This is a genomic window from Xaviernesmea oryzae (genome assembly GCF_900109605.1).
Taxonomy (GTDB): domain Bacteria; phylum Pseudomonadota; class Alphaproteobacteria; order Rhizobiales; family Rhizobiaceae; genus Xaviernesmea; species Xaviernesmea oryzae.
Genome location: NZ_FOAM01000026.1, coordinates 1 through 46744, shown reverse-complemented (window position 1 = coordinate 46744; position 46744 = coordinate 1). Strand labels below are relative to the sequence as shown.

Genomic DNA, 46744 nt, shown 5'->3' with positions numbered 1-46744 from the left:
CCAGGCTAGAGCAACTGCTTCCGTGGAATTGGACACCGCTAACCGTCAACGCTCAAGCGGCTTGACCTGCGGCCTTCACCGGAGGCTTACGATGATCTTACGGAGAGAGAGGCTATTTCACGCGAAGACCGAATACTTGTTGCATATGGAGAACGCCGACCGAAACCCGTCATTCAATCCTTTACATGCCACTGTCGAATACGATCGCCGTGGCTGAAGCCAGCAAACTGACGATGCTGGGATAAAACGTCAGCGCGAAGCCAAATGCCCGCCCTCTTGCACCGTGTTTGTAGCCGATCCAAAACAGGAGGCGGCCGATAGCGAAAAGCAAGACAAGCGCAACCAGGAGCGCATCGGAACGCTGAAAACTTGCCGCCACGACCATGTGTGTCATCAGCGCCAGAACAGCCTGCTCGATCGTGTTTTGTAAAATTGCGAGTGATGTGCGGACCTCTTCGGAACCTCCGGTAGCGCTGCTGCCAGCGATGTCGCGCTGAGACAAGAAGCGCAGGCGGGCGATATTTCCGATGGCCGCCGCCGGCCATATCGCCAAGAAGAGATCGGCGCGAAGAGCAAATCGGAGCCGATCTGGAAAAGATACCGGTGCGCCTCCGTAGTCCCTCATCAGGACTGCACCCAGAATGCCGATCGTCAAGACGAAAGCGCCGACCATTGCAAATAAGACATCGCGTTGTTCGCGCTTAAAATCGTCTGCCGTGGTCATTTGGCCTGCTCCGTGAACGGACGTCGCATCGTGCGCTCCAGAATGCACCTTGACCACCCCTCGATACGGCCCCCCGGCGCGCGTTCTGGAGTACGCTCGCCGATCAGGTGCAAGGAAGCCATTTCCCCGACCCGATATCAGACGACAGCGCCCACTGTCTCGAATTTTGTAAGCTGCCGTATGAACAGCTAGGGTTGGAAGACAGGCTGCAACTGGCAGGGGTCAGTCAGACGAGCCTGTCGTTTTCGGTGTCGAGTTCGCACATGATCGCAGAACACTTTATTGCGATAGACGGTTCTCGTCGTCGATGAGTGTGAGGCGGCACGGCGACATATCGCTCCATTGCCAAAGCACGAGATTGAAGTCGGTGGCTGACGCACCGGTCGCGAAGCTGCTGACCAGCAGCCCATGATAGCCCGCCGCCGCGAGCTGCCAGGCAAAACGTTGGGTCCGGGCCTCTCCGTTTGTCCTCATCTGGTCGCGCCATGTTGCGTCCGCAAGCGCTGCTGCATCCATTCCTTCCGCAACCAGGGCCGAATTGTCCCGGCTGTCGAAAACGCGCTCGATATCTGCGCTGTAAGAGACGAGCATCGTCGGTTGAAGACTGCCAGCCTGATTGGCTTCCCGGAGAGCCGTCAGGACAGACAGCGACGTGTAGAGCGCTGGTGTGCCCTTTTTGTTGAAGCGGCCACCATAAAGTGCCGCACCCCGACCCGATAATGGCTCACGCGCATAGATCGGATTAAGGGCCCGATATAGCTCTCCTTTGAAATGCATCAGCGATGGCTCAGGCGTGAACGCCGGCGTCGACCGCGTCGATAAAATCGAGCACATCATCGGCGCGACCATCACGGACCAGTTGCATTGCGGTCATGCCAGAAAATCCCGGCAAGGGTTCGGAGCGATACCAGGCATAGGCCATCAGTGCCGACCCAAAACGCGGTTCGACCTTGTTGATGATTTCCGCTACTTCACGCAGGCGTCGTTGTGTCTTATCGGAACGAATACGGTCCTTGCGTTGGACTGCGTCCTTTCCAAGCCCGGCTGTTCGGGCGATCTCTTCACTCGTCGTACGCAGCGCCTCGGCAATTTTGCGCGGCGAAAACAGTCCGTCATCGGCGTACTGAGTAATGCCCATGATTAACTCCATGCTTATTCTCAGCGATTTCGACGCAATATAGCGTCAGAATGACCGTGCTTCAACCGGCTTATGGCTCATGGACAATAGGTTAGCGGTTGCTTTGTAATATGTCTGGTCATGCGTTCTCTGAGCCGCTCACAGGGAACACCCACTGATCGCGCAAGGCTTGCAACCCCGTCATAGCGCGCGGGGTCGCTCGCGCTCAGCTGCGCCTATCGCACGGTTGAGACTGTGCTTTTGCAAATGCAGAGGGATAAAATAATTTCCGAGGTCCCTGTTGCTGCATGCCGGCGATTTTGATGATCCTGCTCATCAAGCGTGCAATTAGAGTGGCTGAGCGCAAAGCGGTGCGCCTCAAGCGGGTCCAGTCGATCCCGCCTCCCCTGCGGGCGCGATGCTGAGGCTCCTGCGGCTGGCCAGCGTCCGCTTGAGCGGCGTCGAGAATTCCCGAACTTCCGCCATTGGTCGGCGCTATGCTAAGTTCTCCTATGCTCTTCACCTTCGATCGGACGGCATGGTTCGCAGGCTGCGCCATCCCGACCGAGAAAGAGCAAGATCGAGCGCACCGTCCGATGCGACACCTTCATTGTCGGCGCACGAATGCTCGACAATGCGGCTTTGAGAGACCTTTTGCGAAAGATGTGATGACGCCCACAGGAAGGCCGAAAGCTGCCGCGCATCCGATGGGTCTCTACGAGATGAGCAAACAACGGGCGTAAGATGCCTTGGGCTTTTGCGTGCCATGAACAGTGGTAGAGTCGTGGCGGACCTGGTGCCATTGAGCTTGATTGGGCGATGCCAGCACAGCGGCACGTTTCGATAGCGCAGCGCACGGGCTGAACCGTCAGCACGACCTCGAGACTTCCCATGCTGCTCCACGCGAAAACGTTCATCCGGTCTTTGCGGACTCGCTATCCTATGGTCTGCCACCTGTCGCATCCCCTGCCCTGCACGGCCCAGATGAACGAGAAAGCCGGCATCACGCTCGTCGGCCCAGGCTATTCCAGCCTTGACCCGGACATCCTCCGTCAACGCACCTCGCGCAAGGGCAGCCGACGATAGCGATGTCCGAACAATTCACTCGGGTTTTCAAACAGGGTTCCAGGCCCTAAGATCGTCGCGCTCGCGCGTGATGCGATGATTTGCAAGCCCAGAGAAAAATGCCGAGAGCCGTGCTTCCAACATCGTCGCTTCGCCGGCAGGCCCGCTTCCGGCCACCTTCTGTCGCGCGGAAAGTCGCGCGCCCCCGGCTTCTCGATCTTCTGTCGCTACCCAGACCGCGGCGGCTGACGATCATCCTGGCGCCGGCCGGATACGGCAAGACGTCGCTCGCCGCGCAATGGTACGAAAGGCTTCTGTCTCAGGATGCGATCGCCGCCTGGGTTTCGCTCGGGTCGGACGATGGCGATCAAAGCCGTTTTCTGCTGGCGATGATCGAGGCGCTGGACCACGCCCTCGCGAACCCGGCAAAGCCCGTCGACGCTGGTTCGATGTCCGTGGCCACGCTTCTCTCTGTGCTCGTGACGCGCCTACAGCGCGTTCAACCAGAAGCGACGCTGTTTCTTGATGATTATCATGCCGCACAGACCGACGCGACCGAGGCGCTGATCGCACGTCTGCTGTCGCATGACGATCTCACTCATATCCGCGTTGTCCTCGTTTCGCGCAGCGCCCCGCGCTTCCCGACCTCAGCCCTTCGTCTTGCCGGCGAGGTCAAGCAAATCGGGCTTGCGGAACTCGGATTCTCGGATGACGAGGCGCAACTCTTTTTTGGCGGCGATGGCGCAGCACTCAGCCTGTCGCAGCTGAAAAGCCTGAACCAGCGCGCCGAAGGCTGGGCAGTCGCCCTGCAGATGATGCGGATCCTCCTGGAGGACTCCGGCGCCGACAGTCCCGCCATTCTCTCCGCCTTCAAGGATCGAAGTGGCGATATGGGACTGTATCTGTCGGAGCAGGTCTTTTCCGGCCTTTCCGCGCCGCTTCAACGGCTGCTTCTTAAAACCGCCTGCCTGCCCGCCATCAGCCGCAGCCTTGTGTCCGCGCTGTGCGAGGAAGAGGTTGCAGCCGCGTTTGACGCGCTGCGTGAGGAGGCCCTGCCGATCGCGGTCCTCGATGAAGAGGGTCAGTGGCTTCGTCTCCATCCGGTGCTGACGGCGTTTCTGAAGGAGGAGGCGAGCCGTCTCGGCATCAACGGGGCCGTGATCCTCGCCCATGCCGCGCGCTGGTTTGCCGAACAAGGCGATCTTGACGCGGCGGTCGAGCATGCCTTTGCCGCGCGAGCGCCGGAGCTTGCTTCGGAGATCATCGAAGCGGCAGGAGGCTGGCGGCGCGTCTACACGACGAGCCGCGGGGGCGCTTCCCTGTTTCGCAAGCTGTCGGCAGAGGCGGCGCAGATCGATCTCTCGGCTTATCCCCTGACCACGCTGGGCCTCGCCGTCGTCAGCGCCAAAACGGCGCAGCTCGATGCGGCCGACTATTATCTGGAAATCGCTTCTCGCCGCGCCGGCACGGCGGACGAGGCCTTGGCGAGCGCGCTTCGCGTGGTCCGGGTTCTCGTTTCCCTCTACACCGACCGCTGGGTCAGCAGCGCCGAACTGGGAGAGCTGGAGCGTGACCTCGACCGCCATTCGGGCCGGGAGCTTGTGCATCGTGCGCTGCTCCTCAACATGCTCTCCTATAATTTCCTGATCCGCACCGACCTGGACCGCGCCTTGCATTATGGCAAGCTGGCCATGCAGGCATTTCGTGACGGCGGCGCCGATTTCGGTGCGCTGCATCTCTATACCCATATCGGCCAGGCCTCCTTCTTCGGCGGCGACATGGCATCGGCGGAGGAGGCCTATGACCGCCTGATTGCCGAGGTGGCCACGCATATCGGCCGCGGTAGTGATTTCGATGCGGTCGGCCATGTTCTGAAATGCGAGGTCCTATCGATGCGGGGCGATCTGGTCGAAGCCGGTCAAGCGCTTTCCTGGGCGCTGCCGCATGTCGAGCGCCATGACACCTGGCTCGATCCACTGGCCGCCGGCCTGCTGGCGCAGCAGCGCGTCCTCATTCTCTCCGGCGACATGATCGGCGCCCATGCATCCATGGACCGGGCGCGGGCGGCCGCGAGGCGCCGTGGCTTCGACCGGCTCGTGCGGATGATCGATGGTGAGCGGGTGTCGCTGTTGATCGCATCGAACGATCTCGCAGAGGCCGCTCGCTATGCTGAGGCGAGCGGCTTTGGCGAGAAAACCGCACGGGCGGACCAGCCCAACGACCTGTCGCTGCGGCTGCGGGGAACGGTGCCCGCGCTCCTCTGGGTCAGGATCCATCTTGCCCATGGCCGGCTGGACGTGGCCCGCGATCTTCTGTCGAGGCTGGAAACCAGCCAGGCACGCAAGCCGCATGTGCCGCGCCAGATCGAACTGCGCCTCCTCGGCATTCGGCTGGCGATCGCTGCCGGCGAGACTGCAAGCGCCGCCAGCCGTCTTTCGGATCTCGTTCTAGGCCTGCCCGTTACCGACTACCGCGCCGTGCTCCTGGCGGAAGGTCCTGTCTTCATCGGCGATATGCTCTCACTCGCCCGCATGGCGCCCGTCCCGGGCGTCGTTCTGCAGCGCCTGTCGCAGGCGGCTGGCGCGTTCGCCTCGGGCCCAGCGAAGACAGGCGGACTGACCGAGCGCGAACAGGCCGTCATGCAGCTGCTCAGCCTGGGTTTGGGCAACAAGGATATCGGCCGCCAGCTGACCCTTAGCGACAACACGGTCAAGTTTCACCTGCGCAATATCTTTGCGAAACTTGACGTGACAACCCGCACGGCCGCCGTGGCGGCGGCGCGGATGGCAGGTCTCCTGCCCTGACCCAGTCGCCGGATGGACACCTATCCATTCGGGCGGGGCCAACGCGACCCCTCCCCCACCCGTCTGGCAGGCTAGGCGAGGATCATCTCCCCTCCTAGGCTGTGCCGGACGAACCAAGGGGGTGGACATGCAGTCCGGACAGCACGCCGTCGATCCGGTGACGCAGGAGATCATCGAGGGCAAGCTCGTGGCGACCGTCGACGAGATGGGGATCGTCATGGCGCGCACGAGCATGAGCCCCGTCATCTACGAGGTGCTCGATTTTGCCTGCGGTCTTCTCACCCGGGATGGCGAGCTCGTTGCGCAGATGAACGGAATCACGCTGTTCACGGGCACGTTCGGCGTTCAGGTGAAGGCGTTGATCGCCCAGTTTGGCGACCAGCTTGCCGATGGCGACGTGCTGCTTACGAATGATCCCTACGCGGGCGGCACGCATGCCTGCGACTTTGCCATCGTCAAACCGCTGTTCGTCGAAGGTGAAATTCTAAGCTATGCGATCAATGTCGCGCATTATCTGGATGTCGGCGGCTCCGTGCCCGGCAGTCTCGCGCCGAATGCCACCTCGGTCTTTCAGGAAGGCCTGCGTCTTCCCGGCGTGAAGGTCATGCGGGCCGATGCGTTCTGCGATGAAATCCTGCATATCCTCGCCGCCAATGTCCGGATGCCGGACATCGCGCTTGGCGACCTCAATGCCCAGATCGCAACGGTGCGCGTCGCGGGACGCAGGATGACGGAGCTCGTCGGCAAATACGGAGCAGACGTGGTGAAGGCGGCCTTCGCCAACCTTCTGGCCACCAGCGAAGCCAGCGCCAGCGCGGCGATCCTCGCGCTGCCCGACGGAACCTATACGGCAACGGATGTGATCGATGGCGATGGCGTCACCGACGCGCCGATCCAGGTGACGGTAAAGGTCACGATCAAGGCCGATTGCCTCATCGCCGATTTTACCGGCTGCCCGCCGGCCGTGGCCGGGCCGATCAACTGCGCGCGCGGCGCGCTGCAATCCGCCGTCAAGACCATCGTCAAGGCGCTCATCGATCCGCAGGCGCCGTCCAACGAAGGCTGGTTCCGTCCCCTTGAGGTCATCTGCCCGCCGGGCACGGTGTTTACGGCGGAGAAGCCTTCGCCCACCGGCTGGTATTATGAGGGCTCGGTTCATGCATCGGAGCTTCTCTGGAAAGCCTTGGCGCCGCTCACGCCCGAGCGATTCTCGGCGGGGTCCTATTCCAGCCTGTGCGTCGTCTACATCTCCGGCCGGGACGATACGGGAAGCCCTTTTATCCATATCGAGCCGCAGCACGGCGGCTGGGGCGCAACGCCGCAAGAGGACGGTGCCGGCGCGCTGATCGCCCTGACAGATGGCGATACCTACAATTATTCGGTCGAGGTCATCGAAGCACGCTTTCCGCTACGCGTGCGCCGCTACGCACTCAACGTCGAGGGCGGCGTCGGGGCCGGCCGGCGGCGTGGCGGGTTCGGCATCGTCAGGGAATACGAGATCCTATCGAAGGAAGCATCTGCCTATGGCAGCTTCGGGCGGACGACGACACGCCCCTGGGGCGTTGAAGGCGGCGAGGACGGGACGGCGAACCGTCTCGAGATCGAGCGAAGCGCGGGAGGACGGGATGTCCATGGCCGCGTCGCGCATATCGACCTCGCCCAGAACGATATCGTGCGGATCGTTACGGGCGGTGGCGGTGGCTGGGGAGACCCGCGACTGCGCGAAGCCGCCCGGATCGTGCAGGATCTGCGCGACGGACTGGTGACCCGGAAGGCGGCGCTCGACGTGTATGGCTATGAGGATGCGGCATCATGATCAGACTGGCAACGGATGTCGGCGGAACCTTCACCGATCTGGTCGGCTATGACGAACGCAACGGCCGGCTTTTTACCGCAAAGAGCCTGACCACGACGCAGGACCAATCGCAGGGCGTTCTCAATGCGATTGCTGCCTGCGAGGCCGCCGACGGGCTTGCGGCGCGTGACGTCACCTTCTTCGCTCATGGCGGCACCACCGTCATCAATGCGATCACCGAACGCAAGGGTGTGCGCACCGCACTGGTCACCACGGCCGGGTTTCGGGATGTGCTGGAGATCGGCCGCGGCAATCGGCCGGACCTTTATAATCTGCAATTCAAGAGCCCCGAGCCCTTCGTCCCGCGCCACCTGCGTTTCGAAGTCCGCGAGCGGATCGATGCCGCGGGACAGGTGGTGCTGGCGTTTGAGGAGGCGGATCTGGCGCCGATCGTCGCTGCTTGCAAGGCCGAGCGGGTCGAGGCCGTGGCCATTCTCTTCCTCCACAGCTATGCCAATCCGCAACATGAGGCGCTATGCGCCCGTCTGCTGGCGGCAGCTCTGCCGGACACGACGGTTTGCGCAAGCTATGCCATCTCAAGGCAGTGGCGCGAGTATGAGCGCTCGAACACCGTCGTGCTGAATGCCTATGTCCAGCCGATCATCCAGCGCTATTTCGAGCGGCTAGAAAGCGCGCTGATCGCGCGCGATTTGACCTGCCCCTATTATGCCATGCAGTCGAACGGCGGCATCTCGACCTTCGACCAGGCCACCGCGCGCCCCCTGACCCTGGTGGAATCCGGACCGGCGGGCGGGGTCGCCGGGGCGGCCAGCATCGGGCGCATTCTGGGCGAGAGCGAGGTGCTCCACCTCGACGTCGGCGGCACGACGGCCAAATGCTCGCTGATCCATGAGGGGCGGCCGACGCTGAACATCGACTACAAGCTGGAGCACACACGCATTGCGCCCGGCCATCCGGTGCAGGTGCCGGTGGTCGATATCGTGGAGATCGGATCGGGCGGTGGATCGATTGCCCATATCGATATGCTGGGCCGTCTGCGCGTCGGTCCGGAAAGTGCCGGTTCATCCCCTGGGCCGGCCTGCTACAGCCGCGGCGGCACCGCGCCGACGCTAACCGATGCCCTGCTTGCCATCGGCATCTTCGACCCGGACAATTTCGCCGGCGGGACGATGTGCCTCGACGTCGCAAAAGCGTCTGCCGCTCTCGCATCCATTGCCGGCCCGCTCGGCATGACGGTCGAGGATGCCGCGCTTGCCATCATCGAGATCGCCCATGCCAGCATGATCAACGCGTTGAAGCTGGTGACGGTGCAGCGCGGCTATGATCCCCGTGATTGCGTCTTCATCATCAGCGGCGGCGCCGGGCCGGCCCTGGCCAGTCGTCTCGGCCGAGACCTTGCCGTCAAGGCCACGGTCGTTCCGCCGCATTCCGGGATCTTTTCGGCCTGGGGGATGCTCGCCGCCGAGCCGCGCGCGGATTTCCGTTCGACCTGGTTTGCTCCACTCTCAGACGGCGCCCTTGTAGACCTTGCCAAACAGTTCGCGGCGCTCGAGAAGGACGCGAAGGCCTATTTCGCCAAGGACGACCGTGCCGCGATCCGGTTCCTCTGGCGTGTCGAGGCCCGCTATCGCGGCCAGGAACACGGCGTCTTTGTCGGCTTTTCGGCGCAGGATACGGTGGAAAGCTTCTCCGAACGACTGCATGCGGCCCATGAGCGCGCCTACGCGTTCCGTCTGACGACGACGCCGGTGGAGATTACGACGATCCATCTCGAAGCCGTGCTCGAAGGGCCGGTGATCACCCTTTCGGCGCAGAACTCCAGTCGGCGATCACTGGACGCAGCATCAAAGGGCGAACGCCGTGTCTATTTCGGCCGGGAGACTGGCTGGCTGTCCTGCCCCGTCTATGATCGATTGACGCTGCCTGTCGAGCAGGACATCCTCGGTCCGCTTCTGGTGGAGGAGGCGACGACCACCAGCCTCGTTCAACCCGATCAGGTGCTCAACCTCACCGCAACCGGCATCATGCTGATCCGCGAAGCCGAACGAGGAGGCCGCTAGATGGCGATCGCGATCGACATTCAATCCGTGACGCGCGCCTACGGCCCAATCAAGGCGCTCGACGGCATCGATCTCGCCATCAAGGCGGGCGAGTTCTTCACGCTGCTCGGCTCCTCCGGCTGCGGCAAGAGCACGCTGCTGAAACTCATCGGCGGGTTCGATCGCCCGACCAAAGGCCGTATTCTGTTCGAAGGCCGAGACGTGATCGACGTGCCGGCCAACAAGCGGCCCGTGAACACCGTCTTCCAGAACCTCGCGCTCTTTCCGCACATGACGGTGGCGGAAAATATCGGCTATGGTCTGAAACTGCGCGGGCTCTCCGGCGCTGCCTTGAAAGCGAAGGTCGAGGATGCGCTCGATCTGGTCGAGCTTCCTGGCTTCGGCCCCCGTGGGATCGCCATGATGTCGGGCGGCCAGCGCCAGAGGGTGGCGCTCGCCCGCGCCCTGGTCATGGAGCCGGGCATCCTCCTGCTCGACGAGCCATTGACCGGGCTGGACGAGCGCCTGCGCCAACAGATGCGCGACGAGTTCGGCCGGCTTCATCGGCGAACGGGCGCAACCTTCATTCTCGTCACCCATAACCAGGACGAGGCGCTCAGCCTGTCGGATCGCATGGCGATCATGCATCAGGGCCGCATCGAGCAGTTAGACGTTCCGGCCCAGTTCTTCGCGCGCCCCGCCAACAGTTTCGTGGCCGGCTTCGTCGGCATCGACACGCTGTTGAAGCCGGAGCGGATCGAGCAGCATTCGGACGGCCTGCGCGCCGTCATCGGCGGCCAGTCGCTGCGGCTTCGTTCGCCGATGGGCAGCCTCGGAGATGACAGCCTCGTCGCCATTCGGCCGGATCGGCTGCGGATTTCGGAGAGCTTGGATGGGGCCGATCTCGTTCTGACAGTCGTCGGCACCACGTTTCGCGGGCTTCAGACGGACGTGCACCTGGCATTTGCCGATGGTCAGAGCCTTGTCGCCGTCGTGTCTAGCGACAGCCCGTCCGCAACGCTGGCGCACGGCGCGCGCGTGCCGCTCTCGCTTCTTCCCGATGCAGCCATGCTTCTATCGGGTTTGGGAATGCCGCCGGCCGCCTGACGCGCCGGAGGTCAACAACAAGGGGAACGACGATGACCAGACACGCAGCGCCCGGCGCATTCGCCAGCAATGTTAGTCGGCGACAGATGTTGAAACTGATGGGCCTCGGCGGAACGGCGCTTGCAGCCGGTCGCCTCGGCTTCGGCCAGCGCGCCCTTGCCCAGGATGCGGGCACGGTTGCCTTCTGGGCCACAGCCACGCTCGATATCGGCGAGAAGTGGCCGGAATTTGCCGCCCAGGCCGGCATCGCGCCCGAATTTACCGACAATGGCAACGATCTCGGCCCAGTGATCGCGCGCCTGGCCGCCGGAAATGCCAACGACCTCTTCGATGTCGGCGGCTTCCAGGGCGGCGCGGAAAAGGAGCTTTCCCGCCAAGGGGTCATCATTCCCTGGGATCTCTCGAAGATCCCGAACTATGAGAGCGTCTGGTCCTGGGCAAAGGACATCGCCTATCTCAAGCAGGACGGCAAGCAATACGGCATTCCCACCGTCATCAACGCCGACTCGATCATCTACCGGCCCGACAAGCTCGGTAAGGTCGACAGCTACGGCACGATCTTCGACCCGAAGCTGAAAGGTCGGGTGGCCATGGAAGATGCGTGGATCAACAGCGCCATCTTCACCGCTATCTACCTGAAGGAAAGCGAGAATCAACCGATCAAGGATCCGGGCAACCTCTCGGAATCCGAGCTCGGCCTCGTCATGGAGTTCCTGATCAAGCACAAGAAAGATGGGCAGTTCCGCACCTTCTGGAACGGCTGGGAGCAGGGCGTGCAGCTCGTCGCCGACGAGGAAGTCGATGCCATGACGGGGTGGGAACCGATCGTCTACGAAGGCCGCAAGCGTCGCCTTCAGGTGGAATATGCAGCACCGGTGGAAGGCTATGAGGGCTGGGGCAACAACACGGTGCTCCTGAAAGGCGCCGAGGAGCGCGGAACGGCAGATGCGGCCCATCGCTTCGTCAACGGTCTTCTCGGCGGCTTTTATGGCTGCGAACTCGGAAAGGCGCGCGGCTATATCGTGCCCACCGACAAGAACCTCGACTATGCCAAGGCTCACCCGGAAGAATACGCACCGGCGGACGTCGAGAAGCTTGCCGAGCATGTGAAGGCGAAATTCGCCGGCAAGGTCTTCTGGCAGAATGCGCGGCCTGACAATTTCCAGCTTTATGAAGAATGGTGGCAGAAGCTGCGCAACGCCTGAGCGCCAATGCGGAGATCCGCGATCTCTCGTCAAAGCCGGCGGCACGCCTTGCCGCCGGCACCGTCAACCGGACATCGCCCATGAACCGTCGGCCCTTTGCCCTCCTTGCACCGCCCCTTCTCGCCATCCTGCTGCTCGGCGCCGTACCGCTGGTGCTGGTGCTCGTCTGGAGTTTCTGGACCTGGGATCCCGCGACCTACTGGATCAAGCCGGACATGAGCCTTGCTGGCTACAGCGCCATTCTCGACGCAGGACGATGGACCGTAATCGTCTCAACCCTGCTCAAGGCGGCCGGAACGGCCACGCTTTGCGTGTTTCTCGCCTTTCCCATCGCCTACGTCGTCCAGTTCCTCAGCGGTCCACGTCTTCAGGCCCTGCTTCTCGCGCTGATCACCATTCCGTTCTTTACCTCCTATCTCATCCGGTCCTTTTCCTGGCGGCTGGTGCTTGGACGAACCGGCATCGTCAACACGATGCTCCAGCATATCGGCCTGACTCAGGCGCCAGTGGACTGGCTCTTGTTCAGCAACTTTGCGGTGGTGGTCGGCCTGGTCGCGTCCTACCTGCCCTTCGCCGTCTTTCCGCTGGTACTCGCCTTCAGGCGGGTTCCGCCAGACCTGATTGCTGCCGCACAGGATCTCGGCGCCGGTTTTTGGCGGGCCGTGGCAACGATCCTCCTGCCGCTGACCTTTTCCGGCATCTTTGCCGGCTTCCTGTTCGTCTTCGTCATGACGGCCGGTTCGTCGACGGAGGTACAGATGCTCGGCGGTGCCGGCGCCTCGATCGTTTCCGTGATGATCAACGACGTCATGCGTGTGGCAAACTATCCGCTTGCCTTTGCGATCTCCACAGTCGTTCTCGCCGTGATCTTTACGCTCGTGCTTGTCGGCAACGTCACTTTCAAACTGTCGTCGCTGTTTGCGGAGGAGGACCGATGACCGTCCACGAAGGCTTCGGCAACCGCGCTCTGCTCTGGATCATCGCCATCCTCGGCCTGCTGGTGATCTATGCGCCGCCGCTTTATCTGCTCGCGATTTCGTTCAACCCGGCTCTTCAGCCTAGCCTTCCGAGCCTCTCGGCACTGAGCCTCGACTGGTACATGGCACTCCCGCGTGAGAAAGCCCTGATCGGCGCGCTCCAGCAGTCGCTCCTGATCGCTTTCGCCACAGCGGTTTTTGCCACGGCACTGTCGCTGCTTGCCGCCCTCGCCTATGTCGAGCTGCGGTTCGGGCGCACGAGCTGGTTTCTTCTGGTGCTTCTGCCCATGTTCGTGCCCGGCGTCGTGCAAGGGCTGGCGCTATCAGCCGTCTTCAGCCGGCTTGGCGTGAAGGCATCCATGATCACGTTGATCTCGGGCCATCTGCTCTGGGCTATGCCCTTTGCATTTATCGTCATTCTCACGAGCTTCGCCGCCGTCCGGCAGAATTTCCTGCTCGCGGCAGCCGATCTCGGCGCGAACAGGTGGCGCCAGTTTGTCGACGTGACCCTGCCCCTGATCCGTCCAGGCCTCGTCAGTGCCTTCATCTTCTCATTCCTGCTGTCACTGAACGAGTTTACGCGCGCCTTCTACCTCTCCGGCCGCCAGAACACCCTCCCCGTCGTCCTGTTCAGCAAGATGAACTCAGGCGCGTCGCCCGTGATCTACGCTATGTCGGGCGCTATCTTCATCGCCTCGGTGCTGATGGTGGCGGCTCTGGCGCTCTACAATCTCTTGGGGCGGCGGGCGCCGGTCCTGGAGGCGCAGTAGGATTGGTGCACCAAGCGACAGGCCGCCCCCATGACGCCCTCCCCATTCTGCGCAAACGGAAGCTGAAATATTCCGGGGTTTAGACGCCTGTCGGCGGCGGACCGAAAGCCGTACTCCCGCGCGATGGACGGGCTGGAGCCGAGACGACCACCTGGCCCGATATTGGGGCAGAGACCAAACGACGGCGCAGGCTACGAATCGGAGCGGTTCAGCCTGAGTCCAGGCTGGGCGGCAGCCCATGCAGCCCCTCGCTCCTGATGCAGCCTGTCTCGCGGATTGGCGCGCGTGCCGTCAGAGCAGCCTTCCACGTCTGGCCGATCTGTGGGATGTTCATCATCCTCGGATCATTACAAGAGTTTTAGGGCGCAGGGGCGCTAGGCGCTGCCGAATTGGCAGAGAGGCGCTTCGAGCCTGGAGTCAGCCATGCCGGGATTGTCTTTCGCATCGGCCGTCATCGTCTGGCGCATGCTCCCTATAGCGTGCTGACCTGCGAGGGGTCGTCGCTGTCCTTCAGCACCGCCTGATGGACGGAGGTGGAGGTCGACGAGCGTTTGGGGACAGGGACGAGAACCGGCTTGGATGCGGCTCGGCAATCGGCGTTACCGGCGTCACTACGAAGTGTCCATCGAGATGGGTTAGCCCATAATTGCCGGAGGCGGCACCCGACAGTGCACCCTCTGATGCCGTCGTGACATAGCTGTTGCCAAAGGCGAGACGCGCGTGGCGGTGGTGGCCACGGAAACACCCTCAAGCAGAGGGACTGTCTCACCCTTGTTCCAGCCGGAGACTGCGAAGCACAGCCGGCAGCAGCCCACCATGGGCCATCGTGTCATCGGCGGCCGTTGCCGTCAGCGTCGCGGGTGTGACCACGACCCGGCCATTGACGTAAGCGAGCGTGTCATTGCCGGGGGCCGCACCCGGGAGCTTGCCGCTTGACGCCGTGTTGGCGTAGGCGCGGACATTCGCGGGGAGACGATGCGCCCGATGTTCCGGAAACTTGTCGGCATTCGTACTGCCTGGGGCGTTGACGCGCGGCGCAGTCAGGTTGCCGATCAGCTACCGCGTCTTAGCACTGCGTTCTGGCAATCTCTATGGCCTCGAGACTGGGTGAGGCTTGGGCACTCAAACAGCCACGTTGATGCAGTGCTTGGCGCCGAAACCGCCGCAAAATCATGTGGGGCTGGTGCGAGCATCCTTCAGAGCGGCAGCATGCAGCCTTGGACGCGAAGGTGTCCCGCCTCCAGCGGCGGTGCGGGCGGTTAAGAGGGAAAGGAGGGACGGGATTCGGGTGACAGGTTAGAAGGTTTGGAGAGAGGCTCCGGCCGCCTGTCCAGGAGAATCGACATGGCACAGGCCAATGCGAAGATCACACTGAACGCGACGTGTGACATCCCTTTCAACAAGCTCGTCCTCAGCCAAGCAAATGTACGCCGGGTGAAGGCCGGCGTTTCCATCGAGGACCTGGCCGAGGACATTGCCCGGCGTGGCATCCTGACGAGCCTTAACGTTCGACCGGAACTTGACACAGAGGGCCGAGAGACAGGCATCTACCGCGTGCCGGCTGGTGGACGCCGCTATCGCGCGCTCGACCTTCTGGTCAAGCAAAAGCGGCTGAGCAAGACAGCACCGGTGCCCTGCGTGATCAGCACCGGCGTCACGTCCGAGATCGAGGACTCGCTTGCTGAGAACGTTCATCGCGAGGATCTGCATCCGCTGGACCAATTCCGCGCTTTTAAGGCCTTAGCCGAGGAAGGCCTCGGTATCGACGATATCGCCGCCCGCTTCTTCGTCAGCTCGGCTGTCGTCCGCCAACGGCTTCGGCTCGCAGCGGTGTCGCCAGCGCTCCTCGACCTTTATGCCGAGGGCGAAATGAACCTCGATCAGGTCATGGCCTTCTCCATCACAGAGGATCACGCGAGACAGGAGCAGGTTTGGGAGGCGTTGGTGCGCGCCCATTCGAAGGAGGCCTACTTTATCCGCCGTCTCTTGACCGAGACCGCCGTTCGAGCCGTGGACCGGCGCGCTGTCTATGTCGGCGTTGAAGCCTATGAGGCAGCTGGCGGGATCGTCATGCGCGATCTGTTCGAACAGGACAATGGCGGTTGGCTGCAGGATCCGGCGCTGCTCGAGCAGCTCGTTTTCGAGAAGCTGAAGCGCGATGCGGAGGCGCTGAAGGCCGCAGAAGGCTGGATGTGGGTCGAGGCTGCGATCGACTTCCCCTATGGCCATATGTCTGGACTGCGCCGGTTCTACGGCAGGCAGCATCCGGTCACCGAAGAGGAGCGGGCAGCGCACGAAGCGATCAAGACTGAGTACGACCAGATCGAGGCCGACTATGCGGCGTCCGAGGACTATTCGGCGGAAACCGAAGCGCGGCTCGATGAACTGGGCACCGCGATCGATGCCTTCAATGACCGCCGCCCGGTCTTTGCGCCGGAGGATATCGCGATCGGAGGCGCGTTTGCCTCGCTCAGTGCGGACGGCACGCTGAAGATCGAGCGCGGCTTCGTTCGACCGGAAGATCAACCGAAGACCGCCGGGGATGACCCCGGTGAGGGTGAAGACGATGAGGATGACGTCGTCAGGAGCAATATGACTAGTGGAGAGGCGCACGGCGCGGTTGGCCGAGACCAGCCCAGCGGCACGTTGCAGACGGAAGAGCCCGAGGAGGACGAAAGGCTGAGGCCGCTCTCCGACAGGCTCGTGGAGGATCTGACGGCGGTACGAACGATTGCGCTGCGCAATGCATTGGCCAACGATCCGACCACCGCCTTCATCGCGGCGCTTCACGTTCTGGTGCTGAAAATCTTCTATCATGCCGCCGGTGAGTCATGCCTCGAACTCGGTCTGCAGCAGACGTTCTTTGCCCAAACGCAAGGCTTAAAGGAAACCACCTGGGCGGTGGAGATCGACGAGCGCCAGACAGCGTGGGGTCAGGACCTGCCGCAGGCACCGCGCGATCTCTGGGATTTCCTCCTGGCACTTGATGAGGCCAGTCAGCGTGCACTCTTTGCCCATTGCGTCTCCCTCTCGGTAAACGCCGTTGCCCAGCTGTGGAACCGTCGCCCGGGTGCCATCGCTCATGCCGACAAGCTGGCCAGCGCGCTCGGCTTCGATATGGCCGAGCAAGGTTGGGTGCCGACCGTCGACAGCTATCTCGGTCGCGTCCCGAAGGTGCGTATTCTCGAGGCGGTTCGTCAGGCCAAGGGCGAAGACGCAGCCCAGCTCATCGACCACCTCAAGAAGGGGGATATGGCGCGGGAGGCAGAGCGCCTTCTCGCCGGCAGCGGCTGGTTGCCTGAGCCGCTGCGCCGTCCGGATGACGACTCGGTAGAGATGACCAAAGCCGCCGATCCGACCACCGAGGTGAATGACGGACACACGGTCACCGACGCCCACCTGCCGCCTTCTCTCACTGAGGAGGCGGTCACAGAGAGAGCCAGTGACGAAGACGAAGCCCGCCAAAATGACGGGTTCAATGAGCGGCGTCTCGAGGCCGCCGAGTAAGCCTCGCTCTCTCGCGATGACATTCTCGAAGGCCCGGCATGATCCGGGCCCTTTTCAAATCTCGCAGTCACCACATCGGCGACAGCCCATGGTCCGTCTTGGCGATTTGCAAAAACCGCGCCGCTCGGCGGCCTGATCATCCATTCCGACGGCATGAAGCGCCGCCAGAGCGCTTTCGAACAGCTCGCCGCCTGCATACCGCGCAACGGCTTCGGCCGTCTCATCAAAAAGCGGCTGCCTCGCTCTGTTCGCCCGCGACAATCTCGTTGCATGCGGGCGAAGTCCCGGACGCCATCGACTTCGTGTTGGTGGTGAACCGACGTGCTCTCCAGCCTTCATCATCCCTACCAAATCCACCCTCGGCCACCTTTCCCACGTGAGGAAAGGAACCGGGCTGTTTCACATCAGGAGACCGAGCATGAACACGTCTGCCCTCCCCGCCTCATCCGGCTACCAGGTCGATATCTCGCGCGGCACGCGGATCGGCCGCGTCTCGTCGGAATGGTTCTCCCGCCCCGATGACGAGCGCTATCTCTCGCTTACCGATCTGTACGAGGCGGTCCGCTCGCGTGCCGAGCGCGCCCACACCCGCGTGATCGACAGCACAGCGATCCGTGTCGAAGCGGATCGCTCCAGTACCGAGCGCCTTTCTCTGATCCTGCCCGGGGCGGATGGACCCGCCGCGCCCACCCATTGGTCCTTCGGCCAGCTCTGCGGCCTGGTCGGCGCTCCGGCGAGCTATATGCGCCAGCTCCCGGCCCCGCTTGCCGGCATCAATCTCCAGCACGGTCTTCTGAACTACCGCGGCGAACAGGTGAAAACGATGGAGATGGACGATGGACGCGTCGAACTGCGCGCGGTGACCAGCCCTGATTATGGTCGCATCTGGGACCATGAGCTGGTGTCTGCCATCATGAGGATCGCCGGGGACGGCACGGGCGATACGATCTGGAAGGTCCCAGGCCTGCTCGACTGGTCCACCATGACACACAACCCGTTCGTCGACATCACCAAGGACACGACGACACTTTACGCGTCCGATCGTGACGTCTTCGTCTTCCTGGTCGACGATACCCATCCGATCGAAGCGGGGCGCTTGCCGAACGGCGATCCGGATCTGTTCTTTCGTGGATTTTTTGCCTGGAACAGTGAGGTCGGCTCGAAGACGCTCGGGATTGCCAGCTTCTATCTCCGCGCCGTCTGCGCCAACCGCAACATTTGGGGTGCGGAGAACTTCCAGGAGATCACCATCCGTCACTCGAAGTTTGCTGCTCAGCGTTTCGCGCATGAGGCTGCCCCAGCTCTGACGCGCTTCGCCCACTCGTCCCCCGCCGCCTTCGTTGCCGGCATCCGTTCGGCGCGTGAGACCATTGTCGCGCGAACGGACGAGGAAAGAGAGGACTTCCTGCGCAAGCAAAAGTTCTCGAAGCCCGAAACCGCGAAAATCATCGAGACGGTGCTCCGAGAGGAAGGGCGTGCGCCCGAGTCCATCTTCGACTTTGTGCAGGGAATGACCGGCCTCGCCCGGACGAAGGCAAATCAGGACTCACGCCTTGAGCTCGAGGGCAAAGCAAAGCGCTTGCTGGATCGGGTCGTCTGATCTCCATTCCGTTCAATCTGCGCAGCGTGCTGCACGATATACCCCAGTCGGGCAGCCACCGCTCTTGAGAGGACCGCTCCAACGACATTCCTCGATCGAGATCGTTGCGATTAACACTGGAACACAGGCAATCAGGCGCAAGACCGTGCACTAAGGTGCTAAAACATGGGATCGCGGACATTCACGACTTCATGCAACATCTTAAGCGCAGTCGCACATGACGACGGCAAGATCGAGAGGGTTGAACGCTGCCGGCGGTCAAACGATTCTGCCAGGACTACACAGCGGCCGCTATCGTCGCCTTCACGGTAGCTTCGGAGGAGCCTCATAGGAGACATAGCTCGGAAAAACCTCACGCGCTGCAAGGGAATGCGCCTATCATTCACACAGCTGATCGTTGACAGGCGGCAATCCCGAGTGCGGGCCCTCAATATCCGGCTTCCTTCGATGTCGAAAGGTGACCCCATACACCGTCGTCGTCCGGCTTGTGCCGACACAGCGCCACATATCTTGATCTCCGAACGGCATCATCAGCCCGCGAAGCTCCAGCGGCTGGGGTCATAGCCGTTCATGCCCGGCATCCGTTCCAAGACGAGACATCGTCGTACGATAATCGACCGGCCCGTTGCGCAGCTTCAGGCGCTTTTCCGCGTAGAAGCCGGCTGCAGCGACACCGCCCAACGGCTGCGCCGTCCGTGACGATTGCGTGTAGAACGCAGGCATCGCCTTTTCGTTGGCAGCGCCTCAGCTGTTCGCCCAAGTCTGGACCTCCTGCCCTGTCAGGCGCTGGTGGGTTTCCTTGTAGGCTGTCCAAGACGCCACCGCTTCCTGTTTGCGGCTTTCCCGTGCTTCCTCCCGGCCCACATACTACTGGATCGCCTCGAGCATGATCCAGTGCGCAAAACGCCGGCGGGGCTTGCGAGCTGCTGGGCCCGACGTTTCAAGCCGTCGTCAATTTCGATGGATGTGGCCATCACGCATCGCTCCATGTCACTAGCTCATCCCACGTAACAAAGAGCCCTGCTCTATGAGCCTGTCCCTTGGCGGACCGTGGGGCTGAAGAGCTGACAAATGCTAAAGGGTGGGTTTTAGATCTGAACCGACAGACAATCGGGCAAAGACAAAACATCAGAATGTCGGGTCTGGGCCTCATCAGTTCAGACATTTTGCCCAGCGAGGATCGAGGAGTCGACAGATCCGCGCGTCCCGATCTCACTTGTTCCAGTACCGGGTTTACGGCAAGCTTGGCATCTCCCCGTCCCCCGGACGCCAAATCCATGCCGTCATCTCCGGTCGCGCTGTAATCATGTCGGCGAGAGCGGCCTCATACCTCTCGTCGGCCTCCGGCGGTACGACATAAAGCGCTGCGGCAGCAGGTTTCGCATCGGGCAACGTCGCGCAAACAATGGGCTGATCCGCGCCGAGATTGAAGCGCAGCCCCTTGACGCTCTTGCGTTTCAGCCGCGCCAAGCGCTCGAGCAACTTTTGCTCGTGAATGGTTTCAAAGGGGATCCAGTTCTCCGTCGCGATCATCAAGGCGATCTCTTCAATGGCCGGCAAACCGGCGGCATTCAGACCGAAGGTCGTAATGGCGATGAGATGGAGCGACGGGTCCGCCTCCCAGAGAGCCAGTTCGGCCGCATAGCGCTTCTGCAGCCGCCGCCACACGCTGTCGTCGATCATCAGCGGGTAGTCGGGCATGTGCTTCACCAAAAGCTTTCGGCCGATGCGCGCGTCTTGTGTCTCTTTCACCTCCCCGACGAGGACCATCAGCTTGCGCCGACCGGCTGCCGTCGGCACGAGCGACGCCAGCGCGGCCGTTCGTCTGGCCGAGATGGCCGCCTTTGCCTCCGATTGAAACACCTCCGGGACGAACAGAATGTCCGAGAGTGCTCCACCGGAAACCTTCATGTGCCGTGCAGCGTCGAGAAGGCTCGACCGCACCCTCCCCCAGCCACGCTTGCCGGCCCAGAGCGCCGTCCATTCCGTCAGCTCTCCTTCCTGCCACAGATAATGGAGGAGGCCACGCAGGGAGAGCCGTTTGCTCTCGCCTTTGACCGAGGGCGCCTCCGATGTCCCGTGCGCGCCCGCTGTGCGACTGCCGGTTTTCGAGAGCGCGAAATCGAGCCGCAGTGCGGCGGTTCCGCGTGCGTCATCAATGCGGATGGCGTCGCCGATCAGTGGCCCTAGACCGGAAAGTTCGTAAGGCGGCTCATAGGAGCTGCAAGACGGATCATGGCGCGTACCCGATGAGGGCATGCGCTTGACGAGATAGTGGTTCTCGAAGCGCGCGATATACATCGCCACGCCAGCCGGCCGGCACAGGCAAAGCGGCCGCACCTTCTGTGAAAACGCCTCCGCGAGCGCTTTCTGTAGGGCCGGCGTCTCTTCAGGGAATTCTGCGTCTCCGATCCTGTAGTGTCGCATTCCCCTCCCCGATCAGATGGTGTCCGATGAGCTCACTCTGCGTCATTGAGTCACTCTTTTTCGGCCCGTGCAAGCAACGACATCGCTCGGTCGTCAAGGACGCCTCCCGGTCGTTAACTTGGCGTTGGCTCGTTTCGAGGCGAGAGGAAGAGACGTGCCAGAGGAGGGGTGGTCCGATCGGGTAGGGAGAGCTTTCGTCGGGCCGGTTCTTCCTTAACCTCCCAAGGAATCATTCATGAACATCATGACCCCGACGGCCGCACATCTGGCTGATTCACTCCGCCTGCTCGATTCCAATCAGTGTGCCAAAGCCAGAACCCGCCTGCAGGTCGGACCACCTCCGCGTCTCGCATAAGGTAGCGCCCGATGCCGGAGCCTTGCTCGACTGCATTTCAGGCCTGCCGCTGCGCTCGTCCTCAACAGCGCCGATATTCATTTGCGCTCTTACCGCGAAGATCGCGGCGGCGCGGAGCAGCAACATCCAACGCGTCATGAGCGATCGCGGTGTCGAACCCGCCGCGTCTGACCAGGGCATGCGCGACTGGCTGCGATCCATGGGGCTCTTTGCCAGGCTGATCTCGTGGCGTCTTCGGTTCTGTGTCTTGGTCCGTGACAAGGGTTCGGCTGTCCTCGTCAAGCGTATCGTGCGTCGTCCCAAGGCTGACGTTTCAAGCCGAACCTAAAGGAGGTGAGACCATGGGAACTGCCGGTGACCTGGCAAGCTGTCTTGCTCGCGAGGCCGAGGCTGTCTGCCGTCATTATCTTTCCGCCGGCACACGTGCCGGGCAGTATTGGGTGGTCGGTGACACGGGAAACAACAAGGGCCGCTCGCTCTATGTCCGTCTGACGGGGGACAGAGCAGGCCGTTGGACAGATGCGGCGACAGGCCAGTTTGGTGACCTTCTCGATCTGATCCGGGAAAGCTGCGGCTTGATCGACTTCCAAGATGTCGCCGACGAGGCCCGACGATACCTGAGCCTGCCGCCAGCGGAGCGCGAGACCTCTTCCAAGACGGGCCCGACCAACCTCCCCTCCCCGGCTCCGCCGTCGGAACGCGCCCGGCGCCTGTTCGCTATGGGGCAGCCCATCGACGGGACCTTGGCTGATCGCTATCTGCGCCAGCGCGGCATCCTGGATGGCGCGCGCTATCCAGCGCTCCGCTTCCATCCCGCCTGCTACTATCGTGACCTCGCAACCGGACAGATGACGCCGCTTCCCGCTTTGCTTGCAGCGGTCACCGACGCTGTGGGCCAGCTCACCGGACTTCATCGCACCTGGCTCGATCGCGATGGGCTTGGGAAGGCAAAGGTCGCGACGCCTCGCCGCGCCATAGGTGGTCTTCTCGCCAATGCCGTGCGCCTGCAGTTCCCAGTCGACGGACCAGTGCCCGTCATGACGGCTGGCGAGGGTCTCGAAAGCGTGCTGTCCCTCGCGCACGTCATGCCGCACATGCCAATGGCGGCTGCACTCAGCGTCAATCACCTGGCGGCCTTATCCCTGCCGCCCGGAACCCGACGCCTTTACATCGCTGCCGACGCGGATGCAGCCGGCCGCCATGGTGTCGACCGCCTGAGCCGGCGTGCCCAGGCCCTCGGCATCCTTCCACTGGTGCTCGCCCCCGAACTCGGCGACTACAACGAGGATCTTCGTCAATTGGGTCCCGAACGGCTGACGGCACGGCTGCGCGATCAACTCGTCTCTGCCGATGCCGTGGCGCTTCTCCCTCTTTGATGCAGCCATGATGAGATGCGCGACAAGTGGCACACACGCCCGGCACGGTGTTCGCGATTGTCCTGCATCGCCGTGCCGTCGGCGTGCCCGCGGGCCTGCCGAGAGGCGACCCTTATCATGCGGCGGCCCGGCCTTCAGCGGGTCAGTCGGGTTTCTTCCCCTGCCGCCGCATGACCCGCGCCGGCATTCCTCGCGAGACAAGAAGCCCGCCTTTCGCCGCCCGGCGCTTCGCTAGGCCGCGTCGCTGCGCTCCGTGGTTCCGGCCAGTCCGCCGCCTGACCAGGGATCGCCGTCAGGCCGCGGGAGGCGCGGCCGCAAACGAACGGAGTTTCCAATGAACCTTCTCTCTCCCGCCCTCGCCGATGGCTTCGAACCGGAGCACGCATCTTCGCCGACCGACCGCGTCATCTACGAAATGCAGATCTACGGCCATCGCCCGCATCAGGACGAGCCGGATCCTCGCGCCCTCCCCGAGGAGCCGGTGGTGCAATCGGCCTTGACCGCGATCTTCGAGGCCTTTTTCGAGATGCTCGGCGACACCCGGCTGGAGCCCGATCTCGAGGATCTCCTCTGGTCGACGGTCAATCTCTTCCACCGCGCCGGGGAGCGCATCCAGCGCGAACTCGACCGCAACGAGGACGCTCAGCGCGCCGGCCAGCGCGATCAGGATGGCTCCGAGGTCAAAAGCGTCGAGCTTGAACGCCATATTGCCGAAGGCATCACGCTTTTGGAGCGCCGCAATGCGTTCGAGTTCATGCGGGATTACGCAGCCGAGCTGTTCGAGGCAGAGACTGGTTCTGCATGGCGACCGCGCACAGGCTCAAAGGTCAGCCACGCCAATATGACCGCAGCGATGATTGATAGCCGCGACTTTCTCGCCGCCCGTCGCCGCGTCGAAACCGAAGTCCTGATCCCGGCCGGCACGAAAATCGGCTTTGCCGGTGGCGTCGAGTTCAACGACCATCAGGCGATCTGGACGGCTCTCGACCGGGCGAGGGCAAAGTTTCCTGACCTCGTTCTGCTGCATGGCGGTGCGCCGAAGGGAGCCGAGCGCATTGCCGCCTGCTGGGCCGAAGCCCGCAAGGTAACGCAGATCAGTTTCAAGCCGAACTGGGCGAAACATGCCAAGGCCGCCCCGTTCCGCCGCAACGACGATCTCCTTGCCGTCATGCCGGTTGGCATCATCCTCTTTCCAGGGTCGGGCATCACCCGTAATCTCGCCGATAAGGCGCGTAGCCTCGGTATTCCGGTCTGGCGTTTTGGGACGAATAACCAGGGCGGCGCATCGCTGCCATGACAGCCTCTGGCCCGAAGCGGACACTGAGATGCGGAACTGGTCCGCTCCGCATCTGATAATCGCAGAACGCGTATCACCAATTTTTTTGCACAAGTTCGCCAGAGGGAGCGCAAGCGAAGAACCCGGCCGTGGGCCCGTATGCGTGGGTCGTTGCCAGAGCGACCGCAGGGCGAGCACCGTCCTCAGGCGAATGACCAGGTCCGTTGCCTGTCATGTCGGTCGATGTCAGGCCCGGGTCTACCGCGTTTACTTTGATCCCGTCCGGCTCCAGTTCCTTCGCGAGTTTGACGGTCAACATGTTCAGCGCCGTCTTGGAGGCGCAGTATCCGCCGAAACCGACCGTCCAGGTTTCGCTCCGCATGTCCAGGGCATCCGTCAACGAACTGAGGCCGCTGCTCATCATGACGATCCGGGCTGCCTTCGATTTCCGCAACAGCGGCAGGAAGGCTTGAGTGACGCGCATCACCCCGAACACGTTGGTGTCGAACATCCGCTGCATCTCGTCGATTGACTCCTCGGCAAGCGAGGGAGACGGAGCGAACATGAGCCCGGCGTTGTTCACCAGCACGTCGAGACGCCCCATTTCGCTTTCAAGGATCTGCGCGGCGCTGGAAACGCTCGCACCGTCCTTGACATCCAGTTGCACAGCGTGGGCGTCGATCCCGATGCCTAGCAGTTCGCGAGCCGCCATCACACCCCGTGAAATGTCGCGGCATCCTAGCCAGACCGTGTGTCCGGCTGCGCCAAGCTGCCGCGCGATGGCCAGGCCGATACCCTTGTTTGCTCCGGTGACAAGCGCAATTGGCGATGTATGGATCATCATGACGTCCCTGATCGTTTCGATAGCAGAGACATACTACGAATTTCGTATTATTCAATCGTCGTATTTCGCGATCTTCTGGGTAAGTCGCAGGAATTCGGTTTGGTCAACGGGATCGAGCGCCTCAAGCATCGCCTTGCAGGAGGCTCGATATCCATCGACATAGCCCGAAACCGCTTGCTGCCCCTTGTTCGTGATCGTCAGAGCTACCGACCTGCGGTTTGCCTCTGGCCGCTGTCGTTCAATCATGTCCCGGCGCACCAATCGGTCTGCCGAAGACGACATCGTCGTAAGAGCGACCTGAAGGTGCCGCGCAACATCCCCCAAACGACACTCGGGATGGTCATCGATGAAAAGAAGCGCCTGAATGTCTAGAGCGTTAAGCGAGTGTTCCAGGACTGCCGATGCCTCCGCGACCTTGAAACGGCGGGTAAAGCGCTCAAAGGCAATAGCGAGCTTTTCGATTTGTTCGGGCGTAGGTTCTGTCATCCTCGGTATTAAGCATTTTCGCTCGGAGGGTGTAAGCCGTTTTCACTGGAGTAGGCATTTGGTGAATTTGCGCGATGTTCGTTATCGGCGCTTTTGCGTCACGACAACAAGCGGCCCGAAGCGGACATCTTCCCTCGGCAAAATGGTTGTAGACCTTGAAATTGGCAGTCTCTCGTCCGATGCCATTGGTTCGGCAAAGTTTGCGGTATGATCGAGAGGCGATTCAGATAGATCGAGGAGCCCAGATGTCCGAAGATATTAGCGTCAAATTTTCTTTGTTTGTTGAACATGGGCGGGAGAGAGAGGCCGCCAACTTCTATGCTGCCGCCTTTAGTGCGCAGGAACAGAACACCAGTGACATCGATGGCGCTTTGGCGGCTGTCGAAATGCGGTTCGGAAATCTGCCTGTTTGGGTCGCCGGCTCCAATCCAAATCGCGAAAAATCGCCTTCCTACGGCGGCCCGTTCTTTCCGAAAGAGCCGGGGGCTGTCAGCACGATATTCCACCTCAATGTTGGCAACATTGAAGACGTGATGGAGCGCGCCCTTTCAGCCGGAGCTCTGACCCGAGACCAAGTTCAAACTGACGTGATAGGCCGCCGCGTGGCCTCGATCTTCGATCCGTTCGGCCACATTTGGACGCTCGTGGAGCGTAAGACCGAGGGCATGTCACTCGCAGCCTAAGTCAGCCGCAATGTCCGGTGTTGGCGCTTCCGCGACATGGCAGCCCTCGGCCCGAAGCGGACAAGAGACTTGTCCGCTTCGGGCCGTGTTCGGAACCAAAGGAACGAGCGCTCTCCTACCAGGGCAACAAATTCCCCTGCCAATCCAGATATAGGCTTCGTCTGGTGCCTGCCTGGGCAGCCAGAACCTGCGCCATGCCTCTCACACTTTCGTCAACGGATATCTCGGCGTTCACCGCACCATTCAGCGTGCCCATAGAGGTGGCCGCCCAGCCGGAATGGATTGAAAGCACTGTAAGGTCTGGATAATCCGCGTGGATCGTTCGAGCCAGCATGTTCAGCGCAGCCTTGCTGGCCCGGTAGAGGTCGAGATGCAAGTCGGGTTCTGTGTTCAGCGTGATGCTGCCCCGGTGCGATGACATGACAGCCAACGTGCCGTTGGAAGATAAGCGATCGAGCAGGCGGTGCGCCAGCCGGATCGGACCGAAGCAGTTCGTCAGCATGATCTCCGCAAACTCTGCGTCAGTCGCTTCGGTCACCGCATTGTACAGCGGTCCAAAAATGCCCGCGACCAGGAAGATGACGTCGAACGCGTCCCCGATCTGCCTTCGCAGCGGATCGATTTGATCTGCCTGAGTCACGTCGACATGTGCGACTTGCGCAACCTCTTGCAAAGCGGTTGTGTCAGCGCCCGCGCGGGCAGTTCCGGTAACGGCCCAGCCTTGAGCGTGCAAGGTCTCTGCAAGTCCGAGGCCAAGGCCACGTTCAGCCCCGATGATGAGGATAGATGGCATGTTGTATCCTTTCAAAGTGCGGTGTAGCCGCCATCAGCCATGACCATGGTTCCGGTCATAAAGGAGGACGCTGGTGATGCGAGGAAGGCGATGATCTCGGCGATGTCTTCTGGCTGACCGACGCGGCCTAAGGGGTGGGCAGGGCCATAGCTTGCGAGGGTGGCGCGACTGTCCTCTACGATACCTTCCAGGATGTCGGTTTCGATCACACCCGGCGCGACGGCGTTGGCACGGACGCCCCGATCACCATATTCAACAGCAATCACCTTCGTCAGTTGGGCGATGGCACCCTTGCTGGCGGCATAGACTGCCGTGTCCTTCATCGCGACCTGCGCAACCAGAGACGCGACGTTGACGATCACGCCACCATCGCCCACGATCATAGCACGCACAGCTTCGCGGGCATGCAGGAATGTCCCGCGTGCGTTCACGGCCATGACAGCATCCCAGTCCTCGACGCTCATGTCGACGAGCGGGCGGTTCATGGTTCTGCCCGCGTTGTTGACCAGGATGTCGAGCGCGCCGAATGTTTTCAGCGCCAACTCGATGCTTTGTCGGGCGGTTTCCTCTTCGGCAATATCGCCGGTCAGCGTGATGATGCCGTCTTGGGCAAGCTCATGGACCCTGGCGCGAAGATCGGTGGCAACCACGCGAGCACCCCGTTCGTGTAGCATCATCGCCGTAGCCCTGCCGATGCCGCGTGCCGCACCGGTCACCACAGCGACCTTATCTTCAAGGGTTCTAGTCATTGCGTTCTCCTTCGAACGCGAAGGTAGCGCTTCGGCCAGACGACGATAATCGAGTGGATGTTTACAAGATTTGGTAGCTGTGCTTCATAATCTGTATGCATCCTTCAGACTTGACGCGTATCCGCACGTTCCTGGCCGTCGCCGCGCATCTCAGTTTCTCACGGGCGGCCGATGAACTCGGCATGACGTCCTCGGCAGTCAGCCAGACGATCAAGTCGCTTGAAGCACATCTTGGACAGCAGCTTTTCCAGCGCACGACCCGCAGCGTCATTCTGACGGATGAGGGAGCGCTTCTGCGATCGCGGATAAGTCCGGTAATGGACGAGATGGACCTCGCGCTCGCTCAAAGCCGTGTCGCTGCAGGTCGTCCTGCTGGAGTGGTACGGATCGTCGCCTTCCGCTCGGCAGGTGAACGGTTCATCCTGCCGATCCTATCTGACCTTCGCCGCGACCTGCCACAGATAACGTTGGACATCACCTTGGATGACAGACTCGACGATCCCGTCGAGGGAAGGTTTGACCTGGCGCTGAGGATCGGCGAGGTGATTGCTCAGGATATGGTCGCTGTTGCCCTTGGGGGCGAACTTCGTCAGATCGCAGTTGCTACACCGACGTATCTGTCTTGCTACGGGGTGCCGGATCATCCACGAGCGCTGTTGTCGCATGACTGCATCCGCTGGCGGTGGCCCGGTCAGCAACATGCTTTCCCATGGGAGTTTTATGAGGACGGAAAGTGGTTTTCGATCAATCCATCTGGAGGACTGATCGTGAACGACAAGCCTATGGCTCTGCAGATGGCACTTGCGGGACTGGGTGTTGCCTTCGCCATCGAGGACACCGTCAAGCATCACATCAATTCTGGCCGATTGATCCCCCTGCTGGAAAGATGGAGCGCTCCATTTCCTGGCTTCTTCCTTTGCTATCCACGTCAGCGACACATGTCTGCCGCCACGCGGTTCGTGATCGATCGGATACGGGCGAAGGCCGGATGAGTAGGGACCGGTACGTCCGCTTCTGGCGCAAAAGCGACATTTTCCTGCAAGTCTGGAAAAGCTAGATATTATGGATTTTAATTCCAGGGAGGCACCATGCGTCAGTTCACGACAGGTGATCTCAACAAGCAGGTGGGCGATGTCACCGATGCGGCAGCCCGCGAGCCTGTCATTTTGACGAAAGCCGGCAAACCGCGGTTCGTCCTGATGAGTTACGAGCACTATGAGCGGATGCGCACCGGTGGCGATCTGCGCGGAGCCTATCATGTCTCGGAAATGCCGAAGGAACACCGGGCACTTTTCCTCGCTGAAACCGACCGGCTAACGCAGCACAAGGGATGCGACGATGAGCCGTGAACGTCTGCCCAGCCAAGTCATCGAATACGCTTATCTATGGGCGTGACAGGACGGCCGCGGTGAGACGGGAGGCCGGAAGCGCCGTTCGACCTGCGTTGTCGTTGCTGTGCACAATGCGAGCGACGGGCTTATGCATTTGGCGCTTCTGGTCATCATCACGCGACTGCCGCATGTTGATCGCGTGGCGCTGGAAGTCCAGGACATTGAATGCCGGCGCGTCGGTCTCAGCGACCTGAAACGATGCTGGATCGTGGTCGGTGAATACAACTACGACATCGCCCAGCGCTCGTTCTATATCGACACCCATGTCAATCTTCGCGGCAGGTTTCAGCAAGGCCTCCATGATACCTGTCGGGACGGTGTTCGGGGACTCCGTCCGTCACGCGGGCCGCCGCGTCAGTTGACTTGATTGACGAGGAGATGAGATCGCTTGTGTCTGGCCAAATATGCGCGCGTTCGGCAGTTCAGGCCGAGGCTCTGGCTCCCAGGCTCTTAGAGGTTGTCGCACCGGGTTCCGCAATATTGGGTTTATGCAGTGCAAGATGACGGGTCGCAATCCAGCGAACAGCAAGGGCGTTATGAGCCGTGAGGTGAAGCAGGTCGAACTCAATCGTCTTCGGGGAAGGTATGCATCAGCAATCAGCAACGGCGATTGACACATCTGGTGCCCGCCTGACTCAGTCATCGGTCACGTGGTTGCCAAAGCGTTGCAAGTCAAGTCTCGATAGTTCAACGGCCGCTCCTACTCCGTCAGTGGCAGTGTCGGCGGTTCTCAAAGCTTGCCCGCGCGAACCTTTGAGGCGGACGAAACATAACCCCTTTTTGGTCGGCAATTGCGGAGTGCCCGTTGCGTTCCACACGACGACTTCCCGTTCGGCCCCTACCACGCGGAGCAAGGCCATCGACAGGCCAGAGCGAGAAACGTCCAGCGTTTCGCCGCGAGAGGCCTCTCTCCTCTGACAGATCATCCGATGCCTCCCACCTGGTGGCCGACTGCGCCTTAGGATGGGTCGGCGCGGGGTCGCCACGAGGCCTGTTTGCGGATGGCGACGAGTCGGTTGGCTGGACGGTGAGGACGTGCCCATTCCGGCGATGCCAGTTCTCACAGGTGGGACGTGCTCGGCAGGCTGATGGTCTGTCTTCCGCTTTCGTTACGCTCAGGAACATTCCCGTTTTCTATGTCGCCTTTCTAAGGGACCGTCCGCTTTCGGCGTCAACCCCGCGAGGGGGTTTCCCATCGCTAGCGCTCCGGTGACGCCTGCGACACGCCCCCTTCTTCGGGCGCCATCGGGAATGGTCCCGAGCAACGAAGGAGACAGTACCATGGCCACCACGATCGCGACCCTCACCGCCAAGGAGAACGGCACGCTCGAAGGCATCTTCGCCACGATCCGGGTCAACGCCCCGATCGCTATTGTCCCAAACACCACCAAGCAGAGCGAAGAAGCGCCGGACTACCGGATCATCCACCGCAAGACCGGCTTCGAGATCGGCGCAGGCTGGAACCGCATCGCCCGTCAGACCGGCGAGGAGTACCTGTCGGTCAAGCTGGAGGCTCCGGAGATTGGCGTGATTTACGGCAACGTCGCTTCGGCTCCTGGCGGCGACCCTGATCGCAAGGTCATCCTCTGGAACAGCCCCGGCAATTGAGAGGCATTAGGCCGGCCCTCCGTGGGCCGGCTCGCTTCCACCGGGCAGAAACCCGAAAACGGAGCAGCGATCTCCCGTCGTTAGGCTTCCCTTTGAACACACGCGGATCTCTTCGAACCACACGGGACAACACGACGTCGATCTTCATCGGCGGGAGCTCTGCCGCGGCCGATAGCCTCTTTTGTGCTTCGCCTGCAAGAGATCGAGAAACAGCGCAACGGCCTCCTTTTCCCCCTTGAAGCTGTGCGTCATCTTTTGACCCCGCGTGCCGATCCGACCCCAACAGCGCGTCAGGCAAACATCGCCGAACAAGGTCGGCTCGATGGTCAGCGCATAGAAACGCGCCATGTTTTTTGTCGCGTCTTCGCGTTCAATATACGCTCTGTAAGGTTGGCTCAGCATGCCAAGGAAAGTCGCGCTGTCCCGGTTCCACGTCCAACGACAATTCTGAATCGATCACGCCGTGTCGATTCATCTGTGTGAAGCGTCGCGGTTGCCATCGTGTTTGAGGTTTGGTGAAGCGAAGGTCAGGTCACTCAATGCTCTTCCGTCCGCACTCAATGCCGCACCATATTTCTGACCAGTGCTTCAACTGGGCCTGATACTGTCCCTCTGGTGCCACCTGTAGAAGGCTCAGATGTCCAAACCTATGCCGTGGTTTGCGCGTTTGAAATCGTAAAACTTCGCCCAATGATCGGCGGCTCGGTCACCCGCGTTGACGTTATCGGCGAGCAGCGCTTCAATCCCCTCCCCTCCCCTCCCCTCCCCTCCGCTTTTGTTGGTATTTCAGGGCGAAATCGAACAGTCGGCATGCCTCCGGCTGTCAGCGATGCAAGACGCCGAGATTAGACAGGCTCAACTCACACTCCGATGAGAAATAGGCACGTGCTGCATTTGCTGCCTCCGATGCTGCGTCACAGTCAGTGCGCTGGCTCCAAGGCCTCGCGTCCATGGGAGCCCATAATGCCCGGGATGACGCGCAATCCGCTCGAGCCAATATTGCCGTCCAGAGATGTTCAATGAATCTGTGGGTGGAGTGGGCTGGCCAACACCCTGTTGCCGGCCGGTTGCGTGCACGACGGCGAGGCCGCCGCTGACGTGAGGGCATGTGCAGCCTCCGAGAAACCGCCTCGGAACCAGAGAACGAGACGTGAACATCGCGGGGTCCTCTGAGCGGACCATGGGCGTCCGCTCAATTGCCGGCTGGTCAATCAGCGGGTTCAGTCACGAAGTTCATGACTTTCGAAGTTGAAACGGTGGCGCACGACCGTGTTGGATGGGTTCGCCGACGTTTGCGAACGCCCTTCCCTCCCCTGCAGCACTATTCAAAATGCGCGGTGCAGAAGGCGTCCTCTCGCGTCGGACGTCGAATAAGCAAGAGCAGGTAGGTCGACGTTCGGTTGGGCGAATGCCGCTGATCTCCCACTGCATCATTCACAAGCACCGACCGATCCGCTCCGGCCACACCCCGATCGCCAAACGAAGGCAATTGCGGTGAGGTGAGCTTTGCCAGACGGTTCTCTGCGCTGATGTACACGAAGCCTGTGTTACCACGGGTATTACCCACCCGAGCCACGATCCTCGCACTTGGTCGCGGCATCGTTGCGAGCAGCCGCGAGGCTTGATCGTCGATGTCTGACGGGCAATGCAGTGGAAGGCCAGGGAGAGAACGATCGCGCTGCTTGGCCCAGGCTGCTACGGCGCTCGAGGTTGGACTGAGACAAGATCGAAATGGGCATCGAGCCCATCCCGATCTTCGGGTGCCAACCATTGCCAATCCTATCTGCTCAGATGATCCCATTTTGCCATGGCGAAAGGTCGGCCTCCAGGACGAGCAGTTCCCCCAATTTTCAGTCGGCGCCCGATGGCCGCCGACAGAAAATCGGCTCCCCCGCTCGCCGGCTCCGCCGGTCGCTTCGCGATCCTTGACCCCTTCCCTCCCGCCATCGCCAGCCGTGTCGTCTTTCACACGTCAAGGAGACGATGGCGATGCTTCTCGAACAACACATTGAAGAACTGCGCGCGGAGCTGCGGCGTGCTGTCGACCCGCTCGAGCGCCAGTGGATCAAGGCGGAGCTGGAGATTGCGGAAGCCGAGCTTGAGATCTTCTGGGCGGAATGCGAGGGTACCCTCGACGTCGAGCCTCCCTTTTAATGGCAGGCTCGGTTCTCGGCGGCACCGCTTGGCTCGGACTGCTGAACGGCATCAATTTCTATGAGCCGGTGAGCTATGCATGGTGGTGCTCGTCTTCCAACCAACGGCAATCTGCCTTTAGGACCCAGCGTTCAGCTCGACCATCGCGTCTCCTCGATGCGTGGAGCGACGCCGTCGCAGAGACGAAGACGCATTTATCATCTCTCGTCTTTGCGTCCCCAGCAGTGTTCTAGGCCTCGCATTGAGTCTGCGCCTAGATCGCCCTTGAAGGACCGCTACGCCACGATCCTGCTTTCCTTCCACACTGGCTTTGATCGACTTGCGATCAAGGATCGCCCTCACCGCTGAACCGAGGCGCCGCCATGACCACTCTGTCGAAGAAGGCTGGCGACTACCTGCCTTGGCTTCACGACTCATTCGGTCGCGCTCAAGGACATTCCCCTTTCCGCATTTCGCCTTTCTAGGGGACAGCCCGCTTTCGGGCGTCAACCCCAAAAGCGTGAGGCCGTGCCGCTGCGCTCCGGTGACGTCCGCGGCTCACCCCTCCTGCTGGCGCAATTGGGAATGGGCCGAATACCCAAAGGAAGAGCACCATGGCCAGCGCGATCGCGGCCCTCACTGCCAAGGCCAACGGGATCCTCGAGGGCATCTTCGCCATCATCCGGGTCAACGCCCATCACCATCGTCCCAAACGCCGCCAAGCAGGTTAGCAAGCGCCGCTATTTCGCATCATCCACCGCAAGACCAGCTTCGGGATAGGCTCGGGCTGGAACCGAATCGCCCGGCAGAGCAGCGAGGCGTAGCTGTCGGTCAAGCTTGTGGTCCCTGGAATCGGCGTGATCTCTTGCAATGTCGCTCCTGCGCCTGGCAGTGACCCTGATCGCAAGGTCGTTCTCTGGAACAGCCCCGGCGACTAAGCGGCAACAGGCGGACTTTGGACGGGCCGGCGCACGCGTGATGACCTGTGCGAAGCAACCAACCGCCTTAGAAGGGCGATGAGACGCCAAAAATCGCTCAGACCGTCGCGGCGCTAGGCTAGAGCCATCTCGGCCTGAATGACGTACGGCTGACCTGATGCTCGCATTCCAACAGCACGTTACATCATTCGATAGGGTCGCCTGTCCCAGGTCAGTTTTGCGGGCTTACGCATTGCAATCTGGGTGATTGTGCCGATGCATTTTTGCTTGCCGCTTGAGATTGGCGAAGACTGCCGATCGATCGACGTCTGACGAAAGACCCCAAGGTGCAACCCTTCAAGCCGGGATGCGCGTCGATCGCGCGGCAAATCGAGTTTGTTTCGTCTCTTTGCCAGACTCCACCAGCGGCATGTCGACAGGCGCTACGCCGAATGGCTTCGTCTCGGTATAAGAAGTTTACCGCGGTAAACTGCACAGCAGATCCCAGCATCCATCCGCAGGATAAAGACGTTTACGCGCGACGTAGGGCCGCATCGCTAGACCGAGGGACCTAGGGCTGAAAATTCTGCACGGCCCTGCAGGACCGGATCAATTACTAAAGCTTTGCGACCCAGTCAATTTCTGCGCACCGTGGTTTGGTCGTCCCAGGTCAATCTCGACATGGCCCGTGCTCGAATGCGTTCCTGCGGACAAGATTCTGACCTGGATGACTGCGCTAGCAAACTTCACCTCCGACTTCAGCATGGCAAGGAAAGGCGGTTGGCGGGCATCCGGAAAAAAACCATGGCCGCCATAGACTCGACGGTGCATTGACCGCGCGCCACGTCTCCAACATGCCCGAACTCTAAGACGTCACTCCCTAATCGTCAGAAATGGTCACGAGAGTCCACGCGAATCGCCCATAAAAGTTTACTGCGGTAAACTCGTCCGCAGCCGTGCTCGCCCGCCAAAACGCCTATTCGGACGCCCGAGGAGTAAGTTTCTCCTCTTGAGTGTGCGACTGATGGCCAAAAGGAGCAGCTCCCAGCATCGGCAGAATAAGAGCGTTCACGCGCGACGTAGGGCCGCATCGCTAGAGTCTGTCAGTTTTAGTTTGAACCGTATCCTGCATGTCTGAGGTAATTTGAGCACTCTTGGGGGCTGAAAGCCCTCAGGAGTTCTCCGATGCGTCTCCATGTTGTCTCGACGGTTCGTTCATCCGCCTTTCTGACGAGTGTCTTGAGCTTGGCGAACATCATCTCGATGGGATTGAGGTCTGGACTGTATGGCGGCAGGAAGAGGAGGTGCGCGCCGGCCTCCCGGATCGCATCTCGGGCCGGTTTTCCTTTGTGGCTCCCCAGATTGTCGAGGATGACGATATCGCCGGCTTTGAGAGTTGGCACCAGGCATTGCCGGACCCATGCTGTGAAAGCGATGCCATTGATAGGGCCATCGAGGACGAAGGGGGCAACGATGCTGTCGCGGAGCAAACCGGGCAGAAAGGTCAGCGTCTTCCAGTGACCGTGAGGAACTTTCGCGATGAGAGGCTCTCCGCGCTGACACCAGCCGCAGGTGCGCGTCATGTTGGTCTTGACCCAGGTTTCGTCGATGAAGACGAGACGGTCTGGATCAAGCCGATGTTGATGGGTCTTCCATCTCATCCGGAACCGGGCCACCTTCGGACGATCCTGCTCGCTTGCCATCAGCGTTTTTTTTGAAGGTCTTGCCCTCGCTGCGCAGGAAGCGCCAGACGGTGTCGTGAGACACGTTGATCCCCCCAGACTTCAGCTCCGCCGACAGCGCACGCACCGTCCAGTCGGACTTGACCTGCAGCCGCTGACGCACGGCATCGGCCGCAGCGCCTCTCAGTGTCGGTTTGACATACCCGCCGATCTTCGCCGGCATCAAACCTCGGTCGGACCGATCGAGTTGCCGAATACGGACCGCGGTTGCAGCCGATATCCCGAAACGCTCCGCTGCGGCACGAACCGTCATGCCATCGTTCAACGCTGCCGCAATGCGCGTTCGCAAATCAAGCGAAAGAGGTCGCACCATCATTGCTGGCCTCCAATCCAGCAATGATCTTGAATCACAAAATCAAACCCAAGGGAATCTCATCGCGATTCCGAGTAGCGCTGACAGACTCTAGACCAGTGACCTATGGCTGAAAAATCGTGGACGGCCCTGCAGCGCCGGATGAACTACTAATCTTTGCAATCCAATCAACTTCTGCGCATCGTGGTTTGGTCATCCCATGTAATCTCAACATGGCCCGCACTCGGATGCGTTCCTGCGGATTATATTCCGACCTGGATGACTGCGCTAGCACACTTTAACTCCGACTTCAGCATGGCGAGCGAAGCCGGTTGGTGGGTATCCGGAAAAGAACCTCCGTGGCCGCGACAGACCCGTCGGTGCCTTGACCGCGCGCCATGTTTCCAACATGCCCGCACTCTAAGACGTCGCTCCATAATCGTCAGAAACGGTCAGCAAAGTCGACGCGAATCGCCCATACAAGTTTACTGCGGTAAACTCGTCGGCAGTCGTGCTCGCACGTCAAAACGGCTGTTCGGACGACCGAAGAGTGAGTTTCTGCCTTCACGAACGCCACTGAAGGTCAAAAAATGGCGGCAAAGCCCAGAAGCCGGCCTGAATCAGGTTGCGTTGACTCACAAATTGAGTGTGAATGCGTTTTAACGAGTATGTATACGTCGAAAACGCATTTAACAGAGATCGCCGCGCATGAGTCGGATTGCAACAGATAGCATCGGAGCCGTTGACCAGCTTATCATAGAGCAGGCTCAGGAGCTGTCTGAAAAACTAAAACAGCATCGTGTCGAGATGTTTCCGCCGATAGCTGAAAAGGGACTACGAGACTTTCAGCTGGCCGAGGCCGCCCGGTTCATCGGCGTGACGAGTGGCTATCTGCGCAACCTTTCCCTGGAAGGGAAGGGGCCGGCTGCACGTGTGTCTCCTTCTGGCCGCCGCTCGTACACCGCGCAGCAAATCGACGAAATGCGCCGTTTTCTCGAGGAACACGCAAAGCCCGGTACGCGCTACCTCCCGCACCGGGGCGAGAACGAACATCTGCAAGTCATCGCAGTCGTGAATTTTAAAGGCGGGAGCGGCAAGACCACGACGGCTGCGCATCTTGCTCAATACCTCGCCCTGACAGGGCATCGCGTTTTGGCGGTGGATCTGGACCCTCAAGCGTCACTCTCCGCCATTCACGGCGTTCAGCCGGAATTCGATGTCGGCGACAATGAAAGCCTCTACGGCGCGCTGCGCTATGATGAACACAGACGTCCTCTGAGCGAAATCATTCGCCCCACGAATTTTCCAAACCTGGATCTTGTGCCCGGCAACCTCGAGCTCATGGAGTTTGAGCACGAGACGCCGCGAGTCCTCGCCCAAGGGAAGTCGGACGAATATGGACGCATCTTCTTCGCGCGCATGGACGAAGCGCTGTCCTCGGTCGAGGAACGCTACGACATCGTCGTCATAGACTGCCCGCCACAACTCGGGTTTTTGACGATGAGCGCTATCTGCAGCGCGACGGGGATCCTCATCACGGTCCATCCGCAGATGCTCGACGTCATGTCTATGTGTCAGTTCCTTCAGATGCTGGGAGAGGTATTGAGCACATTGAAGGGCGCTGGCGGTGACATGAACCTCGATTGGTTGCGGTACCTCGTCACACGTTATGACCCCCAGGATGGCCCTCAAACGCAGATGGTCGCCTTCATGCGATCGATGTTCAAGAACCATGTTCTGACCAACACAATGGTCCGCAGTGTGGCCATTTCCGACGCGGCGATGACCAATCAAACGCTTTACGAAGTCGAACGGGCCTCCTTCACTCGAAGCACATACGATCGAGCACTCGAGGCAATGGACGCCGTCAACGCCGAAGTCGTTGAAATCGTCCATCGTGCATGGGGGCGCTGAGCAGATGAGCGTGCCAGTTTACCGCAGTAAACACCCGCTGAAGCAGCATCCACTGCCAGGCTTGGTTCGTGTCCAGTCGTCGGGAGGCAGCCTTGGCGCGTAAAAACATTCTTGCAGGTTTGATGGACAATGCCCAAAGCGCGCCTCAAGCCGAACGTCATTCTCATCAGAATGAGGGAAGCCGGACGGACGCACCAGTCCGTTCTCCAAAAGGTGCGCTCGGAGCGGTTACACGGACAATCGACGCACTGACCGCCAAGGCGGCTGCGGCACATGAAATCGAGCGAAAGCTGACGGAAGGCGAAACGATCGTCGAGCTCGATGCCGCGCGCGTGGAAGAGTCCTTCATCACAGATCGGTTGCGAGACGATGAAGCTGCCTTGAATGAACTCGTGGAAGCTATCCGACTTCGCGGCCAGGACTCACCTATCCTGGTTCGACCGCATCCGGAAAAAGCGGGGCACTACCAAGTTGCCTTTGGCCATAGACGCCTTCGAGCCGCGCGCCTTCTCGGCATTCCCGTTCGCGCCGTCGTCAAGCAACTTGCGGATCGAGATCATGTGATTGCGCAGGGCCAGGAAAATTCTGCCCGAACCGACCTCAGTTTCATTGAGCGCGCCACCTTCGCGCGGGGAATGGAGGAGGCGGGGTTCGAACGCGAGGTCATCATGTCGGCCCTGACGTCCGACAAAACGACAATCTCGAAGATGCTGTCGATCTTCGAGCGCATCCCACCCGATATTCTCGGCGAGATCAATTGTGCCTTTTCGGTTGGCCGAGATCGCTGGCATGACCTCTCGGCGCGCTTTGAGGAGCCGGCATTTCATCAGGCCGTTCGGGCGCTGATGGCATCAGAACCCTTCGAGTCCGCTGACGCAGACACACGGTTTTCGCAAATCGAAAGCTTGATTCTCGATCCATGCGGAGAACCACGTCGTGGATCAAAGTCTGCACCGGAAGTCCGAAATTGGTTGCCGGAAGACGGACAGGTGAAGATCAAAATTCGAGAGGATTCAAAAGGCTTCTCCATCGCGCTCAAGGCGCCCGCGGCAGCGTCTTTTGGTCTTTTTATCGAACAGAATCTTGAACGCCTTTACCAGGAGTTTCAAGAGCAGCAGAACAACACGGAGCACGGAGAGTAGATAGCAAAAGAAAAGGCCCCCAAACGTCGCCGTTGTGGAAGCCCTCTCTCGTCTTTGTAGCAGGAGCGAGAATCGCATTTCCACGAATCACTGTCAAGCGTTGAGCGTCGTTTTGGCGAGCGGATTTCTTTTGCCTTTTGAAAGGTGAGAGACATGCAGAGTGGAAGTGTGACGACGCCCTTTGGGCGGCGGCCGGCGAAGCTTGCCTTGATTTCCAGGCAAGTGGATGCGGCCAAACAAACGAATGCAAGGCACGTCGACAAGTGGCGGGTTTTCCGCGACGCCTGCGAGGCAAAGAGCAGCCTCGGCTTGCAGGACCGCGCGCTTGCGGTCCTAAACGCCCTCTTGAGCTTCTACCCAGAGGCAGAACTGTCCAGTGAGCATGCGCTCGTCGTGTTTCCGTCGAACCAGCAGCTTTCCTTGCGAGCCCATGGGATTGCCGAAACGACGCTTCGACGGCATTTGGCGTCCCTTGTCGATGCCGGTCTGATTCAACGGCGAGACAGTCCGAACGGAAAGCGCTATGTCCATCGCGACAGGGCAGGGGCGATCGAGCAAGCTTATGGTTTCGATCTCACGCCTCTTTTAGCGCGCGCGGACGAACTGGCGAACCTGGCGCAAGAGGTCGTGGCTGAACGGCGACGTTACCGGTTGGCACGGGAAGCGCTGACGATATGCCGGCGCGACGTCCGCAAGCTGATCACAGCGGCCATGGAGGAAGGAGCTGAAGGCGATTGGGCGGCATTTGAGTTGATGTACGTTACGGCTGTTGCAAGCCTCTCGCGCAGCCCAACCCAGCAGCAGGTCGAGGGCGTCCTAGATGAGCTGAGCCTTCTGCGAGACGAGATCGTCAATCGCTTGAGTGATCAGACAAATTTTGAAAATGTGAACGGCAATGCCGGCCAATTTGAGCGGCACATACAGAATTCAAAACCTGACTCTAACATTGAACTTGAACCTAGCTCCGGAAAGGAGCAGGGCGCAGCCGTTGCGGCAAATTCGAAACCGATTGCCCAGCCGATGGCGCCTTTCCCACTCGGATTGGTGTTGAGAGCCTGCAGGCAAATCATCGATTACGGACCTGGCGGGGGCATCGTAAGTTGGCGCGACATGATGTCGGCCGCGGTGGTCGTCCGTTCGACGCTTGGTGTAAGTCCGTCGGCATATCAGGAAGCTTGCGAGGTCATGGGGCAGGAGAATGCCGCAACCGCGATCGCCTGTATCCTCGAGCGGGGAGGGCAGATCAATTCTGCCGGCGGCTATCTGCGCGATCTCACCCGACGGGCGGCGCAAGGCGAATTCTCGCTTGGTCCCATGCTTATGGCTCTTCTCAGAAGCGCCGGGGCAGACAACGTGCGCCAGGTGTCATGAGAGCCTCCCCTGGCGCGAAAGAGGGCGGGTGATCAAGCAAGCGGTGAGCGATCATCCCGCGTGGCATGGTCATGGGTGCTGCATCGTCAACGACTCAGCATGACCGCGATTTCGGCAAACTTGGATAGCCTCCTGCGAGGAATTTGTGCTTTGTGTCGTGCTTCATCGCTCTGCACTGCGCTGCTCTTTATTGTATGTGCGCATCTGAGGATCAGGTTCTATCCAGTCCGAGATACTGCCGCAGGGCGCGCTCAACGACCTCAGACGGCGCGATCTTGTGTTGAAGGGCGGAATGCTTGGTCGCGATAATGACCGCAGGGTCGATCATCACGCGAAAGCGCTCGGTCGGAGTTCGGTCGGTGCTTCGGAGCGGTTTATTTTCGTCGGGCCCGGCTGTGTCCCTCGCATCAGGGACGGTAGCGGAGGATGCGCCTACCGTTGGTCGGCCGATGGATGCATCAATCAAGGCGTCGAGATCCGTAGGATTGCGCCGGGCTGAGGGGAAGGGCGGAAGTTCGGTCATTATCCGATCCTCAGGGCTCATGTGGGCGGGCGATGGCGGCGGTTATGTCTGCGATGAGACCGATGACGTTTGCTCGGGCTTTCGCAATTTGTTCTGCCTTGGCCGCTTCGCGGCCGATATGCTCAAGCGTGCCTGCGTCGCGGGCAAACTGCTCGTAAACCTTGCGGGCGCGAACGAAGGTTGGCAGGGCTGGAAGTGCGTTCTCGCGGATGAGGCGAACCGCATCCTGGAAGGCGATCGTGTTGGTGTCGATTCCCTCGACGCGGTTGAGCACCAGGCGCAAGGGAGCGCGCTTGAGGTTTACCTGAGCCCATTCGAAGAGCTTTACGGTCTCGACCATTTCCATGACATTCGCCTTGCAGGGCACGAGGGTCAAATCGCTTGCGACGATCGCCGCGATCAGCAAGTCATTCATCGAGCCCTGAACATCGATAAGGATTACATCCGCGTCTGGATCTCTGAGCAGACGTTTCAGGTCGTCCGTCTTCGTCGCCACCTCGGCTCGCAGGGTTGATGGAAGCGATCCGGCAGCATCGCACCGACGCACCCATTGGAAGCAGGACTGCTGCCGCTGGTCGGCATCGATGATGAGAACTCGTGTGCCGTTGCGGGCGAGCTCAGAAGCGATCAGCAAGCAGAGCGTGGACTTCCCAACGCCGCCCTTTGAATGCGCGAAGGCGAGAATGGTCATAGCGCACCACAGCGAACATCACGAAATGATATATATGCATTAACAGCCTCAGATTAGATTGCCAAGGGTCTGGCCCTTTTGGCTCCTGATCGCTTAATGGCGCGTCAGCCAGCGTGAGGCCGCGGGCCCTCTGGGCCATCGCGGCCTTCCATGACACGGCAGCCAGGGATGGATTACCAGCCTCTAATGGTTCTGATGGCGCTCTTGGCTTCGACGGCGCCAATGGCTGTTTGGCCAGTCATGTTCTTGCTGCCAATAGAGCCCTTGCAAGCATGCGTGTCTGCCACGGATATATAGCCCACCCAGCCGCTAAAGCCAGGACAGCCGAAGGTGCCATTTAAGCCACTGTTATAATTGAGTTATGATGTAAAATTGGATGGCAGGATAGCAGTTTTGGTGATACAAAACCGGTCGTGCCCGAAACGGGCAAAAGCACGCCCTTGGCCGTCGCGGGGAGCGCCGCCGGGGAAGGGAATGAGACGACCGGCGCGCAATATGGGAAAGAAGCCTATTCGAGACAAAGTCGTTCATGTCCGCTTCAGCGCGGAGGAATGGCTCGCTTTGCAAGCCTTTGCGGATGAGGCCGATCTCACTGTCAGCGCTGTGCTTCGGCAGCTTTCGCGTCACGCCGCAGGCCTGACTCCACCGCTTGGACATGACGCTCATCCAATGTTAGAAATTCATATAAGCGAACTTTTAGAGATCGGTGCAACGTTGAGCGATATTGCGGCGGCTCTCGAGGAGCGGGAAATTCCAAGGCTGGATAGGCTGGTGGACGGAATTGGACGGCTCGCACAGCTGATCAAGGATCAGAGGATCTTGTTGCGCGAGCTATGCGACGAAGCGCGCGTCCGGGCGCGCGAGGCGGTGAGCGGGAATGTTTGATTTCAATGGCTTCCTGACCGTGTTGAGCGAAGCGGAACGCGGCCGCTTCGCTTCGCCCGCAATGGAGACGCTAACGTCATTGGATAGAACGCCAGGCCGTCCAGGGTCGGCACGCCAACGCCGACCCCTTCTCCTCGACGATCCGAATTTGCCAATGACCGGCGGTCGACCTTGGACAGGCAACACGCCTCAGCCGGTGCCATTCGAAGACGACCTGCGCAGGCGCCGCTTTGGCAGCCCGAGCGGGCGAAACGGCCGCATCGGTCGGCGTGGTGCGATCAAGGAGAAGACGCCAAATGGATTTCAGGCGCCCGCTACCCTGTCATCCCCGATCGCGCGGCTCGCGATCGCGTCAGGCTCCCAACCTGCCGTCGTGAAGCTGGTAAGCTTTGCGACCGGAAGCGCGCGAGTTGGCAAATTGCTCGCTTATCAGAGTCGAGGCGGAGAGCTTCCTATCGAGACCGACTCCGGCGAGGTAATCGAGGGCAAAGACTGGATCAAAGAGGTCGCGAATGCGTGGGCCGAAGTGGATGGCCGTAAGCCGTCCAGAGACGTCTTACGCTTGACGATCACCGGACCTGTTGCCGTCGACGCGGTCGGGGAGGCGCTGAAAGAAGCGCTGCCGGGTCATCGTATCGCCTGGAGTCTAGCAGACGACGAGCATATACCCCGGATCGAGCTTGTCATCAGCGCCGCCCGTCGTCGCCAGCCGGGGGAGGGGAGGGCGGGCCGCATCTTCGACAATAGAAAATCCCTGCGCGAGCTGGACGATCGGTTGAAAAGAACGTTGGGAACTGGCGTTGTCATTCAGCTGCATGCGTTCGATCACGGCGTCGAGGGTGTCGCACGCTCTCTTCGTCAGCTCAATCGAACGAGCCAATCGATCGTAACAGTTATCGGGTTGGATAAGGCTGGAGCATTCGGCGCCGATCGCAGACTGCCGAGCGAGAACGACGCGGTGCTGGAGGAGGCCAAGGCTTGGAAGCGTGACCTTCGCTCGCAGGAGCGCCGGGACGTCGCGCATATCGTGCTGAGCGCCAAGCCTGGCACGCCAAAGGACGCGTTCGTCGGGGCGGCCCGGGCGATGTTGGCACGAGAGTTCGCCGATCATCGCTACCTGTTTGCGCTGCATGAGGATCGCAAGCATCTGCACATCCATGCCGTTGTGAAGATGCGTGCCGAGAGCGGTCAGCGCCTGCATCCCAAGATCGAGGATCTCCGCCGCTGGCGTGTCGTGCTGGCGGCGGAAGCCCGCGAGAGGAATATTCCGATGGATGCTGTCAGTCGTTTCGAACGGGCCAATCCGCCGGGCTTCAAAATGAAGGACATTCGCCGGCTCGAACGGGGAGAAGCATCCGAGAGCGTGACGCGCCGCGTCGAAGCCGTCCGCGACCAAGCCGTCCATATTCCCTCTCGGCCAGAAGGCGTGCGGCACGCGATGGCTGCGGCCGCGGCTTGGACTGGCGTAGGCGCTTCTACGGAGACGCTCTCATTAGAGCCTGCGGTCCAACCGAATTCTGTTCGTCTCTATCAGGCCGAAGGATCGGACACGCGATCTTCCACACCTCTGTTCACGCTCGATAGAGCCGCGGCCGCGCAAGTCGTCGCGGGCGACGGCAGCAGCCTGCGGATGCTTGATGTAAGCGAGGCGGTATTTGCAAGGCTTGCTCGATCGCAGGCGGAGCCGAACAGTCAGATTGTCGTGTCGCCGGAAATGGCACGACGGAGCCAGCCCACCACCGCCGTCGATCCACGTCTTGTGGGCCGCCTCCAGCTGCGCACCGTCGAGGCCGTGCTGCGCAGCAGCCTTGAAACCGCAGTCCCCACAATCCCAGAAGCGTCTGAGCGAAAGGAGCTCGTGATGGCAAACCTTGAGGTGATGACCTCGGCGTTCGCCGAGATGGAAAGCAATCTCGATACGATCGCGCAGAACCTGCCGCCGGAGCGGCAGCAGGAGTTCGGGACGCTGCGGGCGAAACTGAAGACGACCCAGTCACGGATGCTTGAGGCGCAAACGGAGATCGACAAGAAGCGAGGGCGTCTTGAGGGGGAAACCTACGTTACGCCCGCCCCAAAAGACTTCTCCGCCTTTGTCGCGGAACGCCGAGGCGAGGCCATTCGCTATAGCCATCGCGGACCCGACGGACGCATCGACGCCGTCGCTTTCTCGGACCATGGGAATCGGGTTGAGGTGACCAACTGGCGTGACCGAGAAACGGTGTTAGCCGCGCTGCAGCTCGGGGCAGAAAAATGGGGCGCCGTTCGAGTCAACGGCACGGACCGATATAAGGCACTGGCTGTCGACCTTGCGGCAGAGCACGGCTTTCAGCTGACCAACCCCGAACTCCAGGAAAGGCTTGCTGTCGCCCGCGACCGAATTGCACGAGAAAGGCTCGAGAGGGCGAGCGTCGTGGCGGGGCCCACGCCGGCCCAAACGCAGTTCGCTCTGCAGCAGCGTGAAATTTCCACCCCACTTTCCGAGCCGGTGGTTCCCACCAGTGAAACGGAGGCAAAGCCGGCCCAGGCCGTCATGCCGACGGGGTTTATACCTGCAGAGGCTGGAGACACGATCAAGCCAGCTGGCGAAGATAGAGCTTCCATGCTGGCAGCCATGCAGGAGGCAGCAAAGAGATGGGAGACGATCTCGGTTACCGGGAACGATCGGCAGAAGGCGCTGGCTGTGTCGATTGCCGCCGAGCATGGCTTCCGGCTCAGCAACCCGGAGCTTCAGGAAAAACTAGCAGAAGCCCGCCAGAAGGTCGCGGACCGTCGAACACCGGTCGCGTTTGCGGACGGCACGACCAGCGAAAAGCTGCCGATCGACACTGGCGAGACAGTGAAGCCTGTCGACCGAGATCCTGCCTCCATGTTGACGGCGATGCGCGCCGCTGCCGAAAAATGGGGAAGCATCGCCGTCAACGGCACGGATCGCGACAAGGCTCTCGCTGTCGAGCTTGCGGCCCAACATGGCTTTCACCTCACCAATCCCGAGCTTCAAGAGAAACTTGCCACGGCACGCGGGAAGATCGAAGCTCTTGGTCAGCGAGAAGCGGTGCGTGAAGACACGCCGCCAGGATTCGTGAATGGTGTAGCCGTAGCGTCGGACCTACGCCGCACGGAACCTGAGATTGCAATCGCTTTGGAGACCGTCAAAGCGAAAACAATAGCCGAAGCACAGCGTGAGGTGCGCCAGGCGGAGCAAACCGCAAAAAGCGGCGAAACGCCGGTCGATGGCGGCGGCGAAGATCACGCTTACCGGAGACGGGAAGAAGCCGCGGCTGCAGTACGCGCCGAAAAATCAATCGAGCAAAATCCGTCAAAACCGGTTCCAACTGAGGTCAATCAATCACCGGAGATCGAACATCAGCGTGCTGACCAAGCAGCCTTGCTGCAGGAGCGAGAGACGAACGCACAGAAGACGATCCGGCAGCAAAAGCCCTAACGCGCTTTGCGGTGTGCCCTGTTCGTCAGGCAAATCATGCTGTCTGCGTGGCTCACGTCGTCTCGATGGTCAGCGGAAGCAGCTGGTTGGCCGTCGTTCTTGGCAAACGGCAATCTGAGCAACACGACGCGATCATTGGGCTGCTGGAGCGATCCTTGGGCAATTTTACGGCCATGCTCAGTTCTGGACTGCCTGTGTTCTGCTTAACCTTGATGCCGGCGGCGACCAGCCCATAGATAACGTCGTGGCAAGATCGGCTTTCTCATAACAAACGCGCCATTGAAGCCCAGATTGACGGCTGTTGCAGGAATCCTATCGCCCGGATACGGTTGATGAGTAAATCGATGATGGGTGCCTAATGCCTGAGACAGGCTTCAAGTGGGAGCAGGACGGAATAGATCCTGGCTGGTTCTTTGCCAAGAAGATCGGGTCGGTGAGAAGCAGCACGAGCTACCGCCCCGGCGACTGGTGGTTCGTAAGCGTCCGGTGAAGCCGTCTTTGAGATTTCCCGCGAACACCTGAAGTTACGTCACTAATTCCGTCATCAGAGACGTCATCAGGGATGAACTATGGGCCGCATGGAGATTTTGACAGGCGTCGAGCGTCGGCGCGACTGGTCTGACGATGAGAAGCTTTCGATACTGCAGGAGGCGGCCGAGCCGGATGCCAGGATTGCCGACGTCGCGCGGCGGCACGATATCAAACCCCAGCAGATTTATACCTGGCGGCGCAAGTTCGCGGCCGAGCGGTCGGAGCCGGTGGTCTCCTTTCTGTCGGTCGCATTGATTGCCACTGAGATGAGCGACGAAGCCGAGCGACCCGCCCCAGTCGACAAGCCTGCAGCAAAGCGGTCGGCACGGCCCATACGGATCGAGATCGGTTGCAAGGGCGGCCGCGTCCTGAAGGTCGAGGCCAACATTGCGCCTGACGTCCTGAAAGCACTGATCCGCTCGGTTGAAGACGCATGATCGCG

The 46744-nt window shown here is 60.8% G+C and carries 37 protein-coding genes and 1 pseudogene; 24 read left to right on the top strand and 14 right to left on the bottom strand.

The genetic code is table 11. The features are described from left to right. Window positions 1–181: 181 nt before the first annotated feature. The 3 genes from BMX61_RS22745 to BMX61_RS22735 form a co-directional block, all read right to left on the bottom strand. Window positions 182–724, bottom strand: coding sequence for an MAPEG family protein (locus BMX61_RS22745; RefSeq protein ID WP_075625379.1), 543 nt, complete (start codon window positions 722–724; stop codon window positions 182–184). A 279-nt stretch (window positions 725–1003) separates the two neighbouring features. Further along, complete coding sequence (locus BMX61_RS22740; protein WP_075625380.1) at window positions 1004–1501, bottom strand: RES family NAD+ phosphorylase; 498 nt, start codon at window positions 1499–1501, stop codon at window positions 1004–1006. Window positions 1502–1511: 10 nt separating this feature from the next. Then, a complete protein-coding gene (locus BMX61_RS22735) occupies window positions 1512–1862 on the bottom strand; it encodes an antitoxin Xre/MbcA/ParS toxin-binding domain-containing protein (RefSeq protein WP_075625381.1) in 351 nt (116 codons plus the stop codon). Window positions 1863–3037: 1175 nt separating this feature from the next. On the opposite strand from BMX61_RS22735, the gene BMX61_RS22730 reads away from it, so the two are divergent. The 9 genes from BMX61_RS22730 (at window position 3038) to BMX61_RS22690 (ending at window position 18731) form a co-directional block, all read left to right on the top strand. Continuing rightward, entirely contained in the window at window positions 3038–5710 is a 2673-nt protein-coding gene (locus tag BMX61_RS22730; RefSeq protein ID WP_234794794.1) for a LuxR C-terminal-related transcriptional regulator, read from the top strand. A 127-nt stretch (window positions 5711–5837) separates the two neighbouring features. Further along, on the top strand, window positions 5838–7526 hold the full coding sequence (locus tag BMX61_RS22725; protein WP_075625383.1) for a hydantoinase B/oxoprolinase family protein: 1689 nt from the start codon (window positions 5838–5840) through the stop codon (window positions 7524–7526). Then, on the top strand, window positions 7523–9586 hold the full coding sequence (locus BMX61_RS22720; protein WP_075625384.1) for a hydantoinase/oxoprolinase family protein: 2064 nt from the start codon (window positions 7523–7525) through the stop codon (window positions 9584–9586). Before BMX61_RS22725 ends, BMX61_RS22720 begins: the two co-directional genes overlap by 4 nt. Continuing rightward, on the top strand, window positions 9587–10672 hold the full coding sequence (locus BMX61_RS22715; protein ID WP_075625385.1) for an ABC transporter ATP-binding protein: 1086 nt from the start codon (window positions 9587–9589) through the stop codon (window positions 10670–10672). It abuts the gene before it with no gap. Window positions 10673–10704: 32 nt separating this feature from the next. Continuing rightward, window positions 10705–11877: an ABC transporter substrate-binding protein gene (locus BMX61_RS22710; protein WP_075625386.1), complete on the top strand. Its 1173-nt coding sequence runs from the start codon at window positions 10705–10707 to the stop codon at window positions 11875–11877. An 80-nt stretch (window positions 11878–11957) separates the two neighbouring features. Then, complete coding sequence (locus BMX61_RS22705) at window positions 11958–12815, top strand: ABC transporter permease (RefSeq protein WP_075625403.1); 858 nt, start codon at window positions 11958–11960, stop codon at window positions 12813–12815. Further along, entirely contained in the window at window positions 12812–13624 is an 813-nt protein-coding gene (locus BMX61_RS22700) for an ABC transporter permease (RefSeq protein WP_075625387.1), read from the top strand. The genes BMX61_RS22705 and BMX61_RS22700 overlap by 4 nt, the downstream gene beginning before the upstream one ends. 1344 nt (window positions 13625–14968) lie before the next feature. Continuing rightward, complete coding sequence (locus BMX61_RS22695; RefSeq protein ID WP_075625388.1) at window positions 14969–17131, top strand: ParB/RepB/Spo0J family partition protein; 2163 nt, start codon at window positions 14969–14971, stop codon at window positions 17129–17131. 418 nt (window positions 17132–17549) lie between these two features. Next, window positions 17550–18731 carry a DUF932 domain-containing protein gene (locus BMX61_RS22690; RefSeq protein ID WP_075625389.1) on the top strand — a complete coding sequence of 394 codons (1182 nt, stop codon included), beginning with the start codon at window positions 17550–17552 and terminating at the stop codon, window positions 18729–18731. 558 nt (window positions 18732–19289) lie between these two features. Here the strand turns inward: BMX61_RS22690 and BMX61_RS25230 are convergent. From BMX61_RS25230 to BMX61_RS22675, 3 genes are all read right to left on the bottom strand, one after another. Then, window positions 19290–19454 carry a hypothetical protein gene (locus BMX61_RS25230; protein WP_234794793.1) on the bottom strand — a complete coding sequence of 55 codons (165 nt, stop codon included), beginning with the start codon at window positions 19452–19454 and terminating at the stop codon, window positions 19290–19292. A 510-nt stretch (window positions 19455–19964) separates the two neighbouring features. Continuing rightward, complete coding sequence (locus BMX61_RS22680) at window positions 19965–21158, bottom strand: DUF1173 domain-containing protein (RefSeq protein WP_075625390.1); 1194 nt, start codon at window positions 21156–21158, stop codon at window positions 19965–19967. A 274-nt stretch (window positions 21159–21432) separates the two neighbouring features. Then, window positions 21433–21714 (bottom strand): hypothetical protein, encoded by a 282-nt coding sequence (locus BMX61_RS22675; protein ID WP_075625391.1) that lies wholly within the window; start codon window positions 21712–21714, stop codon window positions 21433–21435. Between the two features lie 140 nt (window positions 21715–21854). On the opposite strand from BMX61_RS22675, the gene BMX61_RS22670 reads away from it, so the two are divergent. Together BMX61_RS22670 and BMX61_RS22665 are read left to right on the top strand one after the other, a co-directional pair. Continuing rightward, window positions 21855–22889: a DUF7146 domain-containing protein gene (locus BMX61_RS22670; RefSeq protein ID WP_075625392.1), complete on the top strand. Its 1035-nt coding sequence runs from the start codon at window positions 21855–21857 to the stop codon at window positions 22887–22889. Between the two features lie 334 nt (window positions 22890–23223). Continuing rightward, window positions 23224–24186 carry a DUF2493 domain-containing protein gene (locus BMX61_RS22665; protein ID WP_075625393.1) on the top strand — a complete coding sequence of 321 codons (963 nt, stop codon included), beginning with the start codon at window positions 23224–23226 and terminating at the stop codon, window positions 24184–24186. A gap of 73 nt (window positions 24187–24259) precedes the next feature. Here BMX61_RS22665 and BMX61_RS22660 read toward each other — a convergent pair whose 3' ends face one another. Both BMX61_RS22660 and BMX61_RS22655 read right to left on the bottom strand, forming a co-directional pair. Then, a complete protein-coding gene (locus tag BMX61_RS22660; RefSeq protein WP_075625404.1) occupies window positions 24260–25006 on the bottom strand; it encodes an SDR family oxidoreductase in 747 nt (248 codons plus the stop codon). Between the two features lie 54 nt (window positions 25007–25060). After that, window positions 25061–25495 carry a MarR family winged helix-turn-helix transcriptional regulator gene (locus BMX61_RS22655; RefSeq protein ID WP_075625394.1) on the bottom strand — a complete coding sequence of 145 codons (435 nt, stop codon included), beginning with the start codon at window positions 25493–25495 and terminating at the stop codon, window positions 25061–25063. Window positions 25496–25740: 245 nt separating this feature from the next. On the opposite strand from BMX61_RS22655, the gene BMX61_RS22650 reads away from it, so the two are divergent. Then, on the top strand, window positions 25741–26178 hold the full coding sequence (locus tag BMX61_RS22650) for a VOC family protein (protein ID WP_075625395.1): 438 nt from the start codon (window positions 25741–25743) through the stop codon (window positions 26176–26178). A gap of 115 nt (window positions 26179–26293) precedes the next feature. Here the strand turns inward: BMX61_RS22650 and BMX61_RS22645 are convergent, their stop codons facing one another. Then, window positions 26294–26971 (bottom strand): SDR family oxidoreductase, encoded by a 678-nt coding sequence (locus tag BMX61_RS22645; protein WP_075625396.1) that lies wholly within the window; start codon window positions 26969–26971, stop codon window positions 26294–26296. A gap of 11 nt (window positions 26972–26982) precedes the next feature. Then, window positions 26983–27720, bottom strand: coding sequence for an SDR family NAD(P)-dependent oxidoreductase (locus BMX61_RS22640; RefSeq protein ID WP_075625397.1), 738 nt, complete (start codon window positions 27718–27720; stop codon window positions 26983–26985). A gap of 110 nt (window positions 27721–27830) precedes the next feature. Between BMX61_RS22640 and BMX61_RS22635 the strand changes: the two genes are divergently transcribed. The 4 genes from BMX61_RS22635 to BMX61_RS22615 all read left to right on the top strand — a co-directional run bounded on the left by BMX61_RS22635 (window position 27831) and on the right by BMX61_RS22615 (window position 30719). Further along, window positions 27831–28712 carry a LysR family transcriptional regulator gene (locus tag BMX61_RS22635; protein ID WP_234794792.1) on the top strand — a complete coding sequence of 294 codons (882 nt, stop codon included), beginning with the start codon at window positions 27831–27833 and terminating at the stop codon, window positions 28710–28712. Between the two features lie 96 nt (window positions 28713–28808). Continuing rightward, window positions 28809–29069, top strand: coding sequence for a type II toxin-antitoxin system prevent-host-death family antitoxin (locus tag BMX61_RS22630; protein WP_075625399.1), 261 nt, complete (start codon window positions 28809–28811; stop codon window positions 29067–29069). A gap of 130 nt (window positions 29070–29199) precedes the next feature. Continuing rightward, window positions 29200–29478, top strand: coding sequence for a hypothetical protein (locus BMX61_RS22625; RefSeq protein WP_324610597.1), 279 nt, complete (start codon window positions 29200–29202; stop codon window positions 29476–29478). A 914-nt stretch (window positions 29479–30392) separates the two neighbouring features. Then, window positions 30393–30719 (top strand): DUF736 domain-containing protein, encoded by a 327-nt coding sequence (locus tag BMX61_RS22615; RefSeq protein WP_075625401.1) that lies wholly within the window; start codon window positions 30393–30395, stop codon window positions 30717–30719. 144 nt (window positions 30720–30863) lie between these two features. Here BMX61_RS22615 and BMX61_RS22610 read toward each other — a convergent pair whose 3' ends face one another. Further along, entirely contained in the window at window positions 30864–31121 is a 258-nt protein-coding gene (locus BMX61_RS22610; RefSeq protein ID WP_075625402.1) for a WGR domain-containing protein, read from the bottom strand. 1581 nt (window positions 31122–32702) lie between these two features. Between BMX61_RS22610 and BMX61_RS24835 the strand changes: the two genes are divergently transcribed. Both BMX61_RS24835 and BMX61_RS22605 read left to right on the top strand, forming a co-directional pair. Beyond that, window positions 32703–32873, top strand: coding sequence for a hypothetical protein (locus BMX61_RS24835; RefSeq protein WP_170855005.1), 171 nt, complete (start codon window positions 32703–32705; stop codon window positions 32871–32873). 593 nt (window positions 32874–33466) lie between these two features. Further along, a pseudogene (locus BMX61_RS22605) lies at window positions 33467–33790 on the top strand (DUF736 family protein). A 1088-nt stretch (window positions 33791–34878) separates the two neighbouring features. Here BMX61_RS22605 and BMX61_RS22600 read toward each other — a convergent pair. Further along, window positions 34879–35824 (bottom strand): IS630 family transposase gene (locus tag BMX61_RS22600; RefSeq protein WP_170855006.1). Its coding sequence is split into 2 segments (ribosomal slippage): window positions 34879–35484 and window positions 35486–35824, totalling 945 coding nucleotides; the frame shifts between segments, so codons are not numbered across the junction. A 687-nt stretch (window positions 35825–36511) separates the two neighbouring features. On the opposite strand from BMX61_RS22600, the gene repA reads away from it, so the two are divergent. The 3 genes from repA to repC all read left to right on the top strand — a co-directional run bounded on the left by repA (window position 36512) and on the right by repC (window position 40230). Continuing rightward, a complete protein-coding gene (gene repA, locus BMX61_RS22595; RefSeq protein ID WP_075625343.1) occupies window positions 36512–37717 on the top strand; it encodes a plasmid partitioning protein RepA in 1206 nt (401 codons plus the stop codon). 92 nt (window positions 37718–37809) lie between these two features. Next, window positions 37810–38859, top strand: a complete 1050-nt coding sequence (gene repB, locus BMX61_RS22590; RefSeq protein WP_075625344.1) for a plasmid partitioning protein RepB — start codon at window positions 37810–37812, stop codon at window positions 38857–38859. A 153-nt stretch (window positions 38860–39012) separates the two neighbouring features. Continuing rightward, the gene (gene repC, locus BMX61_RS22585) at window positions 39013–40230 is read left to right on the top strand and encodes a plasmid replication protein RepC (protein ID WP_075625345.1); all 1218 of its coding nucleotides are present in this window, start codon (window positions 39013–39015) and stop codon (window positions 40228–40230) included. 211 nt (window positions 40231–40441) lie between these two features. On the opposite strand, the gene BMX61_RS22580 is transcribed toward repC, so the two are convergent. Beyond that, complete coding sequence (locus BMX61_RS22580) at window positions 40442–40753, bottom strand: hypothetical protein (RefSeq protein ID WP_083639166.1); 312 nt, start codon at window positions 40751–40753, stop codon at window positions 40442–40444. 10 nt (window positions 40754–40763) lie between these two features. Next, a complete protein-coding gene (locus tag BMX61_RS22575; RefSeq protein ID WP_075625347.1) occupies window positions 40764–41444 on the bottom strand; it encodes a ParA family protein in 681 nt (226 codons plus the stop codon). Between the two features lie 495 nt (window positions 41445–41939). On the opposite strand from BMX61_RS22575, the gene BMX61_RS22570 reads away from it, so the two are divergent. The 3 genes from BMX61_RS22570 (at window position 41940) to tnpA (ending at window position 46739) form a co-directional block, all read left to right on the top strand. Then, entirely contained in the window at window positions 41940–42329 is a 390-nt protein-coding gene (locus BMX61_RS22570) for a hypothetical protein (protein WP_075625348.1), read from the top strand. Continuing rightward, window positions 42322–45771: an LPD7 domain-containing protein gene (locus tag BMX61_RS22565; protein ID WP_083639168.1), complete on the top strand. Its 3450-nt coding sequence runs from the start codon at window positions 42322–42324 to the stop codon at window positions 45769–45771. Before BMX61_RS22570 ends, BMX61_RS22565 begins: the two co-directional genes overlap by 8 nt. 569 nt (window positions 45772–46340) lie before the next feature. Beyond that, the gene (tnpA, locus tag BMX61_RS22560) at window positions 46341–46739 is read left to right on the top strand and encodes an IS66-like element accessory protein TnpA (protein WP_092743034.1); all 399 of its coding nucleotides are present in this window, start codon (window positions 46341–46343) and stop codon (window positions 46737–46739) included. Window positions 46740–46744: the final 5 nt, after the last annotated feature.

What these genes read in the sequence shown, in the direction of transcription:
- BMX61_RS22705 (WP_075625403.1), top strand. Translation starts at nt 11,958, where the DNA reads ATGAACCGTCGGCCCTTTGCCCTCCTTGCACCGCCCCTTCTCGCCATC.
- BMX61_RS22565 (WP_083639168.1), top strand. Translation starts at nt 42,322, where the DNA reads ATGTTTGATTTCAATGGCTTCCTGACCGTGTTGAGCGAAGCGGAACGC.
- BMX61_RS22710 (WP_075625386.1), top strand. Translation starts at nt 10,705, where the DNA reads ATGACCAGACACGCAGCGCCCGGCGCATTCGCCAGCAATGTTAGTCGG.
- BMX61_RS22675 (WP_075625391.1), bottom strand. Translation starts at nt 21,714, where the DNA reads ATGGATCGCAGCCAGTCGCGCATGCCCTGGTCAGACGCGGCGGGTTCG.
- BMX61_RS22670 (WP_075625392.1), top strand. Translation starts at nt 21,855, where the DNA reads ATGGGAACTGCCGGTGACCTGGCAAGCTGTCTTGCTCGCGAGGCCGAG.
- BMX61_RS22630 (WP_075625399.1), top strand. Translation starts at nt 28,809, where the DNA reads ATGCGTCAGTTCACGACAGGTGATCTCAACAAGCAGGTGGGCGATGTC.
- BMX61_RS22660 (WP_075625404.1), bottom strand. Translation starts at nt 25,006, where the DNA reads ATGATCCATACATCGCCAATTGCGCTTGTCACCGGAGCAAACAAGGGT.
- BMX61_RS22625 (WP_324610597.1), top strand. Translation starts at nt 29,200, where the DNA reads ATGCATTTGGCGCTTCTGGTCATCATCACGCGACTGCCGCATGTTGAT.
- BMX61_RS22680 (WP_075625390.1), bottom strand. Translation starts at nt 21,158, where the DNA reads ATGCGACACTACAGGATCGGAGACGCAGAATTCCCTGAAGAGACGCCG.
- BMX61_RS22650 (WP_075625395.1), top strand. Translation starts at nt 25,741, where the DNA reads ATGTCCGAAGATATTAGCGTCAAATTTTCTTTGTTTGTTGAACATGGG.
- BMX61_RS22700 (WP_075625387.1), top strand. Translation starts at nt 12,812, where the DNA reads ATGACCGTCCACGAAGGCTTCGGCAACCGCGCTCTGCTCTGGATCATC.
- BMX61_RS22655 (WP_075625394.1), bottom strand. Translation starts at nt 25,495, where the DNA reads ATGACAGAACCTACGCCCGAACAAATCGAAAAGCTCGCTATTGCCTTT.
- BMX61_RS22690 (WP_075625389.1), top strand. Translation starts at nt 17,550, where the DNA reads ATGAACACGTCTGCCCTCCCCGCCTCATCCGGCTACCAGGTCGATATC.
- BMX61_RS22745 (WP_075625379.1), bottom strand. Translation starts at nt 724, where the DNA reads ATGACCACGGCAGACGATTTTAAGCGCGAACAACGCGATGTCTTATTT.
- repA (WP_075625343.1), top strand. Translation starts at nt 36,512, where the DNA reads ATGAGTCGGATTGCAACAGATAGCATCGGAGCCGTTGACCAGCTTATC.
- BMX61_RS22645 (WP_075625396.1), bottom strand. Translation starts at nt 26,971, where the DNA reads ATGCCATCTATCCTCATCATCGGGGCTGAACGTGGCCTTGGCCTCGGA.
- BMX61_RS22615 (WP_075625401.1), top strand. Translation starts at nt 30,393, where the DNA reads ATGGCCACCACGATCGCGACCCTCACCGCCAAGGAGAACGGCACGCTC.
- BMX61_RS22740 (WP_075625380.1), bottom strand. Translation starts at nt 1,501, where the DNA reads ATGCATTTCAAAGGAGAGCTATATCGGGCCCTTAATCCGATCTATGCG.
- BMX61_RS22665 (WP_075625393.1), top strand. Translation starts at nt 23,224, where the DNA reads ATGAACCTTCTCTCTCCCGCCCTCGCCGATGGCTTCGAACCGGAGCAC.
- BMX61_RS22725 (WP_075625383.1), top strand. Translation starts at nt 5,838, where the DNA reads ATGCAGTCCGGACAGCACGCCGTCGATCCGGTGACGCAGGAGATCATC.
- BMX61_RS22715 (WP_075625385.1), top strand. Translation starts at nt 9,587, where the DNA reads ATGGCGATCGCGATCGACATTCAATCCGTGACGCGCGCCTACGGCCCA.
- BMX61_RS22575 (WP_075625347.1), bottom strand. Translation starts at nt 41,444, where the DNA reads ATGACCATTCTCGCCTTCGCGCATTCAAAGGGCGGCGTTGGGAAGTCC.
- tnpA (WP_092743034.1), top strand. Translation starts at nt 46,341, where the DNA reads ATGGGCCGCATGGAGATTTTGACAGGCGTCGAGCGTCGGCGCGACTGG.
- BMX61_RS22610 (WP_075625402.1), bottom strand. Translation starts at nt 31,121, where the DNA reads ATGCTGAGCCAACCTTACAGAGCGTATATTGAACGCGAAGACGCGACA.
- BMX61_RS22640 (WP_075625397.1), bottom strand. Translation starts at nt 27,720, where the DNA reads ATGACTAGAACCCTTGAAGATAAGGTCGCTGTGGTGACCGGTGCGGCA.
- BMX61_RS22720 (WP_075625384.1), top strand. Translation starts at nt 7,523, where the DNA reads ATGATCAGACTGGCAACGGATGTCGGCGGAACCTTCACCGATCTGGTC.
- BMX61_RS22570 (WP_075625348.1), top strand. Translation starts at nt 41,940, where the DNA reads ATGGGAAAGAAGCCTATTCGAGACAAAGTCGTTCATGTCCGCTTCAGC.
- BMX61_RS24835 (WP_170855005.1), top strand. Translation starts at nt 32,703, where the DNA reads ATGGCGATGCTTCTCGAACAACACATTGAAGAACTGCGCGCGGAGCTG.
- BMX61_RS22580 (WP_083639166.1), bottom strand. Translation starts at nt 40,753, where the DNA reads ATGACCGAACTTCCGCCCTTCCCCTCAGCCCGGCGCAATCCTACGGAT.
- BMX61_RS25230 (WP_234794793.1), bottom strand. Translation starts at nt 19,454, where the DNA reads ATGCCTGCGTTCTACACGCAATCGTCACGGACGGCGCAGCCGTTGGGC.
- BMX61_RS22695 (WP_075625388.1), top strand. Translation starts at nt 14,969, where the DNA reads ATGGCACAGGCCAATGCGAAGATCACACTGAACGCGACGTGTGACATC.
- BMX61_RS22735 (WP_075625381.1), bottom strand. Translation starts at nt 1,862, where the DNA reads ATGGGCATTACTCAGTACGCCGATGACGGACTGTTTTCGCCGCGCAAA.
- repC (WP_075625345.1), top strand. Translation starts at nt 39,013, where the DNA reads ATGCAGAGTGGAAGTGTGACGACGCCCTTTGGGCGGCGGCCGGCGAAG.